The 55756-nt window shown below is 68.9% G+C and carries 54 protein-coding genes (2 of these 54 cut by a window edge); 32 read left to right on the top strand and 22 right to left on the bottom strand.

Annotation, left to right across the window (positions count from 1 at the left end):
• Positions 1 to 523, top strand: the 3' end of a protein-coding gene (locus tag ACFFJD_RS07415; protein WP_382362664.1) for an acyl-CoA dehydrogenase family protein. The gene continues 638 nt to the left of window position 1, outside the view; 523 of the gene's 1161 nt are visible here — the last part of the coding sequence; its start codon lies beyond the left edge, outside the window; it ends in the stop codon at positions 521 to 523.
• Positions 520 to 963: a MaoC/PaaZ C-terminal domain-containing protein gene (locus tag ACFFJD_RS07410; protein ID WP_382362662.1), complete on the top strand. Its 444-nt coding sequence runs from the start codon at positions 520 to 522 to the stop codon at positions 961 to 963. Before ACFFJD_RS07415 ends, ACFFJD_RS07410 begins: the two co-directional genes overlap by 4 nt.
• A gap of 53 nt (positions 964 to 1016) precedes the next feature.
• Here the strand turns inward: ACFFJD_RS07410 and ACFFJD_RS07405 are convergent, their stop codons facing one another.
• On the bottom strand, positions 1017 to 2720 hold the full coding sequence (locus ACFFJD_RS07405; RefSeq protein ID WP_382362660.1) for a TIGR03767 family metallophosphoesterase: 1704 nt from the start codon (positions 2718 to 2720) through the stop codon (positions 1017 to 1019).
• A 216-nt stretch (positions 2721 to 2936) separates the two neighbouring features.
• Here ACFFJD_RS07405 and ACFFJD_RS07400 point away from each other — a divergent pair, with 216 nt between their 5' ends.
• Complete coding sequence (locus ACFFJD_RS07400) at positions 2937 to 3353, top strand: rhodanese-like domain-containing protein (protein WP_382362658.1); 417 nt, start codon at positions 2937 to 2939, stop codon at positions 3351 to 3353.
• A 64-nt stretch (positions 3354 to 3417) separates the two neighbouring features.
• A complete protein-coding gene (gene lysS / locus ACFFJD_RS07395; RefSeq protein WP_382362656.1) occupies positions 3418 to 4950 on the top strand; it encodes a lysine--tRNA ligase in 1533 nt (510 codons plus the stop codon).
• 54 nt (positions 4951 to 5004) lie between these two features.
• On the opposite strand, the gene ACFFJD_RS07390 is transcribed toward lysS, so the two are convergent.
• A complete protein-coding gene (locus tag ACFFJD_RS07390; protein WP_382362654.1) occupies positions 5005 to 6513 on the bottom strand; it encodes a bifunctional aminoglycoside phosphotransferase/ATP-binding protein in 1509 nt (502 codons plus the stop codon).
• 157 nt (positions 6514 to 6670) lie between these two features.
• On the opposite strand from ACFFJD_RS07390, the gene ACFFJD_RS07385 reads away from it, so the two are divergent.
• Positions 6671 to 7369, top strand: coding sequence for a GAP family protein (locus ACFFJD_RS07385; RefSeq protein WP_382362652.1), 699 nt, complete (start codon positions 6671 to 6673; stop codon positions 7367 to 7369).
• Between the two features lie 12 nt (positions 7370 to 7381).
• Here ACFFJD_RS07385 and ACFFJD_RS07380 read toward each other — a convergent pair whose 3' ends face one another.
• Positions 7382 to 8941: a FadD3 family acyl-CoA ligase gene (locus tag ACFFJD_RS07380; RefSeq protein ID WP_382362650.1), complete on the bottom strand. Its 1560-nt coding sequence runs from the start codon at positions 8939 to 8941 to the stop codon at positions 7382 to 7384.
• A gap of 41 nt (positions 8942 to 8982) precedes the next feature.
• Between ACFFJD_RS07380 and ACFFJD_RS07375 the strand changes: the two genes are divergently transcribed.
• The 3 genes from ACFFJD_RS07375 to ACFFJD_RS07365 are packed head-to-tail and all read left to right on the top strand — an operon-like array spanning position 8983 to position 12277.
• Positions 8983 to 10257 (top strand): acyl-CoA dehydrogenase family protein, encoded by a 1275-nt coding sequence (locus tag ACFFJD_RS07375; protein ID WP_382362648.1) that lies wholly within the window; start codon positions 8983 to 8985, stop codon positions 10255 to 10257.
• On the top strand, positions 10254 to 11066 hold the full coding sequence (locus tag ACFFJD_RS07370; RefSeq protein WP_382362646.1) for an SDR family oxidoreductase: 813 nt from the start codon (positions 10254 to 10256) through the stop codon (positions 11064 to 11066). The genes ACFFJD_RS07375 and ACFFJD_RS07370 overlap by 4 nt, the downstream gene beginning before the upstream one ends.
• Positions 11067 to 11104: 38 nt before the next feature.
• Positions 11105 to 12277, top strand: coding sequence for an acetyl-CoA C-acetyltransferase (locus tag ACFFJD_RS07365; protein ID WP_382362644.1), 1173 nt, complete (start codon positions 11105 to 11107; stop codon positions 12275 to 12277).
• 76 nt (positions 12278 to 12353) lie between these two features.
• Here the strand turns inward: ACFFJD_RS07365 and ACFFJD_RS07360 are convergent, their stop codons facing one another.
• Positions 12354 to 13220: an amidohydrolase family protein gene (locus ACFFJD_RS07360; protein ID WP_382362642.1), complete on the bottom strand. Its 867-nt coding sequence runs from the start codon at positions 13218 to 13220 to the stop codon at positions 12354 to 12356.
• 6 nt (positions 13221 to 13226) lie between these two features.
• Positions 13227 to 14237, bottom strand: a complete 1011-nt coding sequence (locus ACFFJD_RS07355; protein WP_382362640.1) for an LLM class flavin-dependent oxidoreductase — start codon at positions 14235 to 14237, stop codon at positions 13227 to 13229.
• A gap of 87 nt (positions 14238 to 14324) precedes the next feature.
• On the opposite strand from ACFFJD_RS07355, the gene ACFFJD_RS07350 reads away from it, so the two are divergent.
• From ACFFJD_RS07350 to ACFFJD_RS07335, 4 genes are all read left to right on the top strand, one after another.
• Positions 14325 to 15230 (top strand): LysR family transcriptional regulator, encoded by a 906-nt coding sequence (locus ACFFJD_RS07350; RefSeq protein ID WP_382362638.1) that lies wholly within the window; start codon positions 14325 to 14327, stop codon positions 15228 to 15230.
• Between the two features lie 137 nt (positions 15231 to 15367).
• Entirely contained in the window at positions 15368 to 16876 is a 1509-nt protein-coding gene (locus tag ACFFJD_RS07345; protein WP_382362636.1) for an aldehyde dehydrogenase family protein, read from the top strand.
• Between the two features lie 136 nt (positions 16877 to 17012).
• Entirely contained in the window at positions 17013 to 17612 is a 600-nt protein-coding gene (locus ACFFJD_RS07340) for a TetR/AcrR family transcriptional regulator (RefSeq protein WP_382362634.1), read from the top strand.
• Between the two features lie 76 nt (positions 17613 to 17688).
• Complete coding sequence (locus tag ACFFJD_RS07335; protein ID WP_382362632.1) at positions 17689 to 19257, top strand: AMP-binding protein; 1569 nt, start codon at positions 17689 to 17691, stop codon at positions 19255 to 19257.
• 105 nt (positions 19258 to 19362) lie between these two features.
• Here ACFFJD_RS07335 and ACFFJD_RS07330 read toward each other — a convergent pair whose 3' ends face one another.
• Positions 19363 to 20484 carry a class I SAM-dependent methyltransferase gene (locus tag ACFFJD_RS07330; RefSeq protein ID WP_382362630.1) on the bottom strand — a complete coding sequence of 374 codons (1122 nt, stop codon included), beginning with the start codon at positions 20482 to 20484 and terminating at the stop codon, positions 19363 to 19365.
• A 140-nt stretch (positions 20485 to 20624) separates the two neighbouring features.
• On the opposite strand from ACFFJD_RS07330, the gene ACFFJD_RS07325 reads away from it, so the two are divergent.
• A complete protein-coding gene (locus ACFFJD_RS07325) occupies positions 20625 to 21050 on the top strand; it encodes a hypothetical protein (protein WP_382362628.1) in 426 nt (141 codons plus the stop codon).
• 76 nt (positions 21051 to 21126) lie between these two features.
• Here the strand turns inward: ACFFJD_RS07325 and ACFFJD_RS07320 are convergent, their stop codons facing one another.
• From ACFFJD_RS07320 to ACFFJD_RS07305, 4 genes are read right to left on the bottom strand one after another with little or no spacing between them, the layout of a single operon-like run.
• Positions 21127 to 22212 carry an NAD(P)H-dependent flavin oxidoreductase gene (locus ACFFJD_RS07320; protein ID WP_382362626.1) on the bottom strand — a complete coding sequence of 362 codons (1086 nt, stop codon included), beginning with the start codon at positions 22210 to 22212 and terminating at the stop codon, positions 21127 to 21129.
• On the bottom strand, positions 22209 to 22979 hold the full coding sequence (locus ACFFJD_RS07315) for a CoA-transferase subunit beta (protein ID WP_382362624.1): 771 nt from the start codon (positions 22977 to 22979) through the stop codon (positions 22209 to 22211). The genes ACFFJD_RS07320 and ACFFJD_RS07315 overlap by 4 nt, the downstream gene beginning before the upstream one ends.
• Positions 22976 to 23866 (bottom strand): CoA transferase subunit A, encoded by an 891-nt coding sequence (locus ACFFJD_RS07310; RefSeq protein ID WP_382362622.1) that lies wholly within the window; start codon positions 23864 to 23866, stop codon positions 22976 to 22978. Before ACFFJD_RS07310 ends, ACFFJD_RS07315 begins: the two co-directional genes overlap by 4 nt.
• Positions 23867 to 23868: 2 nt before the next feature.
• Positions 23869 to 24630, bottom strand: coding sequence for an enoyl-CoA hydratase family protein (locus ACFFJD_RS07305; protein WP_382362620.1), 762 nt, complete (start codon positions 24628 to 24630; stop codon positions 23869 to 23871).
• Positions 24631 to 24698: 68 nt separating this feature from the next.
• Here ACFFJD_RS07305 and ACFFJD_RS07300 point away from each other — a divergent pair, with 68 nt between their 5' ends.
• The 3 genes from ACFFJD_RS07300 to ACFFJD_RS07290 are packed head-to-tail and all read left to right on the top strand — an operon-like array spanning position 24699 to position 26752.
• Positions 24699 to 25475: an SDR family oxidoreductase gene (locus ACFFJD_RS07300; RefSeq protein ID WP_382362618.1), complete on the top strand. Its 777-nt coding sequence runs from the start codon at positions 24699 to 24701 to the stop codon at positions 25473 to 25475.
• A 28-nt stretch (positions 25476 to 25503) separates the two neighbouring features.
• Positions 25504 to 26400: an SDR family oxidoreductase gene (locus ACFFJD_RS07295; protein ID WP_345312032.1), complete on the top strand. Its 897-nt coding sequence runs from the start codon at positions 25504 to 25506 to the stop codon at positions 26398 to 26400.
• Positions 26387 to 26752: a DUF8021 domain-containing protein gene (locus ACFFJD_RS07290; protein ID WP_246993806.1), complete on the top strand. Its 366-nt coding sequence runs from the start codon at positions 26387 to 26389 to the stop codon at positions 26750 to 26752. Before ACFFJD_RS07295 ends, ACFFJD_RS07290 begins: the two co-directional genes overlap by 14 nt.
• Before the next feature lie 65 nt (positions 26753 to 26817).
• Here the strand turns inward: ACFFJD_RS07290 and ACFFJD_RS07285 are convergent, their stop codons facing one another.
• Positions 26818 to 27474, bottom strand: a complete 657-nt coding sequence (locus tag ACFFJD_RS07285; RefSeq protein ID WP_382362616.1) for a GNAT family N-acetyltransferase — start codon at positions 27472 to 27474, stop codon at positions 26818 to 26820.
• Positions 27475 to 27575: 101 nt separating this feature from the next.
• Here ACFFJD_RS07285 and fadD8 point away from each other — a divergent pair, with 101 nt between their 5' ends.
• Positions 27576 to 29171, top strand: a complete 1596-nt coding sequence (fadD8, locus tag ACFFJD_RS07280) for a fatty-acid--CoA ligase FadD8 (protein WP_382362614.1) — start codon at positions 27576 to 27578, stop codon at positions 29169 to 29171.
• A 16-nt stretch (positions 29172 to 29187) separates the two neighbouring features.
• Here the strand turns inward: fadD8 and ACFFJD_RS07275 are convergent, their stop codons facing one another.
• Genes ACFFJD_RS07275 through ACFFJD_RS07265 form a run of 3 tightly spaced genes read right to left on the bottom strand, consistent with a single transcriptional unit; the run spans position 29188 to position 31387 of the window.
• Entirely contained in the window at positions 29188 to 29694 is a 507-nt protein-coding gene (locus tag ACFFJD_RS07275; RefSeq protein ID WP_382362612.1) for a group III truncated hemoglobin, read from the bottom strand.
• A 42-nt stretch (positions 29695 to 29736) separates the two neighbouring features.
• Positions 29737 to 30219: a nitroreductase family deazaflavin-dependent oxidoreductase gene (locus ACFFJD_RS07270; RefSeq protein ID WP_382362610.1), complete on the bottom strand. Its 483-nt coding sequence runs from the start codon at positions 30217 to 30219 to the stop codon at positions 29737 to 29739.
• Between the two features lie 4 nt (positions 30220 to 30223).
• The gene (locus tag ACFFJD_RS07265) at positions 30224 to 31387 is read right to left on the bottom strand and encodes a steroid 3-ketoacyl-CoA thiolase (protein ID WP_382362608.1); all 1164 of its coding nucleotides are present in this window, start codon (positions 31385 to 31387) and stop codon (positions 30224 to 30226) included.
• Positions 31388 to 31545: 158 nt separating this feature from the next.
• On the opposite strand from ACFFJD_RS07265, the gene ACFFJD_RS07260 reads away from it, so the two are divergent.
• On the top strand, positions 31546 to 32817 hold the full coding sequence (locus tag ACFFJD_RS07260) for a cytochrome P450 (RefSeq protein WP_382362973.1): 1272 nt from the start codon (positions 31546 to 31548) through the stop codon (positions 32815 to 32817).
• Positions 32804 to 33265 (top strand): nuclear transport factor 2 family protein, encoded by a 462-nt coding sequence (locus tag ACFFJD_RS07255; RefSeq protein WP_382362606.1) that lies wholly within the window; start codon positions 32804 to 32806, stop codon positions 33263 to 33265. Before ACFFJD_RS07260 ends, ACFFJD_RS07255 begins: the two co-directional genes overlap by 14 nt.
• A gap of 221 nt (positions 33266 to 33486) precedes the next feature.
• Here the strand turns inward: ACFFJD_RS07255 and ACFFJD_RS07250 are convergent, their stop codons facing one another.
• From ACFFJD_RS07250 to ACFFJD_RS07235, 4 genes are all read right to left on the bottom strand, one after another.
• Positions 33487 to 33909, bottom strand: a complete 423-nt coding sequence (locus ACFFJD_RS07250; RefSeq protein ID WP_382362604.1) for a DoxX family protein — start codon at positions 33907 to 33909, stop codon at positions 33487 to 33489.
• Positions 33910 to 34076: 167 nt separating this feature from the next.
• A complete protein-coding gene (locus tag ACFFJD_RS07245) occupies positions 34077 to 35246 on the bottom strand; it encodes a thiolase family protein (protein ID WP_382362602.1) in 1170 nt (389 codons plus the stop codon).
• Positions 35246 to 36289, bottom strand: a complete 1044-nt coding sequence (locus ACFFJD_RS07240; protein WP_382362600.1) for a thiolase family protein — start codon at positions 36287 to 36289, stop codon at positions 35246 to 35248. The genes ACFFJD_RS07245 and ACFFJD_RS07240 overlap by 1 nt, the downstream gene beginning before the upstream one ends.
• A gap of 15 nt (positions 36290 to 36304) precedes the next feature.
• On the bottom strand, positions 36305 to 37333 hold the full coding sequence (locus ACFFJD_RS07235) for a Zn-ribbon domain-containing OB-fold protein (protein WP_382362598.1): 1029 nt from the start codon (positions 37331 to 37333) through the stop codon (positions 36305 to 36307).
• A 58-nt stretch (positions 37334 to 37391) separates the two neighbouring features.
• On the opposite strand from ACFFJD_RS07235, the gene ACFFJD_RS07230 reads away from it, so the two are divergent.
• Positions 37392 to 38438 (top strand): LLM class F420-dependent oxidoreductase, encoded by a 1047-nt coding sequence (locus ACFFJD_RS07230; RefSeq protein ID WP_382362596.1) that lies wholly within the window; start codon positions 37392 to 37394, stop codon positions 38436 to 38438.
• A 97-nt stretch (positions 38439 to 38535) separates the two neighbouring features.
• Here ACFFJD_RS07230 and ACFFJD_RS07225 read toward each other — a convergent pair whose 3' ends face one another.
• Complete coding sequence (locus tag ACFFJD_RS07225) at positions 38536 to 39330, bottom strand: crotonase/enoyl-CoA hydratase family protein (RefSeq protein ID WP_382362594.1); 795 nt, start codon at positions 39328 to 39330, stop codon at positions 38536 to 38538.
• A 58-nt stretch (positions 39331 to 39388) separates the two neighbouring features.
• Here ACFFJD_RS07225 and ACFFJD_RS07220 point away from each other — a divergent pair, with 58 nt between their 5' ends.
• Together ACFFJD_RS07220 and ACFFJD_RS07215 are read left to right on the top strand one after the other, a co-directional pair.
• Entirely contained in the window at positions 39389 to 41026 is a 1638-nt protein-coding gene (locus ACFFJD_RS07220; RefSeq protein WP_382362592.1) for an acyl-CoA synthetase, read from the top strand.
• A 16-nt stretch (positions 41027 to 41042) separates the two neighbouring features.
• Positions 41043 to 42173 (top strand): NAD(P)H-dependent flavin oxidoreductase, encoded by a 1131-nt coding sequence (locus ACFFJD_RS07215; protein WP_382362971.1) that lies wholly within the window; start codon positions 41043 to 41045, stop codon positions 42171 to 42173.
• 105 nt (positions 42174 to 42278) lie between these two features.
• On the opposite strand, the gene ACFFJD_RS07210 is transcribed toward ACFFJD_RS07215, so the two are convergent.
• From ACFFJD_RS07210 to ACFFJD_RS07200, 3 genes are read right to left on the bottom strand one after another with little or no spacing between them, the layout of a single operon-like run.
• Complete coding sequence (locus tag ACFFJD_RS07210; RefSeq protein WP_382362590.1) at positions 42279 to 43793, bottom strand: AMP-binding protein; 1515 nt, start codon at positions 43791 to 43793, stop codon at positions 42279 to 42281.
• Positions 43790 to 44911, bottom strand: coding sequence for an acyl-CoA dehydrogenase family protein (locus ACFFJD_RS07205; RefSeq protein WP_382362588.1), 1122 nt, complete (start codon positions 44909 to 44911; stop codon positions 43790 to 43792). The genes ACFFJD_RS07210 and ACFFJD_RS07205 overlap by 4 nt, the downstream gene beginning before the upstream one ends.
• A 25-nt stretch (positions 44912 to 44936) precedes the next feature.
• On the bottom strand, positions 44937 to 46124 hold the full coding sequence (locus ACFFJD_RS07200) for an acyl-CoA dehydrogenase family protein (protein ID WP_382362586.1): 1188 nt from the start codon (positions 46122 to 46124) through the stop codon (positions 44937 to 44939).
• A gap of 92 nt (positions 46125 to 46216) precedes the next feature.
• Between ACFFJD_RS07200 and ACFFJD_RS07195 the strand changes: the two genes are divergently transcribed.
• The 10 genes from ACFFJD_RS07195 to ACFFJD_RS07150 all read left to right on the top strand — a co-directional run.
• A complete protein-coding gene (locus ACFFJD_RS07195; protein ID WP_345312047.1) occupies positions 46217 to 46405 on the top strand; it encodes a ferredoxin in 189 nt (62 codons plus the stop codon).
• A gap of 92 nt (positions 46406 to 46497) precedes the next feature.
• Complete coding sequence (locus tag ACFFJD_RS07190; RefSeq protein ID WP_345312048.1) at positions 46498 to 47382, top strand: 3-oxoacyl-ACP reductase; 885 nt, start codon at positions 46498 to 46500, stop codon at positions 47380 to 47382.
• 75 nt (positions 47383 to 47457) lie between these two features.
• On the top strand, positions 47458 to 48222 hold the full coding sequence (locus ACFFJD_RS07185) for an MlaE family ABC transporter permease (RefSeq protein ID WP_345312049.1): 765 nt from the start codon (positions 47458 to 47460) through the stop codon (positions 48220 to 48222).
• A gap of 3 nt (positions 48223 to 48225) precedes the next feature.
• The gene (locus tag ACFFJD_RS07180; RefSeq protein WP_246993849.1) at positions 48226 to 49077 is read left to right on the top strand and encodes an MlaE family ABC transporter permease; all 852 of its coding nucleotides are present in this window, start codon (positions 48226 to 48228) and stop codon (positions 49075 to 49077) included.
• Positions 49074 to 50252, top strand: coding sequence for an MCE family protein (locus ACFFJD_RS07175; protein ID WP_382362969.1), 1179 nt, complete (start codon positions 49074 to 49076; stop codon positions 50250 to 50252). Before ACFFJD_RS07180 ends, ACFFJD_RS07175 begins: the two co-directional genes overlap by 4 nt.
• The gene (locus tag ACFFJD_RS07170; RefSeq protein ID WP_382362583.1) at positions 50245 to 51333 is read left to right on the top strand and encodes an MCE family protein; all 1089 of its coding nucleotides are present in this window, start codon (positions 50245 to 50247) and stop codon (positions 51331 to 51333) included. Before ACFFJD_RS07175 ends, ACFFJD_RS07170 begins: the two co-directional genes overlap by 8 nt.
• The gene (locus ACFFJD_RS07165; RefSeq protein ID WP_382362581.1) at positions 51330 to 52613 is read left to right on the top strand and encodes an MCE family protein; all 1284 of its coding nucleotides are present in this window, start codon (positions 51330 to 51332) and stop codon (positions 52611 to 52613) included. The genes ACFFJD_RS07170 and ACFFJD_RS07165 overlap by 4 nt, the downstream gene beginning before the upstream one ends.
• Before the next feature lies 1 nt (position 52614).
• Positions 52615 to 53919: an MCE family protein gene (locus tag ACFFJD_RS07160; protein ID WP_382362579.1), complete on the top strand. Its 1305-nt coding sequence runs from the start codon at positions 52615 to 52617 to the stop codon at positions 53917 to 53919.
• The gene (locus ACFFJD_RS07155) at positions 53919 to 55190 is read left to right on the top strand and encodes an MlaD family protein (protein ID WP_382362577.1); all 1272 of its coding nucleotides are present in this window, start codon (positions 53919 to 53921) and stop codon (positions 55188 to 55190) included. Before ACFFJD_RS07160 ends, ACFFJD_RS07155 begins: the two co-directional genes overlap by 1 nt.
• A protein-coding gene (locus ACFFJD_RS07150; protein ID WP_382362575.1) for an MCE family protein crosses the window boundary here: on the top strand, positions 55190 to 55756 show its start. 858 nt of this gene lie beyond the right edge of the window; only the first 567 of its 1425 coding nucleotides appear in the window; its start codon is at positions 55190 to 55192; its stop codon lies beyond the right edge, outside the window. Before ACFFJD_RS07155 ends, ACFFJD_RS07150 begins: the two co-directional genes overlap by 1 nt.

Genomic DNA, 55756 nt, shown 5'->3' with positions numbered 1-55756 from the left:
CGGTCAGGACACCCGGGAACTGTCGTTCACCGACATGAGGATCCCCGCGGCCAACCTCCTCGGCGGCGTCGAGGGCCAGGGCTTCGTCCAGTTGATGAGCCAGCTGCAGCGGGAACGGCTGATCATCGGCGTCGGCGCGGTGGCCGTCGCCGAGACCGCGGTGGCCGAGGCGATCGCCTACGCCAAGGAGCGGACGGCGTTCGGCAAGCCGATCCTGAGCTTCCAGAACACCAAGTTCGTGCTGGCCGAGTGCAAGGCGGAGGTGCTCGCCGGCAAGACCCTGATCGATCACTGCATCGCCGAGCAGATCGCCGGCCGGCTGGATCCGGCGACGGCGTCGATCGCCAAGCTGTGGGGCACCGAGAAGCAGAAGGAAGTGGTGGACCGCTGCCTGCAGGTCTTCGGCGGCTACGGCTACATGATGGAGTACCCCATCGCGCAGATGTACGCGGCCACGCGGGTGCAGACCATCTACGGCGGCACCAGCGAGATCATGAAGGAACTCATCGGGCGGTCGCTGTGACCGGCGCGCCGCTGCTCGGCGGCCGCGATCTGGCGGTGGGAACGACGTATCGGTCGCCGGAGTACGAGCTGACCGAGGACGCGATCGTCGAGTTCGCGCAGCAGTGGGACCCGCAGTACTTCCATCTCGACGCCCAGGCGGCGACGGCGAGCCCGTACGGCGGTCTCATCGCCAGCGGCATTCAGACCATGGCGGTGATGCAGCGCCTGACGGTGCAGGAGATCTACGGCGCCTGGAAGGTCATCGCCGGACGGGCGCTGCGCGAGGTGGAGTTCCTGCGACCGGTCCGTCCTGGCGCCCGGCTGCACGTGCGGGTACGACTGGACGCGGTGGAGGTCGACGACGAGCGCGGCCGCGCCGACGTCACCTCCGTCAGCGAACTACTCGAAGGCGATCGGGTGATGCTGCGGGCGGTCACCGAGGTGGTCGTCCACGCCTGACCGTCGGCCGGGCGCGGACGCATGCGCGCCCGGCCCACGGCTATTCAACGGCCTCAGCGAAGCGGGTGCGTCAACAGCAGTTCGCAGTTGCGGTCGGCGGCCTTGCCGATCAGGTCCGCGTCGTAGTGCAGGTCGTTGTACGACAGTTCGCGGTACAGGCTGGCCAGGCCGACCTGCGTCAGGTCGTCCTCGTCGGCGGTGTACGGGCTGTCGGCCTCCAGCAGCGGCGTGAAGATGCTCAGCGTGCCGTCGCCGTTGTCGGCGACCTCGATGATCCGCGCCAACTGCGGGAAGTCGATGTGGCTGGCGGTGTTGATCTCCCAGAAGTGATGCTTGGCCGTGGCCCCGCGGTGGGCGATCATCTCGTTCTTGTGCGTGTGGCCGTTGACCCAGGCGATCAGGTTCTTGTGCTGCTTGAGGACGGCGACCAGGTCCGGGCCCAGGTACTGCTTCTCGCCCGGCGTCTCCGGATTGGGCAGCTGCGCGGTCATCGTGGTCGACGTGTGGTGGCTGAAGACCAGCACCAGCTCGTCGCGGAACTCCCGCAGCTTGCGCTCGATCCAGCGCACCTGCTTCTCACCCATCGAGCCGTCGGATATGCCGAGGCTGTTGCAGGTGTTCATCGCGATACCGCGGACGCCCGGCGCGATCTGGAAGGTGTACCAGGTGGGGCCGTCCGGGTCGCGGAAGCCGTGGCCGATCGGTCCGGCGCCCTTGACGGCCGGATTGAAGTGGCTGCGCACGAACTCCTGCGGACTGAACGGACGACGACGCGCATCCGGGGTCACGTCGAACGCGGGCCCGGTCACGCGCAGCTGCGACAGCAGCGGCGCCAGTGCCGCCGGATTCGAGGACATCGCGCCGGCGATCTCGGACACGGCGGGGTCGGTGCCGGGCAGATCGAACTTGACCGACGACAGGTACATCCAGTCCAGGATCCCGTTGGGCACGGTGCCGAGGAACTGGTCGTCGTGGTTGCCGAAGACCGCGTACCAGGGGGCGTTGAGGCCGGGGCTGTGGTGGGTGCGCATCGCGGCGCGCAGATACCCGGGGATCTGCACGAAGCCGCGGTCCTTGTAGATGTCGCGCGAGGCCAGCTCCGGCCGCCAGTACAGGTCCGAACCGAGGGCCTGCACGCCCTCGAAACGATCCTTGGCCCCGGTGTTCGGGGTGATCGAACCGCCGGACAGCAGCTTCTGGAACCACGTGAGCTCGATGAGCTCGTGATTGTCGGTGTTGTCGCCGGTGCTCACCACGCAGTCGAAGGCGCGACCGGTGAACGGTCCGGCGGCGACCTGATTGATCCGCTTGATCAGGGCGACGGCGCCCTGCGTGCCCAGTGCCTCCTGCGGCCGATAGGCCGGACCCTGGACGGGGTGGACGTACTCGAAGCGCGCGGGGCTCTGCACGTCGGTGATGTGGATGTCGGTGAGCTGCACGAATGAGGCCAGCGCGGTGCGCGTGCTCTCCCGGGAAGCGCCCGCGCGCGCCAGCTCCTGCCGGACGTACAGGGGCCAGCCGGCGCCCTCGGTCAGTTTGCGGTAGCCGCCCTTGCGCGTGGTGCCGGGCACCGCGACCCGGTCGAGCGTGGTGCCGGCCGGGTTCGCGCTCTGCAGCGCGCTCGGCTCGGCCCGGACCAGCCCGGCACCGCCGCCGGAAACGGCGACCGCGCCGGCCGCGGCCGCACCCGCGGCGAGGAACGTGCGGCGCGAGGGGCCAGCGTGTGCGCGGGGGCCACAATCCGGTGAATCTGACATGACGGTCACCCTAACGCGTGGCGACGCCCAGCGGAATTAAATTCGGCGTGCGGCAAACCTTCTGTCCGCGACGGCGCTGTGGCAACATCGTCGTCGTGATGATGAGTTGTCCGGAGTGTTGTCAGCGCTGAAGCGCATGTGGCCACGGGTCCGCGTCTGCGGCCGGGCCGTCTTTCGTCCCTCTCACTCGCTCGATCACTCCCAGGACTTCTTCTGATGCTCACCCTCGATGCACCCGTCACCACCGTCGTTCCCCGTTCCACCGCACCCGCGCCGCTGTCGGTGCCGACCGCGCACTATCGGACCGCGCTGGCGGCCGGGGCCGTCGTCGTCGATCTGCGCGACGAGGCCGCCCGTCGCGTCCACGGCGCCCTCATCGGTGCGCTCGCCCTGAGCCTCGAGGAGGCGCTGGAGGCGTTGACCCCGAATGCGCCCGGTGCGCTGCGGACGGCGTCGTTCGAGGCGAGCTGGCTGCTGGTCACCGACGACGGCCACGACGCGGAGTGGCTGGCCTGGCACCTGCAGGCGCGCGGCGTCGGCAAGGCGCGCTTCCTGCTCGGCGGGTACCGCGGGCTGCGGGCGGCCGGGCTGGGGCTGGCCGACACCTCCGACGCCCACCAGTTCTTCTCCTGACCGCACCGGGCGCCGCGGACGGTGAATTGGCGGCGTACCAGCGCCGGGCCTACCCTGATATCTCGTGAGTGACCAGGCGCCCCAGACCGACGATCCGACCCAGACCGACGATCAGACTCCCGAGCAGCTGCGCATTCGGCGCGAGAAGCGCGAGCGCATGATCGCCGAGGGGTTCGAGGCGTACCCGGTGGGCGTCGCCCGCACCCATACGCTGGCCGAACTGCGCGCGCAGTACGGCGAGTTGGAGGCCGGCACCGAGACCGGGGTCCAGGTGGGAGTGGCCGGTCGCGTGATCTTCCTGCGGAACAAGGGCAAGCTCTGCTTCGCCACCCTGCAGGAGGGCGACGGCACCAAGCTGCAGGCGATGATCAGCTTCAACGGCGTCGGCGAGGAATCGTTGGCCCGGTGGAAGTCCGACGTGGACCTCGGCGACATCGTCTTCGTGCGCGGCGAGATGATCAGCTCGCGGACCGGCGAACTGTCGGTGATGGCCGACCACTGGGAGATGGCCTCCAAGGCGCTGCGCCCGCTGCCGGTGGCGCACAAGGAGATGAACGAGGAATCCCGCGTTCGTCAGCGGTACGTGGACCTGATCGTGCGCCCGGAGGCCCGCGAGATGGCACGCCTGCGGGTGGCGGTGATGTCCGAGCTGCGCAAGTACATGACCGACCACGGGTTCCTGGAAGTGGAGACCCCGATGCTGCAGACGCTGCACGGCGGCGCCGCGGCCCGTCCCTTCGTCACCCACTCCAACGCCTTCGATCTGGACCTGTATCTGCGCATCGCGCCGGAGCTGTTCCTCAAGCGCTGCGTAGTCGGCGGCATCGACAAGGTCTTCGAGGTGAACCGCAACTTCCGCAACGAGGGCGCGGACTCCACGCATTCGCCGGAGTTCGCGATGATGGAGACCTACCAGGCCTACGGCGACTACAACGACTCGGCGACCATGATGCGCGAGCTCATCCAGACCGTCGCCCTGGGCGCGGTCGGCACGCTCACCCCCACCATGCCCGACGGCAGCACCTACGACCTGTCCGGCGAGTGGCTCAGCGTCGAGATGTACCCCTCGCTGTCGGAGGCGCTGGGGCGTGAGATCGTTCCGGCGCAGACCAGCGTGGAGGAGCTGCTGGCCATCGCCGACGAGGTGGGCCTGGACGTCCCCAAGGACAAGGGATACGGCCACGGCAAGCTCGTCGAGGAACTCTGGGAGCACCTGGTCGGGTCGAAGCTCGACCAGCCGGTCTTCGTGCGCGACTTCCCGGTGGAGACCTCGCCGCTGGTGCGCGCGCATCGCAGCGTGCCCGGCGTGGTGGAGAAGTGGGACCTGTACGTCCGCGGCTTCGAGCTGGCCACCGGCTACTCCGAGCTGGTCGACCCGGTGATCCAGCGCGAGCGCTTCGTGGATCAGGCCCGACTGGCCGCGGCCGGCGACGACGAGGCGATGGTCCTGGACGAAGAGTTCCTCACCGCGATGGAGTACGCCATGCCGCCGACCACCGGCACCGGCATGGGCATCGACCGCCTCCTGATGGCCCTCACCGGCCTCGGTATCCGCGAAACCGTGCTCTTCCCGCTGGTCAAGCCCCGCGCCGACTAGCCCCCGCGCCCTCTGCCCGGTCGCGTTCGCGTCGGTCAGTCGAACGGCCGGGGGTCAGAGCAGCGCGGTGACGGCGGTGACGGCGTCGGCGTCCGCGTCGACGCGGTGCCAGGAGGGGGCGGGAGCGTCCAGCGCCGTGGTCTGCGCGCGGGCCACGTCGGCGTCGGCGTCGGAGGCATCCGGGCCGCGCGCGGTGATCCGGGCGATCCGACGCTGCTCGCTCAGCTCCAGCCAGACGCCGGTGAACGCGGCGTTCCCGGTCGCCGCTAGCGCGGCGAAGCGCTCGCGTTCGGCGGCCCGGCCGAACACGGCGTCGCCGATCACGCTCACCCCTGCCGCGAGGTTCGCGGCGGCCAGACGCTCGATCTCGGCGTACACGCGGGCGGACGCCTCCGGGGTGTAGCCTGACGCCGGCAGCCGCTCCAGGGTCGGGACCCCGGCCAGCCGCTTGCGCAGCACATCCGAGCGGAGGATGCGTGCCCCGGGAGCCGCGCCCAGCCGGTGGGCCACCGAGCGGGCCACGGTGGACTTCCCGGTGCCCGACGCCCCGCCGATCGCGACGGCGACCGGCGACTCCGGTTCCAGCAGTGCGCAGGCCAGATCCAGGTGGTTCCGGGCTGCGTCGATCGCCCCGCCGGCCGCGCTGACGTGAGCTCGCACGGTGGCGCGCACGCTCAGCAGCAGCGGAAGCAGCCGGTAGCCGTCCTCGTCGTCCGGTGAGGCATCGAAGTAGGCGTTGGCCACGACGTTGGCTTCGTGTCGACGGCCGCGCTGCCACAGGTCCATCAGCACGAAGGCCAGGTCGTACAGCACGTCGGTGGTGGCCAGCTCCGGGTCGAACTCCAAGCAGTCGAACGGCACCGGGACCTCGTCGAGGACCACGATGTTGGCCAGATGCAGATCGCCGTGGCCGCGGCGGACGCGGCCCGCCCAGGCGCGAGCGTCGAGGAGGTCGCCGTGCCGGGCGATCAACGCGCGCTGGTCCTCGGTGAGCGCCGCTGCGCGCTCGGGCGGCAGGATCTGCGGGAACCGGGACATGCTGCCGAGATTGCCCACCACCACCTCGTCCAGGCGGGCGGCGCCGGCCGGGTCGTCGCAGACCTCGGCGACGTGGTGCATGCGGACCAACTGGTCGGCGAGGGCGGCGAGGAGCCGGTCGTCGAGCCGGTCCTCATCGGCGTACTTCGCGCACAGGGCGTCGTCGGGGAACCGGGCCATCTCCAGAACGTAGTCCACCGGCCGTCCGGGACCGTCGAGTTCGACCCCCGACGCGGTGGCGGTGATGGTGTGGACGCCCCGGTACAGCTGCGGCGCGGTCCGCAGGTTGAGCCGGTACTCCTCGGTGAGGGCGTGGCGCCGGTCGTCGACGCCGGAGAAGTCGAGGTAGCGATAGGCGACCGGGCGCTTCATCTTCCAGGCCCGATCGCCGTTGAGGACGATCACCGCGCCGTGGGTGACGACATGGCGGGTGGGCGCGCCGTCGTCCAGTGCCCCGGCCCGCCGAAGTAGATCGACCAGTGCAAGACCCGGGTCGGTGTCCGAGGGGTCGGGCGGGGTCTGCATGGGTCTCCTCCGGTCGGCATGGTGCTCCTTGCGCGATCCTAACGGCACCCCTGGAATCCGGGCAGCCACCGGTTATGTTGCAATTGCACGATTATGTCGCCGGGAGTGATCGACTTCCGGTGTCTCGCATCTCGCGGGAGCGGAATCGGAGGTTGCGATGTGGGCAGGGTTGGGCGACACGCTCCCCATGGCGATGGGGCTGGCGCTGAGTCCGGTGGCCATCACGACCGCCTTGGTCTTTCTTCCCGCGCCACGGGGGCGGGTCAAGACCGCACTGTTCGCGGCGGGTTGGTTCCTGCCGATCTTCGCGGTGACCGCGATCTCGATGGTCGTCACCGATGTCGCCGACGAGGAGGACCCGACCGGCACGGCCGACGGCCTCGACGTGCTCCATCTCGCTTTCGGAGTCCTGTTCTTCGCTCTCGCCGCCCTCGCGTGGATCAAGCGTCCCGACCGTGACCGGGGTGACCGGGCGGCGGACGCCCTCGACGAGCACAAGCCCGGGCTCATGGACCGGCTCGACGGGATGGGCGTGTGGGCCGCTCTCGGGGTCGGCGTGGCCGAAGGGGTGGTGATTCTGAAGAACATTCCGCTCGCTATCAGTGCCGGCACCACGCTCGGCGCGGTGGACATGTCGACCGAAGCGGGTCTGGCGATGGCGGCGGTCTTCACGGCGCTGGCGACCCTGGGGGTGCTGGTGCCGTTGGGCCTGGTGCTGATCGGTGGCGCGCGCGTGGAGGGCTCGCTACGCGAGGCCCGCGCGTGGATCGACGCGCACATGACCGCGATCACGCTGGTGGTGCTGTTGGTGTTCGGTGCGCTCTTCCTGGGCGAGGGGCTCAACCTGACCCGCTGACCCGTCGGGGGATCAGTGCAGTTCGCGCTTGAGGATCTTCCCGGAGGCGTTACGGGGGAACGCGTCGACGAACTCAATCGACCGCGGCACCTTGAAGTTGGCCAGGTGCTCCCTGGCGTAGGCGAGCACCTCGGCGTCGGTCACGACGGCATCGGCGCGCCGGGTCAGGTAGGCCTTGCCCACCTCGCCCAGGCGCGGATCGTCGACGCCGACCACGGCGGCCTCGGTGACGCCGGGCACGCGCACCAGCACCTGCTCGACCTCGGCGGGGTAGACGTTGAAGCCGCCGCAGATGTACATGTCCTTGAGGCGGTCGGTGATCTTGAGGTTGCCGCGCTCGTCCAGTTCGCCGATGTCACCGGTGTGCAGCCAGCCGTCGGGGCCGATGGCTTCGGCGGTGGCCTCCGGGTCGTCCAGGTAGCCGCGCATCACCATGTCGCCGCGGGCCAGGACCTCGCCGGTCTCGGCCAGCCGGATCTCCATGCCCTCGTAGGCCCGACCGCAGGTGTTCGCGACGGTCAGCGCATCGTCGTCGGGGCGGCAGGTGGTGATGAAACCGCTGGTCTCGGTCTGGCCGTAGGCGGTGATCACGATGTCGATGCCGAGTTCGGACTGCAGGCGCTCGATGAGCACCACCGGAACGATGGTCGCGCCGGTGACCACCAGGCGCAGGCTGGACAGGTCGTACCGGTGGCGCTCCGGGTCGTCGAGGATCGTCTGGAAGATGGTGGGGGCGCCGGGGAACACCGTGATCTTCTCGGCGTCGACCAGGCGCATCGCCTCGGCCGGCGAGTAGACCGCCAATGGCAGCATGGTGGCGCCGAACAGCAGACTGGGCAGGATCCCGGCCTTGTAGCCGAAGGTGTGGAAGAAGGGATTGGCCATCAGGTAGCGGTCGCCCGGAGCCAGGCGGCCGTTGGCGCCCCAGCCGTGGGCGCCGGCGACGGTGTGGCGGTGCTCGGCCAGGACTCCCTTGGGTGCGCCGGTGGTGCCGGAGGTGAAGAGGATGTCGCTCAGGTCGTCGGGGGCGACGGCCTCGGCGCGTCGGTGCGCGACGGCGATCCCGGCCTCGCTGGCGCCGTCGAGGAAGGTCCGCCAGTTCAGGGCAGGCTCGCTCGACGAGCCGGTGTCGGGGGTCGATCCGCCCAGCGGGATGCCGATGACGGTGCGGTTCTCGGCGATCGGGGAGTCGAGCACCTCCGCGAGACGGTTGATGCCGGCGAACTCATCGGCGGCCACCACCACCAGCGCGCCGGAGCGATCGATGATGTCGCGGGCCTCGCTCACCGTGTACCGCGTGTTCAGCGGAACCAGGACCGCGCCGGCGTAGTGCGTGCCGAGGGCGGCGACCGGCCAGTGATGGCTGTTGGGTGCCCAGACGGCCACCCGATCGCCGGGCTCCACGCCGAGATCGACCAGGGCGCCGGCGAAGGCGGCGACCTCGTCGGCCAGTTGTGTCCAGGTCAGGTCGACCGGCTCGCTCCACTGGTGATCGCGGACGGCGAGAGCGTTCGGCCACCGCGTGCGTGCACGGGCAAGGGCGGCGGGCGTGGTCGTCGGACTCGGCAGCATAGGCAAAACCTAGCAAATGCTTGGTAGGTTAAGCTAGCGACATGACCGCACAGAGCTCGTCGATCAACCTCGCCGATCGCAGTGTCGACCTCGGCAAATGGGCGCAGAACACCCCGGATGCCGCTGCCGTGTTCACCGCGGCGGTACGCGACTGGCTGGCAGAGAATCTGACCGGCGAGTTCGCGAGCCTGCGTGGACGTGGCGGTCCGGGCAGTGAGCACGAGTTCTTCGCCGAGCGCCTGGAATGGGATCGCCATCTGGCCGCGGCGGGCTGGACCTGCCTGGGTTGGCCCGTCGAACACGGCGGGCGCGGTGCCACCATCGCCCAGCGCATCATCTTCCACCAGGAGTATGCGCGGGCGAACGCGCCGGCGCGGGTGAATCACCTCGGTGAGGAACTGCTCGGGCCGACGCTCATCGAGTACGGCACGCCGGAGCAGCAGAAGCGTTTCCTGCCCGGCATCGTCGACGTCACCGAACTCTGGGCGCAGGGCTACTCCGAACCCGGCGCCGGCAGCGACCTGGCCGGGGTGGCCACCTCCGCGGTCCTCGACGACGGCCGGTGGGTGATCAACGGGCAGAAGATCTGGACCTCGCTCGCGCACCTGTCGCAGTGGGCGTTCGTGATCGCCCGCACCGAGAAGGGCTCCACCCGGCACCACGGCCTCAGCTTCCTGCTGGTGCCGCTCGATCAGCCGGGCGTGACCATTCGGCCGATTCAGCAGATCACCGGCACCAGCGAGTTCAACGAGGTCTTCTTCGACGACGCGGTGGCCGACGCCGACCTGATCGTCGGTGCGCCCGGCGACGGCTGGAAGGTCGCGATGGGCCTGCTGCAGTTCGAGCGCGGCGTTTCCACGCTCGGCCAGCAGGTGGGCTTCGCCCGCGAACTGGAGAACCTCGTCGACCTCGCCAAAGCCAACGGTGCGATCGACGACCCGGAGATCGCCAGCCGCCTCCGGCGGGCGCGGATCGGCCTGATCGTGATGGAGGCCAACGCGCGGCGGACCCTCGCGGGCGACATCGTGTCCGAGGCCGGAGCGGCGTCGGTGGCCAAGCTGCTGTGGGCCAACTGGCATCGGGATCTCGGTCAGCTCGCCACCGATGTGGTCGGGGCACCGGGCCTGCTCGGCCCGGATCACACGTCCGAGGGCCGGGCCAACGACATCTACGACCCGGAGAACGTCGAGCTCGACGAGTGGCAACGGCTCCTGCTGTTCACCCGCGCCGACACCATCTACGGCGGCTCCAACGAAGTGCAGCGCAACATCATCGCCGAGCGCGTGCTCGGCCTTCCCCGAGAGGCACGCCCATGAGTTCCGATCGTCCCGTGTCGCCGTTGGCGACCCCGCCCGAGGAGATCGGCGGCCACAACCTGCTGGCCGGCAAGAAGGCCGTCGTCACGGCGGCGGCCGGCACCGGGATCGGCTTCGCCACGGCCCGTCGACTCCTGCTCGAAGGCGCCGACGTGCTGATCTCCGACTTCCACGAGCGTCGTCTCGCCGAGACCGCGGAGAAGCTGGCCGACGAGTTCGGAGCCGAGCGCGTGAGCACCTTCGTCTGCGACGTCTCCAGCACCGAGCAGGTCGACGCCCTCATCGAGGCCGCGGCGGTGCAGCTCGGTCGCATCGACGTCCTGGTGAACAACGCCGGCCTCGGCGGCGAGACGCCGGTGGCCGACATGACCGACGACCAGTGGGATCGGGTCCTGGACATCACGCTCACCAGCACCTTCCGGGCCACGCGCGCGGCGCTGCGCTACTTCCGGACCGCACCGCACGGCGGCATCATCGTCAACAACGCCTCGGTGCTGGGCTGGCGCGCGCAGCGCGGCCAGGCGCATTACGCGGCCGCCAAGGCCGGCGTGATGGCGCTGACCCGCTGCTCGGCGGTGGAGGCCGCCGACTACGGCGTGCGCATCAACGCCGTCTCGCCGTCGATCGCGCGGCACCCGTTCCTGGCGAAGGTCACCAGCGACGAACTGCTCGACGAGCTCGCCTCCCGCGAGGCCTACGGCCGTGCGGCCGAGGTCTGGGAGATCGCCGCCACGATCGCCATGCTGGCCTCCGACTACACCACCTACCTGACCGGCGAAGTGGTCTCCATCTCCAGTCAGCGCGCCTGACCGTCACCGAATCCTGTTGCAACAGAGGAGCTTTCCTGATGTCTGAATCCACCACGGCCGGCCCCCAGGCGTACATCGTCGACGCGATCCGCACTCCGGTCGGCAAGCGCGGCGGCGGCCTGTCCCAGGTCCACCCCGCCGACCTGGGCGCGCACGTGATCTCGGCGATCGTCGAGCGCACCGGCATCGATCCCGAGGTCGTCGACGACGTGGTCTTCGGCTGCGTCGACACCATCGGCCCGCAGGCCGGCAACATCGCCCGGACCGCGTGGCTGGCCGCGGGCATGCCGCTCGGCGTGCCCGGCACCACCGTCGACCGCCAGTGCGGTTCCAGCCAGCAGGCCATCCACTTCGCGGCGCAAGCGGTGATGAGCGGCACCCAGGACGTGGTCCTGGCCGGTGGCGTGCAGAACATGAGCGCGATCCCGATCAGCCAGGCGATGATCGCCGGGCAGCAGTTCGGGTTCACCACCCCGACCGCCGAGTCGAAGGGCTGGACCGAGCGCTTCGGCGACGCCGAGATCAGCCAGTTCGTCGGCGCGGACATGATGGCCAAGAAGTGGGACATCTCCCGTCGGGAGATGGAGGAGTGGGCGCTGCAGAGCCACGACCGTGCGCGCGCCGCCATCGCCGCGGGCCGGTTCGAGCGGGAGATCGTGCCCTTCGGCGAGTTCGCCGTGGACCAGTGCCCGCGCGAATCGAGCCTGGAGAAGATGGCGACCCTCGACGTGCTGATGGAGGGCTCGGATCTGACCGCGGCGATGGCCTCGCAGATCAGCGACGGCGCGTCGGCCGCGCTCGTGGTGTCCGAGGCGGCACTGGAGCGTTACGGCCTGACCCCGCGCGCCCGCATTCACCACATGACCGTCCGCGGCGACGATCCGGTGATGATGCTGTCCGCGCCGATCCCGGCGACCAAGTACGCCCTCGCCAAGACCGGCATGTCGATCGACGACATCGACGTGGTCGAGATCAACGAGGCCTTCGCCCCGGTGGTGCTGGCCTGGCTCAAGGAGACCGGCGCCGACCCGGCCAAGGTCAACCCGAACGGCGGCGGCATCGCGCTCGGTCACCCGCTCGGTGCCACCGGCGCCAAGCTGTTCGCCACCCTGCTCAACGAGCTCGAGCGCACCGGCGGCCGCTACGGTCTGCAGACCATGTGCGAGGGCGGCGGCACCGCGAACGTGACGATCATCGAGCGGCTCGGCTGAGTCCTCCTCGCCCAGATGCATTCGGGTCCGACGCCACCGGTGGCGTCGGACCCGAACTCCTTGACGGGGGGTGTCGTCAGGCGTCGATGCGGTACAGATCGCGGGCGTTGCCCGCGAGGAATCGGTCGGCCTCGGCGGCGGAGAGCCCGCCCGCAGCGGCCAGCGTGATCTCGATCCAGTCGGCGAAGCTGCCGGCCATCGATTCGATCGGCATGTTGGATCCGAACAGCACGCGGTCCGGGCCCATGACCGCGAAGGTGCGGTCGATCCAGGGACGCAGCCGCTCGGCGTCGAGCGCACCCGACAGCATGCCCAGGCCGGTGAGCTTGCAGGCCAAGCCGGGGCGCCGCGACAGGGCGGTCAGCGCCTCGCTCCAGGCGGCGAAACCGTCCGCCGACAGCATGTCCGGCGAGCCGGTGTGCTCCACGGCCACCCGCAGGTCCGGGTAGCGCGCCAGCAGCGCCAGCCAGTCCGCGGCCGACGACGGATCGCAGACCAGGTCGAAGACGTGGTCGTGTTCGGCCAGCCAGTCCAGCACGACGGGCACCGCCGGGTGGGCGGTGTCGAGCGCCGGGAAGACGCGTATTCCGCGAAAGCGCGGGCTGGCGGCCTGCCGCTCGAGGTCGGCGACGACCCGGTCGGCGTCGCTGTCGGGATCGATGGTGCCCACCGTGACCAGATTCAGGCCGGCGGCATCGGCCACCTCATCGATCCAGCGGGCCTCCTCGAGGAAGGTGCCGGGGGTGGTGGTGGCGGACACGTGCACCAGGGCCTCGGGCCGGACGCCCTGCGCGGCCGCCGCATAGTCGGGATAGGTGAAGTCGGCGTACAGGTGGGGTGCGCCGACCTGCTCGGCGAACGGCTGCAGGTGGGCGTACCAGGGGTTGGTCGGGATCGCCCACAGGTGCATGTGCGCGTCGACGACGGCGGGAGCCTCGGTCACTGCTGCTCACCACTCCTTCAGAGTGGGCAGGACTTCGGCGGCGAACTTCTCCAGCGACTCCAGACCCTGGGTGCGCAGGTCGATGCCCGGGTGCGGGCCGAACAGCACGATGTCGGTCAGGCCCAACGATTCGACGTACGGGCGCAGCGTGGACAGCACGGTGTCGGCGTCGCCGATCAGCTCGTTGGCCCGGTAGGCCTCCGGGGAGGGCTCCAGACCGTAGTCCAGGTCCGGGTCGCCGAACTCGGTGCGGATCTTGCGGTAGTAGTCCCACCGGTAGTGGTAGTGGTCCTTGTTGCGTTCCCACACCGCATCCGGGTTCTCGTCGGTCACCGTGATGCTCCACGGGTTGGACACGCGGGTGCTGTGCCGGCCGTGACCGGCCGCCTCCAGCGCATCCTGGTAGGCCGCGTGGACCTCCGGGTCCACGCTGGCCCCGGCCAGGTTGGCGCCGTGCCGACCGGCCCGCTCGGCCGCCGGCACGGTGGTGGCGGCCACCCACAGCGGCGGATGCGGCTGCTGCACCGGGGTCGGCTGCACCTGCAGACCGTCGATCTGGAAGTACTTGCCGGAGTAGTGGACGGGTTCTCCCGTCCAGGCGGCCTTCAACAGGTCCAGCGATTCCTCCATCCGCGACGGGCGCGTCTTCGGGTTGTAGCCGAAGGCCGCGTACTCGGCGACGCGGTGGCCGATGCCGACGCCGACATCCAGGCGGCCTCCGGACAGCTGATCGAGCACCGCGGTCTCCTGGGCCAACGCCAGCGGGTGATGCAGCGGGGCCACATAGATGTAGGAGCCGATCCGCGCGGTGGTGGTGCGCTCGGCGAGGGCGCCGAGGAAGATCGGCATCGACGGGCCGTAGCCGTCGTCGGTGAAGAAATGCTCTTGCACCAGCAGCGAGTCGAAACCCAGCCGTTCGGCCTGCTCGAAGAACCACAGGCAGTCCTCCCACAGCTCGGGCCAGGCCTGGTCCCGATGGGGTGACTTGCGCATCTCCAGTGTGATGCCGATTCGCATCGATCCTCCTTGACGTGTTTGGCCAAGTATCGCCCGGCGTCGCAGCGGTCGGCCAATACTTGTTCGGCGGCGATCTATCATGGTGAGGTGATAGATGTGTCGCTCGCGGAGCTGCATTATGTGGCGGTGCTCGCGCGAGAGCTGAGCTTCACCCGGGCGGCGGCGGCGATCCCCATGGCGCAGCCGGCGTTGAGCCAGGCGATCTCGCGGATCGAACGACGTCTGGGCGTGGTGCTGTTCCTGCGCACCAGCCGCAAGGTGGAGCCGACGCCGGCCGGCGCGGTGCTGGCCGAACGCGCCGAGGCGATCCTCGGTGACGTGCGCACCGCGCTAAGCGACACCCGGTTGGCGGGGGAGTCCCGGCGCCTGCGCGTGCACGTGACCGAGCAGTCCCTGCAGGTGGCGCGCGCGGCGACCGCCGCGATCCGCGGCACGGTCGCGGTGCCCGTCGAGCAGTTGACGGCGCCCTGGGAGAGCGTGGGTCCCGCGCTGCTGGCCGGGGATCTGGACCTGGCGATCGGCCCGCGCGTGATCGGCCCCGGGATCTCGTCGGTCCGGCTGCGCTCGGAGACGGTGGGCGCGGTGGTGTCGGCCGACCATCCGCTGGCCGACGCCGGCGCCGTGTCCTTCGCCGAGCTCGCCGACTTCCCGGTGGTCTCGATCGACCGCGGTCTGAGTTCCTGGGATCGCACGGTGCAGCGATGGTTCGAGCTGGAGGGCCTGGAGCCGCAGTGGACCCGGTCCACGGCCTTCGGGGCGGTGGCCGGCACCGACCTGGTGGCCGACGGGCGGGCGGTGCTGTTCGCCCTGGAATCGGTGGCCTATGAGCAGGCGCGTGGGCGGCGCTTCCTGCTGCTGGACCCGCCCCGGCAGGCGGACTGGTTCCTCAGCCATCGCGGCGACGCCGATCAGTTGCCGGTGGTGGCCGCCGCGGTCCGCGCGGCGATCGACGGGGTGGCCACGCTGCCGCCCGCGCTCACCGGGATCCTGTGACCAGGCACAACGCCCGGTGCCCACTGCGCGTAACCGCACTTATGTGATCTGGTTCATGGCTGCGGTAACATGAGAGACGAAGGCGCTGTTTTGTCCCAGTGTCTTGTCAACAATCACGGGGAAACGTGGAGGGTCGAATGACCAAGCCTGCAGAAGCAACCGTGCGCGCCGGGGACAAGGTGTCCTCCGAAGCGCACACCATGACCGAACTGCTCGAGATTCAGAAGGCCGCGTTCCTGCGTGACGGCATTCCCGACGTGCGCACCCGCGTCGACCGGATCAACCGCCTCGGGCAGCTGCTGCTCGACAACGAGAAGGCCATCTGCGAGGCGCTCAACGAGGACTTCGGCACCCGCCCCCGCGAGCTGTCGGTGGCTGCGGACATCGCCGGCACGATGATCGATCTGACGCACCAGCGTCGCCACGTCGCCGACTGGATGGCCGAGACCAACGTCGCCAAGCTGCAGGGCGTGCTCGGCTTCAAGCAGCGCCTGCGTCGCGACCCCCTCGGCGTGGTCGGCGTGATGGGGCCGTGGAACTTCCCGCTGAACCTGACCTTCGTGCCCGCGGGCTCGGCCTTCGCCGCGGGCAACCGGGTACTGATGCGCCCGTCGTCGATCACCGGCACCACCACCGACCTGATCGCGCGCCTGGCCCCGGACTACTTCAACGTCGACGAGCTCGCGGTGATCACCAGCAAGCACGGCGGCGGCTCGGACTTCGCCAAGCTCGACGTGGATCACATGTTCTTCACCGGTTCCCCCGAGGTCGGTGCCTCGGTGGCGCAGGAGGCGGCCAAGCGCCTGACCCCGGTCACCCTGGAGCTCGGCGGCAAGAACCCGGCGGTGGTCGACCCGGACACCGACATCACCGAGGCGGCCAACTTCCTGGCCGACGCCCGCATGATCAACGGCGGCCAGGTGTGCCTGTGCCCGGACTACGTCTTCGTGCCGGAAAGCAAGGTCGGCGAGTTCACCGAGAAGGTGCTCGCGCGGTGGACCGCGAACTACCCGACGATCGTCGAGAACCCGCAGTACACCTCGACCATCAACGACAAGAACTTCCAGCGCATCGTCGGCCTGATCGACGACGCGGTCGAGCTCGGCGCCACCAAGCATCAGGTGGCACCGGCCGGCGAGCAGCTGCCTAGCGCCGACAAGCGCAAGATCGCTCCGACGCTGCTGACCGACGTCAAGGCCGGGATGAAGATCGAAGAGGACGAGGTCTTCGGTCCGGTGCTGACCGTCTACCCGTACCGCGAACTGTCCGAGGCGGTCAACAAGATCAACTCGGCCGGTCATCCGCTGACCCTGTACTGGGTCGGCAAGGACAACGAGAACCTCGCGTACGTGGCCGACCACACGCGCAGTGGATCGATCAGCGGCAACGACTTCGGTCTGCACCTGGTCTCCGGCGGTCTGCCCTTCGGTGGCGTCGGTCGTTCGGGGATGGGCAACTACCACGGCGAGTTCGGTTTCCAGACCTTCAGTCATCCCCGCGCGGTGACCGTGTCGTCCATGCCGATCAAGTTCGCCGAGGTCATGGCGGCGCCCTTCGGCAAGAGTGATGTCCGGATGACCAACGCGCAGATGAAGTTCTGGAAGTTCCTCAACGGTCGCGCCTCGCGCAAGTCCGCGCGCGGCTGATCGGCGGAGCGACTTCGCGGTGCCCCGGTGAGTGTCACTCGCCGGGGCACCGTGCTGTGCGGGCCCGGGCGGTGTCGACAGCAGTGCAGTGCCAAGCAAGCACTTGGTAGGGTGGCGGGGAGAGGGAGGTGCGCCCATGGCGGGAAAGACGGCCACCGGAGGGTCGCGTCGCGACGAATTGCTGGGCATCGCCGGCGAGCTGTTCGCCGATCGAGGTCTGCGGTCGACCACGGTGCGGGACATCGCCGATGCTGCGGGGATTCTCTCGGGCAGTCTCTATCACCACTTCGACTCGAAGGAGTCGATGGTCGACGAGCTGCTGCGCGGCTTCCTCGATGAGCTCTTCGCGCGCTACCGTGCCATCGCCGACTCCGGGCTCAGTGCGGCGCAGACCTTGCGCCAGCTGGTGATCGCCTCGTTCGAGTCGATCGATGCCCGACACACGGCCGTGGCGATCTACCAGAACGAGGCGCGTCAGCTGGCCGGGCAGGAGCGGTTCGGGTACATCGGCGAACGCAATGTGGAGTTCCGGCAGCTCTGGGAATCGGTGCTGCGCCGGGGCGTCGACGACGGTGAGTTCCGTGCCGACCTCGACGTGGATCTGGTGTACCGGTTCCTGCGCGACACCGTCTGGGTGGCGGTGCGGTGGTACCGCCCCGGCGGGAACAAGCCCGTGGATCTGGTGGCCGATCAGTACCTGTCGGTGGTGCTCGACGGGATCCTCCCGCGCCCCTGAGTATTCGGTTAATCACAATTCACTGAAGTTTTCTGCTACTCGCCCGTAGCTGCCGTGCGACGCGCATACTGGCCGCATGAGCGAACTCCCCGCAGCAATCAGCACCCAGATCGACGACTGGCTCGCGGTCTACGACGCACCCGATGCCGACGCCGCGTACCTCCTGGTGGACCGCCATCCCGCGGACCGGGTGGCCTTCACCCAGATCGAAGTGGGGGCCGACGGCGAGTTGGCGACCACGGACATCACCTTCGGGCAGTTGGCGGATCAGTCACGCCGCCTGGCCACCGCGCTCGCGGCGCGGGGGATCGGCCGCGGCGACACCGTCGGCGTCCTGATGGGCAAGCGCGTGGAGCTGGTGGTGTCCCTGCTGGCGATCGCTCGCCTCGGTGCGATCTACATTCCGCTGTTCACCGCCTTCGCCAGCCCCGCGATCGAGATGCGGCTGACCGGTGGAGCGGCCAAGTTGGTCATCACCGAGCCCAGCCAGGTGGACAAGGTCAAGGGCATCGAGGGTGTCGACCAGCTCGTCGCCGGTCCGGAGTTCGACGCGCTCCTCGCCGACAGCAGTCCGCTCGAGGAATCGGTCGCGGTGGGCGGTGACGGCACGCTGGTGCTGCTGTTCACCAGCGGCACCACGGGTAATCCGAAGGGGGTGCCGGTGCCGGTGCGCGCGCTGGCGGCCTTCCACGCCTACATGCAGTTCGGGCTCGACGTCTCCGACGACGACGTCTACTGGAATGCCGCCGACCCGGGCTGGGCCTACGGCCTCTACTACGGCGTGCTCGGCCCGATGGCCGCCGGCCAGCGCAATCTGCTGCTGCACGCGGGCTTCTCGCCGGCGACGTTCGTCAAGGTTCTCGGCGAGCTCGGCGTGAGCAACCTGGCGGCCGCGCCGACCGTGTACCGCAGTCTGTCCAACGATCCGGCGATCACCGGGTTCTCGCTGCGCCGCGCCTCGTCGGCCGGTGAGCCGCTGACACCCGACGTCGTGTCCTGGGCGGTCGAGGCCCTCGGTTGCGAGGTCCGTGACCACTACGGCCAGACCGAGCACGGCATGTTCATCAACAACCACTGGAACGACGCGCTGCGCGAGCCGGTGGTGCCCGGCTCGATGGGCTTCGCCATGCCCGGCTTCACCTGTGGCATCGAGCGTGGCGAGATCGCCATCGACACCTCCGCGAGCCCGTTGCTGTGGTTCACCGGGTACCTCGACGCGCCGGACAAGACGGCCGCGCGCTTCACCGGACCCGATCGCACCGGCTGGTACCTCACCGCAGACGCCGGCCGGCGCGAGGACGACGGCCGCTTCTACTTCACCGCGCGCGACGACGATGTGATCATCATGGCCGGCTACCGCATCGGACCGTTCGACGTGGAGAGCGTGCTGATCACTCACCCGTCGGTGGTCGACGTGGCCGTGGTGGGCCGCCCCGACCAGCTGCGCGGCGAGGTGCTGGAGGCCTTCTGCGTGCTGGCGCCGGGCGTCGTCGGCGACGATGCCCTCGAGAACGAACTGCAGGTGCTGGTCAAGGAGGGCTTCGCGGCCCACGCCTACCCCCGCACCGTGCACTTCGTCGACGAGCTGCCCAAGACCCCGAGCGGCAAGATCCAGCGCTTCAAGCTGCGCGAGACCACCCCCTAGCCCCGCACCATCGGTCTGGGTTCCACACCCCGATATCGGTTCGCCCCGTCGTTCTAGAACGACGGGGCGAACCCAATTCGGGAGGGTTCACCCAGACCGAGGGTGTCAGCGGCGGCGGGAGGAGGTGACGGTGAACTTGTTGTTCCGGGCGACCTGCCGGGTGGAGCCGACGATCTTCTCCAACGCCGGGCGGTACTGCAGGTGCGAGTTCCACACGCACCACAGTTCGCCGCCCTGAGTCAGGGCCCGTGCGGCCTCGGCGAACAGGTGCCGGGCGATCGCCGTCGACACCGCAGCGTCGTTGTGGAACGGCGGATTGAGCAGCACCAGCTCGGCGCTGCCGTCGGCCAGCGTTTCCAGACCGTCGGCCCGCACCACCTCGACGCGGTCGCTCACGTGATTGGCGGCCGCGGTCGCGACGGCCGAGTCGACGGCCGCCGCTGAGCGGTCCACGGCCAGTACCCGCAGCTCGGGGTCCGCCGTCGCGAGTGCGGAGGCCACCAGGCCGGTGCCGCAGCCGAGGTCCACCGCGGTGGCGGTTTTCGGCAGTCGCTTCAGATTCTCCAGCAGGAACCGCGTGCCGATGTCGACCTTGGTGCCGGCGAAGACGCCGCCGTAGGCGGCCACCCGCAGCCCGATGTCGGGATGATCGGCGGTGCGCGGCCAGTCGCCGAGCGTGGCACGCGCAGCACTCGGGCGGGCCCCGGTCGAGGTGAGCACGCGCGACTTCTGGCGGGCGTGACTGACGTCGACCCGGTCGAAGACGGTGCGCAGGACGTCGTTCATCGACACCGACATGTGCTTGATCCGGCCCGCGGCGATCAGCGTGACGCCCGGATCGGCGAAGGCGGCGATCAGACCGGCCACCTCGGCGAGCCGATCGACCGACCGCGGCAGCCGCAGCAGGACGGTGGTGGCCCCGGCGAACAGCTCTGGGCCCAGCGGCAGCGACGTGAAGCGGTCGGTGCGGCCGCGGGCCTCGGCGCCGGCGGCGAGGGCACGCTCGCCGGTGATCAGGTCCTGGTGGACGCGGATCCCCTGCGCTCCGAGGTCGGCGGCGCCGAGGGTGAGCGCACCGTCGACGTCGTCGATCACGACCAGCTGCCCGGGCGGGGTGGCGGCGATGACCTCGGCCGCCTCGTCGAGGAGTAGCCGGTCGGCGGCATCCGCTGCCGCCGAACCGGGGTCGGTGACGTCGGGGGAGCGTTGGTGCGAGGGGAGGTCCACGATGCGGAGCCTACCGAGCCGGGCCCGTGATACATCCGGCGCCGTCGGTAGAATTCGGGGGTGCTCGAGTGCTCGAGCGGATCGAGTGTGGAGGCGAAGGCGTGCGGCGACGGACACCAGCGGTGTGGAGTGCGGCGGCGATGAGTTCAGCGCTGCTGCTGGCCGGCTGTTCGGTCGACGGCTCGGCGGTCCGCGGCTCGGCGGACTACTCCGTGGCGCCCGAGGCGACCTCGGCGGCCCCGGACTCGGCGGCCCCGGACAGATCGGCGCCGTCGACGGACCGGTCCACCGAGCCCTCGACCAAGACCTCGACGCCCTCGCCGTCGTCGGCCGCCTCCGCCGCGCCGTCGTCGGCTCCGAGCGGGGTCGCCGCCAAGGCGATGACGATGAGCTGCGACACCTACAAGGGCCTCACCCCGAACGAGCAGAAGGAGGTGGTGGTCGAGATCGGCAAGCAGCTGAACAAGAAGCAGCTCGTCGAGAACGACCGGTCGTGGGCGATCGTCAACACCTTCTGTGCCGGCGGGCGGGTCCGCGACAGCCAGGGCGTGCGCGACTCCGAATAGTCAATCGACACAGCGCGACCGCCCCCGTACCGGGAAACCGGAACGGGGGCGGTCGTGGTCGTGCGGTGCGCGGCGATCAGGCCAGGCGGGAGAGCATGCCGAGGCGCTCGTGCGCCTGCGTCATCACCGACTGGATCAGCTCGTCGCAGCTGGGCAGGTCGTCGATCATGCCGACCACCTGACCGGAGGCCAGCACGCCGGCCTCGGTGTTGCCGTCGACCAGGCCGGCCTTGAGCAGCATCGGGGTGTTGCCGGCCATGATGATCTGCTGCCAGGTGCGGTCACCGGACTGCTTCATGGTGCGGCCGTCGCGCAGCATGGTGGTCCAGCGCATGCCGGTCAGCTGCTTGAACTCGTTGGCATTGCGCGCCGCCGCCACCAGGGCCTTGGCGCGGGAACCGCTTTCCAGCGCGGCCACCAGCTCGGTGCGCAGCACCCGGTGCGGCATGCCGTCGACCTTCACCGACACCACGGTGTCCTGCAGGCCCCGCTTGAGGTACTCCTGCTTGACGCTCTCCGGCACCGCCGAATCCGAGGTCAGCAGGAAGCGGGTCCCCATCGCGATGCCGTCGGCGCCGTAGGCCAGCGCGGCCACCAGGCCGCGGCCGTCGAAGAAGCCGCCCGCAGCGATCACCGGGATCGACGTGGGGCCGTTCTGGCCGCCGAGGGCGTCGATCACCGACGGCAGCAGCAGGGAGGTGGCCACCGGACCGGTGTGTCCGCCGCCCTCGCCGCCCTGCACGATCACCGCGTCGGCGCCCCACGAGGCCACCTTCACCGCGTGCTTGGCCGCGCCGATCGACGGGACCACCACCGAGCCGACGTCCTTGAGCTTGGCGATCAGCTCCGGCTTGGGCGCCAGGGCGAACGAGGCCACCTTCACGCCCTCGCGGATCATCAGATCGACCCGCTCGGGAGCGTCCGTCGCGTCGGCGCGCAGGTTCACGCCGAACGGCCGGTTGGTGAGCGACTTGGTCTTGAGGATCGCCGCCTCGAGCTCGGCGTAGGTCATCGTGGCCGACGCCAGGATGCCCAGGCCGCCCGCGTTCGCGGTCGCCGCGGTCAGCGACGGTCCGGAGACCCAGCCCATGCCGGTCTGGACGATCGGATACTCGACGCCGACCAGCTCGGTGAAACGGGTGGAGAGCGGGGCTGCCTTCATGCGCGGACCTCGCGGTCACGGAAGGAGCGGGGGTCCAGATCCTCGCGGATGATCTTGAGCTGCTCGGCGGTCGGTGCGGCGGTGACCGGGGCAGTGTCGAGATCGGCGACCGGGAAGCCGGTGTTCTCGGCGACCTGCTCAGCGGTGACACCCGGGTGCAGTGACAGCGCGCGCATGGTGTGGCCGGGGCCGCCGAAGTCGAAGACGCCCAGGTTGGAGACCACCCGGTGGATGTTCACGTCGTCGAACGCCGGGTTGTCCGGATCCACCTTGTCGAAGCCGACACCGCAGACGATGTCGACGGTCTCGGTGAACACCCGGCTGCTGTGCTTGGGCACCCAGTAGCTGGTCGCGTGGTTGATGGTGTTGCCCGGGGCGCCGCGCACACCGAACATCTGGCGGGTCGGCTGCTGCAGCGGGCCGAAGGCCGACAGGTTCTGGTTGCCGTACCGGTCGATCTGGTTGGCGCCCATCACCACGTGGCGACGCCCGGAGGCCACTACGTCGAAGACGCGACGGAAGGGCATCCAGCCCTCGACGGGGCCGACCTTGCCGACGGGCGGGGTGTCGGCCAGGATCAGCGCGTTGCCGTCGGTGATCAGCAGATCCTGCTCGGTGGTCAGGCGGGCCAGACGGGCGCCGAGCAGCGACATCGTAGACATGGGGGAGGCCATGATCTCGCCGGCGCCGGTGAAGATGTCCGCGCAGGCGGTGACGCAGTATTCGGCCAGGGTGGCGTCGGTCTCGATCGGGGTGGTCGCGCTCATCGAGCTTCCTCCTGTTCCGCGTGCCACGCGGTCACTTCGTTCTGGTAGGTGGCCTCGTCGACGTCGAGGAACCGTTGCTGGAAGGCGGCCCAGGTCTCCGGGTCGCCCGCAGAGGCGACGTAGAACTTCTGGAAGGCCTCGTCGCGGTCGTAGCCGCCGGCGAAGGTGAAGTGCGCGCCGTTGGGGGCGTGCACCACGCGGTCGACATTCATCCGGTTGACGATCAACCGTTCCCGCGGGACGGCGTCGACCAGCTCGGCGGTGCTGACCAACTGATCGACCTCGACGTAGCGGCGCTGCGCAGCGGCCAGGTACAGGTCGTCGAAGTACGGGTCGATGCCGGTGTAGGCGGCGTTGCCGTGGACGTCAGCGATGTCCAGGTGCACGAAGGCGGCGTCGAGCTTGAGCGCCGGCATGGCGGTCAGGGTCTGGGTGCGGCCGTCGGCGTCCGGGTACGGCGACTCGATGGTCTTGAGTTCACCCTCCCAGAACGCGGTCACGTCCGAGCCGAGGCCGGCGCGGATCGGCAGGAACGGCAGGCGGGCGGCGGCGGCCTCCAGGCCGCACTTGATCATGCCCTCGTCCATCTCGCGCGATTCGATGGTGCCGGTGGTGCGGGCCTTGGCGAACCACGGATCGTAGAACGGCGCCGAGTCCAGCGACACGAAGCCGTAGTAGGCGCGCTTGACCTTGCCTGCCGCGCACAGCAGGCCGATGTCGGCGCCGCCGTAGGCCACCACGGTCAGATCCTTCAGATCCGACCGGGCCAGGGCGCGCACCAGGGCCATCGGCTTGCGCCGACCGCCCCAGCCGCCGAAGCCGATGGTCATTCCGTCTTCCAGATCGCCGATGACCTCATCGAACGAACTCGTCTTATCCCGCGCCATGGTCAGCGCTCTCCCTTCGGCTTGCCCGTTTCCACGTAGGCGTCACGGTGCTCGTCGGCCACTCCGGCCAGGTTCAGTTCGTACGTGTACCGCTGTTCCAGCAGGTAGCTCTTCTTCACATCGACCGGGTCGATGTTGTTGATCGCGGCCTTGGCCGCGCGGATCACTCGGGTGTCCTTGGTGGCGATCTTGCGTGCCACCTCCAGGGCGGCGTCGAGCAGCTGGTCGGCGGGCACCACGCGGTACACCGACCCGAAGTGCTCGAGCTGCTCGGCGCTGATGTTCTGCGCGGTGAAGTACAGCGTCCGCATCATGTGCGTGGGCACCAGGCGGGCCAGGTGGGTGGCCGCGCCGAGTGCGCCGCGATCGACCTCGGGGAGGCCGAAGACCGAGCCCTCGGCGGCCACGATGACGTCGGAGTTGCCCACCAGGCCGATGCCGCCGCCGACGCAGAAGCCCTGCACGGCGGAGATCACCGGGACGGCGCAGTCGTACACGGCGGAGAAGGCCGCCGCGCAGCCCAGGTTGGCGTTGACCAGGGCGTCGAAGCCCTCGGTGGCCTGCATCTCCTTGATGTCGACACCGGCGTTGAAGCCGCGGCCGGACGCGGTGAGGATCACGACGCGGGTTTCCGGGTCGGCGCCGGCGGCGAGGATCGTGTCGGCAAGCTCAAACCAGGCGGCACTGGGCAGGGCGTTGACCGGGGGGTAGTCGGCATTGACGACGACGATGCCGTCCTCGTGACGGGCGGTGCTGATCGGCACTCGAGGGCTCCTTCCGGGGCTCCATACGGTCACCAAGCAAATGCTTGGTTGTTTGGTAGGGTAGCACCATGACAGAAGCTGTGCACGGGGCCCAACTCGGCCTCGCTGGCAAAATCGTCCTGGTCACAGGTGGTGTGCGGGGAGTCGGCGCGGGAATCGCCCAGGTGCTCACCGATCTCGGCGCGCATCCGGTCGTGTGTGCGCGACGCCCGGGCGATGCCGATTTCGAGTTCCTGCCGTGCGATGTGCGCGATTCCGACGCGGTCGCCGCGATGATCGCCGAGATCGTCGGCCGTCACGGACGGCTCGACGGCGTGGTGAACAACGCCGGCGGTTCGCCCTTCGCGCTGGCCGCAGACGCCTCGGACAACTACACCGCCAAGATCATCGGCCTCAATCTGCTGGCGCCGATGACCGTCGCGCGGGCCGCGCACGCGGTGATGGCGGCCCAGCCCGGCGGCGGAGCGATCGTCAACGTCTCCAGCGTCAGCGGGCACCGCCCCTCGCCGGGGACGGCCGCGTACGGCGCCGCCAAGGCCGGCTTGGACAATCTGACCACCTCGCTGGCGGTGGAGTGGGCACCCGCGGTGCGCATCAATTCGGTGGTGGCCGGCCCGGTGCAGACCGAGGCCTCCCACCTGCACTACGGCGACGACGAGGGCATCGCCGCGGTGGGGCGCACGATTCCGATGGGTCGTCTCGCGCAGCCGGCCGACATCGGTAATGCGGTGGCCTTCCTGCTCTCGCCGATGGCGGAGTTCATCACCGGCTCCACGCTGACCGTGCACGGCGGCGGCGAGAAGCCCGCCTTCCTGGATGCCGCGAACGCCGGCAACGACGTCTGACAAGTTCCGTAAGAGAGAGTGGAAAACTTTGAGTAACAAGGGAAATGAAGGTCGGGTCGTCATCGTCACCGGCGCCGGCCAGGGCATCGGACGCGAGCATGCGCTCGCCTTCGCCGCCGACGGCGCGGCCGTGGTGGTCAACGACTACGCCGCCGACGCCGCGACCGCGGTGGCCGCGGAGATCGTGGCCGCAGGCGGCCGCGCGGTGGCCGCGCCCGGCGACGTGGCCGACTGGGCCGACGGCGAGCGCATCGTCGCCACGGCGATCGCCGAGTTCGGCGGCCTCGACGTGCTGGTGAACAACGCAGGCTTCGTCCGCGACCGCATGCTGATCTCGCTGTCCGAGGACGAGTGGGATTCGGTGGTGCGGGTGCACCTCAAGGGGCACTTCGTCCTGCTGCGGCACGCCGGTGCGTACTGGCGGAGCGAGGCCAAGGCGGGCAACGCGCGCCAGGCTCGGGTCATCAACACCTCGTCCGGTGCGGGCATCTTCGGCTCGGTGGGGCAGGGCAACTACGCGGCCGCCAAGGCCGCCATCGCCGAGCTGACCATTCAGGCCGCCGCCGAACTCGGCGGCTACGGCGTGACGGTCAACGGCATCGCCCCGGCCGCGCGCACGCAGATGACGATGGGCGCCGGCGACGCGATGGCCGCGCAGATGGCCGCGCCCGCCGACGGCTCGTTCGACTCCATGGACCCGGCCAACATCTCCCCGCTGGTGGTCTGGCTGGGCTCGCCCGGCTCCGCCGACGTGACCGGCCGACTGTTCGAGGTGGAGGGCGGCGTCATCACGGTGCTCGACGGCTGGCAGCGCGCCGCGTCGATCGACAAGGGTGCCCGCTGGGAGCAGGACGAGCTCGGTGCGGCGGTCGCCGACCTGATCGAGAAGTCCCCGACACAGGTCAAGCCCTATGGCGCTCGCTGACGACGACAAGGTCGCCGCGGCCAAGGCGTACGTCGATGCGCTGGTGAGCCACGATGCGACCCACGTGCGACTGCACCCGGACTGCACGCGCACCGAACTGGGGATCAAGACCGGACGCAGCGGCGGGCACATCGCCCGCAGTCTGACGTTCGGGCCGCAGTTCCGGCTCATCCATCAGGTCAGCGACTTCTCCGCGACCGTCGACGGCGATCGAGTCGACACCAGTTACCTGGTGCACGTGCAGCCGAAGTTCCTGCGGCTGTCCTCGCGGGTCACCGAGAGCTTCGACTTCGACGAGGTCGGGCGCATCACGAAGATCATCGCCACCTTCTCCGCGCCCGTTCGCGGCTGAGCGACCGACGACAGCGGCGCCGGAACCCCGATCGGGTTCCGGCGCCGCTGTCGTTGTTCGTGGGCTCAGGCGCCGGGGGCGCGCACCACCATGGGCACGCCCGGGAAGTACATCGCCATCTCCGAGCGCGACTTGCGCAGCGCGGCGGTGCCGAAGCCGTGCTTACGCTGGCCCGGGCGGATCCAGATGCGCACGTCCACCTCGCCACCGGACAGCTCGCCGAAGACCAGGCCGACCTTGGCGTCGCCTTCGAGGGCGACGAGCCAGACGGCGTCCTCGTTGTCCACGCGCGCCACGCCCTTGGCGATCTCCTCGGCGAGTTCGCCGGAGGGGGCGCCGGAGCCGTCGGCGGCCAGGCCGAGCTCCTCGGTGCGCTCGGACAGGATGTCCTCGTCGTCGGTGGCCGAGAACGGGCGCAGGCCGAGGGTCTCGCCGGCGGCGGCGGGCCGGTCGGCGGCGGTGAAGGTGATCGCGGCGTTGAGGTCGTCGAGTTCGGCCTGATTCTTGCGGCGCTGATCCTTGGTGAGCTGATGGAAGGACATGTTCAGCACGGCCTCCACGCCCATGGGCGAGGCGCCGAGGAGTTCGGCGACGGCGGTCACGGCGGCGGCGCGGTCTTCGGAGTCGACCACGACGTCGAGAACCTCGTGTCGACGCTCCAGTGCGGTGAGTAGTGCTTCGGTCATCTCGCGTCGGGCGGTCGCCTTGTCCACATCAATCATGCTTTCGATGGTAGGCCCAAATCCGCTGGCGCGGTGGGGTTGTAGCGAGATGTTTACGCGCCGCACTACCGCGGAACTGAAACACGTTCTAGTGTGTTTGCATGGCGGAGAATGTGACTCATGAGTTGACTGGCGAGTACCTGCGGGCGGGCGTCCATCTGGGCGACTTGATGGTGTCGGCACTGCGGCGCCACGCGGACACCCAGGTCCTGAGTATCGGTGACCAAGATCTCACCGGTCGCGAGATGGCGGACGCGATCAGTCGATACGTCCAGGCCTTCGAGTCGGTGGGGGCGGGCACCGGTACGGCGGTGGGACTGCTCGCGTTGAACCGGCCCGAGGTGCTGCTGGTGATCGGTGCCGGGCAGACGCAGGGCTGGCGACGCACCGCGCTGCACCCGCTCGGCTCGCTCGACGATCACGCCTACGTGCTCAACGATGCCGGTGTCGCGACCCTGGTGATCGATCCCGTGCCGATGTTCGTGGAGCGGGCCGTCGGCCTGCTGGAGAAGGTGCCCGGGCTGCAGCGCATCCTCACGCTCGGCCCGGTGCCGTCCGAACTCGCCGCCGTCGGCATCGACATCGTCGCGGAGGCGGCTCGGTACGAGGCCCGGCCGCTGACCGCCAAGCTCCTCGACCCCGATCACGTCGTCTCCATCACCTACACCGGCGGTACCACCGGCAAGCCCAAGGGCGTGATCGGCACCGCCCAGGCGATGGCCACCATGACCTCGATCCAGCTCGCCGAGTGGGAGTGGCCGGACCGACCCCGCTTTCTGATGTGCACGCCGCTCTCGCACGCCGGCGCCGCCTTCTTCGTGCCGACCCTGATGAAGGGCGGCAGCATGGTGGTGCTGAGCAAGTTCGACCCGGCCGAGGTGCTGGCGACCATCGAGCGCGAGAAGATCACCGCCACCATGCTGGTGCCGTCCATGCTCTACGCACTGCTCGACCATCCGGATTCGCGCACGCGCGACCTGAGTTCGCTGCAGACCGTCTACTACGGCGCCTCCGCGATCAACCCGGTGCGGCTGGCTGAGGCCATCGAGCGCTTCGGGCCGATCTTCGCCCAGTACTTCGGGCAGTCCGAGGCGCCCATGGTGATCAGCTACCTGCGCAAGGACGAGCACACCCCCGAGCGGCTGGCCAGCTGCGGCCGGCCGTCGGCCTTCCTGCGGACGGCGCTGCTCGACGACGACGGCAATCGGGTGCCGCAGGGTGAGCCGGGCGAGATCTGCGTCTCCGGGCCGCTGTTGGCCGGCGGCTACCTGGGGTTGCCGGAACAGACGGCCGAGGCGTTCCGCGACGGGTGGCTGCGCACCGGCGATGTGGCCCGCGAGGACGCGGACGGCTTCTGGTACATCGTCGACCGCACCAAGGACATGATCGTCACCGGTGGTTTCAACGTCTTCCCGCGCGAGGTGGAGGACGTGATCGCCGAGCATCCGGCCGTCGCGCAGGTGGGCGTGATCGGCGTTCCCGACGAGAAGTGGGGCGAGGCGGTGACCGCGGTGGTGGTGCTGCGCGAGCACACCGACGATGCCGGGCGGGCCGAGGTGACCGCGGCGATTCAGTCGGCGGTCAAGGGCCGCAAGGGTGCCGTGCAGGCGCCCAAGACGGTGGTCTTCATCGACGCGCTGCCGCTGACCGGCCTCGGCAAGCCCGACAAGAAGGCGCTGCGCGCCCAGTTCGCCTGACGAACGGCGCTGGGCGTCAGCGGGCCGGGCGTGCGGTGCGCCGCGGCGGCCCGGTCCGCACCGCGCGCTCGCGGTGCGGACTGTGCACGCCGAGCTGGTGGCCGGTGGCCTCGAGCCAGTCGGCGATCGGGACCGCGAGCTGCCCGGTGAGCATGCGGCACATCGAGTAGGCGATCCGGGCGCCCTGCAGCTTGGCCAGGTCGGCCTTCGGTCCGCGGTGCCGATCGTCGATCGTGGTGTGCCACAACGACAACCAGCGCTCGAAGTGCTTGGGTTCGAGGTGGGCGAGTTGGTGCAGCAGGCGGTGCGGCTCGAAGACGTTGTTGCGGTATTCGCCCTCTTTGAGCACGGCCTTGCACCAGAAGTCGGTGATGGCCGGCAGATGCTGGGACAGATCCATCTGGGCCACGTCGACGAAGACGGGGCCGAGCAGGTCGTCGGCGAAGGCCCGGTGATAGAAATCGCCGAGCACCTCGACGACGTCGGCGCGGTCGGCGAGGTCTCGGCGTTCGGACCTGCTCATGCCTTCGACCCTACGCGTGCGCGGTCGATCGGCTGAAGGGCCTTAGGGCCGTGGCTCGCAGATCACCACGGGGATCTCTCGCTTCGTCCACGCGTCGTACGTGTCGAAGTCGGCGTAGAGCTCGACCAGCTTGGGCCACAGTGCTTCTCGCTCCGTTGCGCTCGCGGTGCGGGCTCGCAGCAGGTGCGTGTCCCGGCCGATCTGCACTTCGACGTCGGGCTCGGCCACCAGGTTCAGGTACCAGGCCGGATGCGTGGCCAGGCCGCCCTGGGAGGCGACGACGACGTAGCTGTCTCCGGTCTGCAGGTAGATGAGCGGGGCCGTCCGCGGCTGTCCGCTCTTGCGGCCGGTGGTGGTCAGCAGGCAGACCGGGGCGGGTTTGCGCAGACCCGCACCGACCCGCCACCGGCTCCCGAGGCGTCCGCCGGACATCCGGTACAGCCGGGTGTTCAGGCGCGAGCCCACCTTGATGAGGGTGGCGACGAGCGGGGAGTCCAGTTGGGCGGGTCGGTGCTGCGGGTCCATGGCGTCAGATGCGCTCGAGGATGGTGGCGGTGGAGAGGGCGCCGCCGGCGCACATGGTGACCAGTGCGGTCTGCTGATCGCTGCGCTCGAGCTCGTGCAGGGCCGTGGTGATCAGCCGGGCGCCGGTGCTGCCCACCGGGTGGCCGAGCGCGATCGCGCCGCCGTTCACGTTCACCTTGTCCATGTCCGGGTTGTGCACACGCGCCCACGACAGGACCACCGAGGCGAAGGCCTCGTTGATCTCGACGAGGTCGATGTCGTTCATGGTCATGCCCGACTTGGCGAGCACTCGCTCGGTGGCCTGCACGGGGCCGTCGAGGTGGTAGTACGGCTCCGCGCCGACCAGGGCTTGCGACTTGATGCGGGCGCGCGGGGTGAGGCCGAGTTCGCGGGCGCGATCGGAGTCCATGATCAGCACGGCGGCGGCGCCGTCGGAGATCTGCGAGGCGGTGCCCGCGGTGTGGATGCCGCCCTCGATGACCGACTTGAGGGCGCTCAGCGTCTCCATGGTGGTCTCGCGGAGGCCCTGGTCGCGGTTGACGGTGAGGGTCTCGCCGGTCGGCTCGCCCTCGCGGGTGCGTTCGGGCGCGGTCATGGTCAGGACCTCGCGGTCGAACCGGCCCTCGTCCCAGGCGCGCTTGGCGTTCTGCTGGCTGCGCAGGCCGAGGGCGTCGACCTCCTCGCGGGTGATGCCGCGCCGCTGCGCGATGCGCTCGGCGGCGTCGAACTGGTTGGGCATGTCGATGTCCCACGACTCCGGGCGGCGCGGGCCCGCGTGGGTGCCGACGTTGGCCCCGAGCGGCACGTGCGACATGCACTCGACACCGCAGGACATGCCCACGTCGATCGCGCCGGTGGAGATGAGGCCGGCGATCAGGTGCGTGGCCTGCTGGGCCGAGCCGCATTGGCAGTCGACGGTGGTGGCGCCGGTCTGCCAGGGCAGGCCCGCGTGCAGCCACGAGGTGCGGGTGACGTTGTTGCCCTGTTCGCCCACCTGCATGACGGCGCCGCCGATGACCTGTTCCACCAGGATCGGGTCGATACCGGCTCGCTCGATCACGCCGGACTGCGCGGCGCCGAGGATCTCGGCCGCGTGCAGGCCGGACAGCCAGCCGTTCCGCTTGCCGATCGGGGTGCGTGCTGCTTCGACGATTACCGGGTCGCCCATGGTGTGCCTTCCTGAGGATGGAAACTGAGAATCTCCACAAAACTAGAACAGGTTCTTGTCACTGTTCAACCAGTGTGGCACAGTCGAAAGTACCAAAACTGTAACCAGTTCTTATTGCGAGAGCTGCCGGAAGTAGAAGAGGTGGAGGCGTGACACAGATGATGGACAGTGCCGCGGCGTCCGAGTCGCAGGAGAAGTGCCCGTTCATGAAGCAGGAAGGCTGGGACTTCACCAATCCGGACCTGCTCGAGCAGGGCATCCCGATCAAGGAGTTCGCTGAGCTGCGCGAGACCGCGCCGGTCTGGTGGAACGCCCAGTTGCCCGGCAAGGGTGGCGGCTTCCACGACGGCGGCTACTGGGTCATCTCGCGGCACAAGGACATTCGGGAGATCTCGAAGAACGCCGCCGACTGGTCGACCGCAGAGAACGGCGCGATCATCCGCTTCGAGGACGACATGTCCCAGGAGCAGATCGACGTCACCAAGGCGATCCTGATCAACCAGGACCCGCCCGTGCATACCCAGAAGCGCAAGATCGTCTCGCGCGCCTTCACCCCCAAGGCCGTCGGCGCGCTGGAGGAGAAGCTGGACGCTTCGGCTCGCCGGATCGTCAAGGCGGCTGCCGAAACCGGCCAGGGCGATTTCGTCCACCAGGTCGCCGTCGACCTGCCGCTGGAGGCCATCGCCGACCTGCTCGGCGTGCCGGAGATGGACCGCGTCAAGCTCTTCGACTGGTCCAACTCGATGATGAACGCCGATGACCCGGAGTTCACCACCGACCCGTTGACCGCCTCGGCGGAGATCCTCGGCTACGGCTACAACATGGCCGAGGAGCGTCGTAAGTGCCCGGCCGACGACATCGTGACCACGCTGGTCAACGCAGATGTCGACGGACACTCGCTGGACGAGGCCGAGTTCGGCTTCTTCTTCATCCTGCTGACCGTCGCCGGCAACGAGACCACTCGTAACGCGATCACGCACGGCATGAACGCCTTCCTGGACAATCCCGACCAGTGGGAGCTGTTCAAGAAGGAGCGTCCGGCCACCGCGGTCGACGAGATCGTCCGCTGGGCCACCCCGGTCAACGTCTTCCAGCGCACCGCCAAGAACGACGTCGAGGTGGACGGTCAGCTGATCAAGAAGGGCGAGCGCGTCGGCCTGTTCTACGGCTCGGCGAACTTCGACGAAGAGGTCTTCGACGATCCGTACACCTTCAACATCCTGCGCGACCCGAACCCGCACCTGGGCTTCGGCGGCAACGGCACCCACTTCTGCGTGGGCGCCAACCTGGCCCGCATGGAGATCAGCCTGATGTTCAACGCGCTGGCCGACCTGGTCCCGGACATCACCAAGCTGGAGGCGCCGCGTCGTCTGCGGCACGGCTGGATCAACGGTATCAAGGAGCTCCAGGTCGACTATGGCACCAAGTGACGGCGCGGCAGCCCCGCTGCCGCCCTACTTGAACATCGACCGGGAGAACCATCCGGCGGTGCTCGCCGGAGGCCGTTCCCGCGACGCGGTGGCCGCGCGTGACAAGGATGCGTGGCTGGCGAACTTCGCGGCCGACGGGATCGTCGAAGATCCCGTCGGGCCGTCGATGTTCGACGAGGCCGGCGTCGGTCACCGCGGTGCCCAGCAGCTCTCCGAGTTCTGGGACAAGACCATCGGATCCACCGAGAAGATCGACTTCGTCTTCGACCGGGAGATCATCTGCGGTGACGAGGTGGCCTACATCGGCAAGATCGTCACGCACATCGGCGGTCACATCACCGAGGCCGAGGGTGTCTTCACCTACAAGGCCGATGCCGACGGCAAGCTGGTTGCTCTGCGCGCCTTCTGGGAAGTCCAGCAGGCGATGGAGTCGCTCCGCCCGGCGTAGGCGTTACGACCCGATCAACGCGACAGCTCCCGTCCACCTTCCGGTGGGCGGGAGCTGTCGCGTTGTGGTCGTTCTGCCTCGTCGGCTCCGGTATCCCCGGCCCCGTGCCGTCGATCCCGCGGCCCGTGTCGCGACCTTGTGGCCCGGTGTCGCGACCCGTGCTTCGTGTCGCCGTGGCTGCAGCACGTCGACACGAAGGGTGAGTCGCGACATGCGGTTCGTCAGTCCGTGGTGCGGGCGGCGGGCAGGTTGCCGTCGATCGACAGGCGTCCCTGCGCGGCGAAGCCGACGGCGATCAGGCCGGCGATGAGCGCCAGGTTCATCTCGTAGCCGCCGTCGGCGTTCCAGAAGCCCTGGTCGATGTGGGCGGTGAAGATGGCGCCGATCATGTCGATGATCAGCAGCACGGCCGCCACCGGAACGGCGAGGCCGACGATCAGTGCTGCGCCGCCGACGAGCTCCACGAGCCCGGCGAACCAGGCGGAGAACGTAGGTGCCGGGACGCCCATGGCCTCGAAGCCTGCGGCGACGTTGCCGATTCCGTTCTGGAAGAACTTCTGCCAGCCGTGGGCGACGAAGATGATGCCCAGAATGATCCGGGCGATCGTGATGGTGAAGGGCTGCGTGCGGGCGAGTACTGACATGGACATGCTCCTTGGTTGAGGAAAGGAGACTCCAGCATAAAGCGGACCGTGGTCCGATTGCTTGGCGGGGGTGGGAAGCGCCCCGATACACGAGCGAGGCGGCACCCGATGGATGCCGCCTCGCCGGTGTTCTCGTCCGGTTCTTCCCGCTGCCCGGGAAGACAGGGTCAGGGCTTGTCGGCCCCGACGACCCACATGGAGAAGTACTGCGAGCCGCCGCCGTAGGCGTGGCCGAACGCCTTGCGGGCGCCTTCGACCTGATGGTCGCCGGCCTTGCCCATCACCTGGATGGCGGCCTCGGCGCAGCGGATCATGCCGGAGGCGCCGATCGGGTTGGAGCTGAGCACGCCGCCGGAGGCGTTGACCGGCAGCTTGCCGCCGATCGCGGTCTCTCCGGCCTCGGTGAGCTTCCAGCCCTCGTTCTCCGGCATGAAGCCCAGGTTCTCCAGCCACATCGGCTCGAACCACGAGAACGGTACGTAGATCTCCGCCGCGTCGATCTCCTCGAGCGGATTGGTGATCCCGGCGTCGCGCCACAGTGCGGCGGCCGCATCCCGGCCGGCCTGCGGGCTGACCACGTTGCGGTGGCTGTAGGACAGCGGCTCGGTGCGCATCGCGGTGGCGTGCACCCATGCGACCGACCGGCCGTCGGCGATCGCGGCGTCGGCGGCGGCCTCGTCGCCGATCACCACCGCGCACGCGCCGTCCGACGACGGGCACGTTTCGTCGTAGCGGATCGGGTCCCACAGCATGTGCGAGGCTATCACCTTCTCGACGGTGATGTCGGGCTGCTGCAGGTGGGCCAGCGGGTTCTTGGCGCCGTTGAGCCGGTCCTTGGTGGCCACCATCGCGCCGATGTGACCGGGGGCGCCGGAGTTGTTGATGTAGGCGCGCACGTGCGGGGCGAAGAAGCCTCCCGCGCCCGCGCCGACGGGCATGGTGAACGGCACCGCGATCGACAGCGCCCACATCGCGTTGGATTCGGACTGCTTCTCCCACGACACCGCGAGCACCCGGCGGTGCACGCCGGAGGAGACCATCGAGGAGCCGACGATCGCGGTGGAGCCGCCCACCGAGCCCGCGGTGTGCACGCGGATCATCTGCTTGCCGACGGCGCCGATCGCCTCGGCCATCGCCAGTTCGGGCATCATGTTTCCCTCGAACAGGTCGGGTGCCTTGCCGATGACGATGGCGTCGATCTCATCCATCGTCACCTGCGCGTCGGCCAGCGCCCGGTCGATCGCCTCGCGGATCATGCCCGCCATGGTGACGTCGGTGCGCTTGGCCACGTACTTGGTCTGCCCGGTGCCCAGCACCGCAGAACGATTGCGTCCCATCAGTTCTCGCCTCCTGCGAGTGTTACGACCATGTTCTGCTGCAGCATCGGTCCGCTGGTGGCGTGTGCCAGTGCGGTCTGTGCCTCGCCGGTCAGAATGGCTTGCGCGGCATAACCGATCCGCTGCAGGCCGCTGGAGAAGAGGGCGTTGCCGGTGAGGGCGCCGCCCGAAGGATTGATCCGCACCGAGTCCGGGAGCCGCAGCGCGTTGCGCAGGATCAGTTCCTGGTGGGTGTAGGCGGCGTCGAGTTCGGCGACGTCCACCGCGCGGCTGCGGTCACCGAAGGCGTTGTCGCCGGCCAGCGCCGTCGACGGCGAGACGGTGAGATCGCGAGCGCCGAAGGTGGGGCTGTCGATCCGGTGGTCCCACCCGGTGATGAACGCCGGATTGGCGGTGAGCTCGCGCGCCTTCTCCTCGGTGGCGATGATGACCGCGGCGGACGCGTCGGCGTACGGCGCGATGTCGTGCGCGCGCAGCGGATCGGCGACGTAGTCGGCGGCCAGCAGTTCGTCGACGTCGGCGCCGGTGGTGCGGGCGGCGACCTGCGCCATGTCCCGCTCGGTCCACGTTCCGGCGTCCAGGCCGGCGCGCGCCTGCAGGCCGGCCAGCGAACGGGCGTCGGGCAGTAGGGGAGCGACCGTGTACGGGTCGGTCTGCAGCGCGAGGGTCTTGTCCGAGTTGCCTGCGGAGGCCTTGCCGAAGCCGTAGGCCAGGGCCACGTCGACCTCACCGGTCAGGATCTTGATCCACGCCTCGTAGAGCGCCCAGGCGCCGTCCATCTCCACGTGCGACTCGTTGATCGGCGGCACGGCGCCGATCGCGTCGATCGCGGAGATGAACGAAAAGGCGCGTCCGGCAAGGTAATCCGACGATCCGCTGCACCAGAAATCGATGTCCGAGCGGGTGATGCCGAGGTCGGAGTAGAGGCGGTTGAAGCAGGGCATCAGCATTTCGACGCCGTTGGTGGTGCCGGTGGTGGAAGGCACCTTGCGACTGTGCGCGAAGCCCACAATCGCGATTCTGGGCAGGTCTGACTGACTCATGGGTGGCGGCGTCCTCTACAGGTGGTTGCGGTACGACTCGAACGGCGCGTCAGGCTCGCCGGTCGGTGCGAAGTGGCTGACATTGCGCAGGGTGTGGTCCCACTCGTCCTGCGGGCGCCAGACGGCCTTAACCCGCATTCCCATGCGCACGTCCTCGGCCGGGGTGTCCAGGATCAGGTGCAGGAACGGGATGTCGGCGCCGTCGAGCAGCACGTAGGCCGCGACGTACGGCGGCTTGATCTGCTGGCCCAGGAACGGGACGTTGACGATGCAGAAGGTGGTGATGGTGCCGGTGTCGGCCACCTGGACCTGATCGACGGTGCGCGAGCCGTCGGCGGGGCTGGCCACGCGCGGCGGGAAGTACACCTCGCCGGTGGCGACGCGGCCGCCGAGGAGCTTGCCGTTCTTGAGGCCCTCCAGGTACCAGGACTCCTCCTGGGTGGCCGAGTGCATCACCGACAGGGCGATCGGCGTGGTGATCACGACGTTGCCGTCGGCGTCGGCGATAGGGTCGGCGTCGCTGTTGTCGGCGGCCTCGGCCGGGCCGTCGCCCGGGACGAAGCAGGCGATGTCGTCGATGCGGCCGGTGCGGACCGGGCGCCAGGTGGCGTGCACGCGCATGCCGGTGGACATCTGCTCCGGGCCGTCGACCGCGACCACGTGCAGCAGCGCGCCGTCGGCGTCGTCGAGCTTGATCAGAGCGAATGCGAACGGCTGCGAAAGCGCCTGCCCGGCAATCGGTTCCGGCTGCCACGACCAGCTGACGACGGTGCCGCTGTTGCCCACCTGGACCAGTTCGGAGGTCGGTTCGCCGGTGCTCGGATCGAACTCGGCCGGCGGGACCAGGGTCCGGCCGTCGGAGGTGCGGCCACCGAGGATTCGTCCCTCGCGCAGGGCGAGGGCGAACGGCGAGAGCACCGGCCCGAGGGAGCGGGTGTAGTCGAAGGAGATGGCGAGCTCGGATTCGAGGATCTTCGTTGTCGGAAGGGGGACCTCGACCTGCGGACTCGAGGGCACGGGGTGTGTCTCGGCACTGGTGGTCACTTTTCGAATTAGAACAGGTTCTAGTATGACGCGCAAGCACTTCAAACGGAGGATGACGATGAAACTGGGTCTGCAGCTTGGCTATTGGGGCGCCGGTCCGATGACGGAGGCGCCGGCGCTGGTCCGCGCGGCGGAGGAGGCTGGCTTCGACTCGGTGTTCACCGCCGAATCGTGGGGCTCGGACGCGTACACGCCGCTGGCCTGGTGGGGCGCGGCCACCTCGCGGGTGCGCCTGGGCACCGCCGTCGCGCAGCTGTCGGCGCGGCCGCCGACCTCGTTGGCGATGGCCGCGCTGACCCTCGATCACCTCTCCGGCGGCCGGCACATCATCGGGCTCGGAGTCTCCGGGCCGCAGGTGGTGGAGGGCTGGTACGGGCAGCCCTTCGGTAAGCCGCTGGCGCGCACCCGCGAGTACGTGCAGATCGTGCGCGACGTCCTGGCCCGCGAAGCCGCGGTGACCAGCGACGGCCCGCACTACCGGCTGCCGCTGCCCGCCGACACCGCGGGCGCCACCGGCCTGGGCAAGCCGCTCAAGCCGATCACCCATCCGCTGCGCGCGGACATCCCGATCTGGCTCGGCGCCGAGGGGCCGCGCAACGTGGCGCAGACCGCCGAGATCGCCGACGGCTGGCTGGCGATCTTCTTTTCCCCGCGGATGGCCGGGCAGTACAACGAGTGGCTCGACGAGGGCTTCGCCCGCCCGGGCGCACGCCGCACCCGGGAGGACTTCGAGGTGGCCGCGACCGTGCAGTGCGTGATCACCGACGACGTCGCGGCCGCTCTGGACCGCTACCGCCCGTCGACGGCGCTGTACGTCGGCGGCATGGGGGCGGAGGAGAAAAACTTCCACGCCGACCTGTACCGGCGGATGGGCTACGGCGCCGTGGTCGACGAGGTGACCCGCCTGTTCCTGTCCGGGCGCAAGGCCGAGGCCGTGGCCGCGGTGCCCGACGAGATGGTGCGCGAGACCATGCTGCTGGGCACCGCCGACCAGGTGCGCGCGCAGATCGGCGACTGGGAGGCCGCCGGCGTCACCACCCTGATGGTCACCGCCCGCGACATCCCCACCATCGAGGCCCTCGGCACCTTCGTCGACGGCGTTTAAACCCCGAAGTCGGTTCCCACCCCCGAAATGGGTTCGCGCCGTCGGTCTAGACCGACGGCGCGAACCGAAATCGATGGTGTGAACCCGAATCGCCGGGCTACTCGCCGGTGAAGACGGGCTTCTCCTTGTTGGCGAAGGCGCGGGGGCCGATCTTGGCGTCGGCCGACTGGAAGACCTTGGCGCCGAGCTCGGCGTCGATCTTGAAGGCCTCCTCCTCGTGCAGGCCCTCGCTGTCGCGGATGGTCTTGAGGATGGCCTGGACGGCGAGCGGGCCGTTGGCGGCGATCTGGTCGGCGATCTCCAGGGCCTTGTCCAACGCGGTGCCGTCGGGCACCAGGTGACCGATGAGGCCGTACTCCTTGGCCTCGGCGGCGGTGATGTGGCGGCCGGTCAGCAGGATGTCGCAGGCGACGGTGTACGGAATCTGGCGGACCAGACGCACGGCGCTGCCGCCCAACGGGAACAGGCCCCACTTGGCCTCGGAGACACCGAACTTGGCGCTCTCGGCGGCGACCCGGATATCGGTGCCCTGCAGGATCTCGGTGCCGCCGGCGATGGCCGGGCCCTCGACCGCGGCGATCAGCGGCTTGGTGAGGCGACGGCCCTTGAGGAGCGCGGGCAGCTTGGTCAGGTCCCAGCCGCCCTTGGCGAAGGAGTCGCCGGGCGCCGAGCGGTTCATGGCCTTCAGATCGGCGCCGGCGCAGAAGTAGCCGCCCGCGCCGGTGAGGATCGCGACGCGGATGTCCGGGTCGGCGTCGACCTGGTCCCACGCCTGCTCCATGATCCGCATCATCTCGCCGGAGAGGGCGTTGCGGGCCTGCGGCCGGTTCATCGTGACGATGAGAACGTGGCCGCGCTTCTCGACGAGGCACTCGGGGGCGGTGTCGGACATGGTGACCTCCTTGGTCAATCTCTTGCCGCCGCACAGTAACACGTTCTAGTTTGGGTGCATGGCCTACACCGTTGCGGATCTCTTCGAGCATGCCGTCGACCTGATGCCCGAGCGCATCGCCCTGGAATCGGGGGAGCGTTCCCGCACCTACGCGGAGCTGGAGGAGCGCAGCAACGCCCTCGCGCACGCCCTGCGCGAGCTGGGGGTGCAGCCGGGCGACGCAGTGGGTCTGTACAGCAGAAACACCATCGAAGCGGTGGAGGCGATGCTGGCGATCTTCAAGGCGCGCGCGGTGATGGCCAACGTCAACTACCGGTACGTCGAACACGAGTTGGAGCACCTGTTCACTGACTCGGGCATGAAGGTGCTGATCCACGAGCGGCAGTACACCGATCGGGTGCGGAACGTGTTATCGAAAACGCCCACGGACATCACCGCCTGCATCGTGATCGACGACGAGGGTTCGGTCGCCGCGGACCCCGCGGCGCACGCCTACGAGGACGTGCTCGCGCGCGGGCGTCGCGACCGCGATTTCGAGGAACGCTCCAACGACGACCTGTACATGCTCTACACCGGCGGCACCACCGGTAAGCCCAAGGGCGTGGTGTGGCGCCAGGAGGATGTCTGGCGCGTGCTGGGCGGAGGTATCGACTGGTACAGCGGCCGCCCCATCGAGGACGAGTGGGAGCAGGCCCGCGCCGGTGCCGAAAGCGGCCAACTGGTGCGCTTCGCCATTCCTCCGTTCATCCACGGCGGCAGCCAGTGGGCCATCTTCCAGTCCCTGTTCGCCGGCGGCAAGGCAGTGGTCTACCCCGACTTCGAGCCGCACGCCATCTGGCGGGCGGTGGCCGACCACGGGGTCAACGTCGTCTTCATCACCGGTGACGCCATGGCCCGCCCGATGATCGACGCCCTCGACGAACACGACTACGACACCTCCACCGTGGTCTCGGTGGCCTCCTCGGCGGCGCTGTTCTCGCCGGCGGTCAAGGACCGCTACCTCGATCGCTTCCCGAACGCGGTGATCGTCGACGCCATCGGCTCGTCGGAGACAGGCTTCGGCGGCATGGGCATTGCGGCCAAGGGCACCAGCCGCGTGGGCGCGCCGACGGTCAAGGCCGACCCGAACACCCACGTGCTCCGCGCCGACGGCACCGAAGTGACGCCCGGCAGCGGCGAGGTGGGGGTGCTGGCCCGCTCCGGTCACATCCCGCTGCGCTACCACGGCGACCCGGCGAAGTCGGCGCAGACCTTCGTGGTCTACGACGGCGTGCGGTACTCACTGCCCGGCGATCACGCCGTGGTCGAAGCCGACGGCACCATCACCATGCTGGGCCGCGGCTCGGTGTCGATCAACACCGGCGGCGAGAAGGTCTTCCCCGAGGAGGTCGAGGCGGCGATCAAGGGCCACCCCGGCGTGCTCGACGTGGTGGTGGTGGGCGTGCCCGACGAACGGTTCGGGCAGCGCGTGGCCGCGGTGATCGCCACTCGCGACGGTGTCCGCCCCGCCCTGGAGGAACTGAACGAGACCGTCCGCGCCGAGCTGGCGGGCTACAAGTGCCCGCGCAGCATCTGGTTCGTCGACGAGGTGAAGCGTTCTCCCGCAGGCAAACCCGACTACCGCTGGGCGGCGGAGACCGCTGCCGCCCGCGAACCCGACGACATTCTGAACACCACCACTGCAACGAAAGCGTGAAATGACCGCACCCAAGATCCGTACCGGACTCACCGAGAAGTTCGGCATCGATTACCCCATCTTCGGCTTCACGCCGAGCCAGGACGTCGCCGCAGCCATCAGCCGCGCCGGCGGCCTGGGCGTCCTCGGCTGCGTCCGCTTCAACGATCCGGGCGAGCTCGACGAGGTGCTCGAGTGGATGCACGAGAACACCGACGGCAAGCCCTTCGGCGTCGACGTGGTGATGCCAGCCAAGATCCCCACCGAGGGCTCCAAGGTGGATCTGGACTCGATGATCCCGCCGGAGCACCGCGCCTTCGTCGAGCGCACCCTCGACGATCTGGGCGTCCCGCCGCTGCCGGAGGGGGAGGACCGCATCAACACCGGCGTCCTCGGCTGGCTGCACTCGGTGGCCCGCTCGCACGTCGACGTCGCCATGGAGCACGCCCGCAAGTACGGGCAGATCAAGCTGATCGCCAACGCGCTCGGCTCGCCGCCGGACGACGTCATCGCCCTCTCGCATGAGAACGGCGTCGCGGTCGCGGCGCTGGCCGGCTCCACCCACCACGCGCTCAACCACGTGAGCGCCGGCGTGGACATCGTCATCGCCCAGGGTTACGAGGGCGGCGGGCACACCGGGGAGGTGACCTCGATGGTGCTGTGGCCGGAAGTGGTGGACGCGGTCGGTTCGGCGCCGGTGCTGGCCGCCGGCGGCGTCGGCAGCGGCCGCCAGATGGCGGCCGCGCTGGCGCTCGGCGCGCAGGGCGTGTGGATGGGCACCTACTGGCTCACCGCCGCCGAGTACAAGCTGGGCGCCGCAGGCGACGGCCCGTCGACCGTGCAGAAGGCGCTGCTGAAGGCCACCTCGCGCGACACCGTGCGCAGCCGGATCTACTCGGGCAAGCCCGCGCGCCTGCTCAAGACCAAGTGGACCCAGGCGTGGGAGGCCGAGGGCGCGCCCGACGCCCTGCCGATGCCGCTGCAGAACCTGCTCGTCGGCGAGGCGCACGCGCGCATCTCGGTGAGCGACGATCCCGAAGTGGTCGCCATGCCCGCCGGGCAGATCGTGGGCCGCTGCAACGACATCGTGCCGGTGGCGGACATGATCGCCGACATGGTCGCCGAGTACACCGAGTCGGTGGCCCGGATGAACGAGTCGCTGGCCTGACTCCCGGCGTCGATCGCTTGGCGATTGACAATTCCGTTCCCGCGCACCTTCAGAAGGCGCGCGGGAACGGAATCGACAATCGCGAGTCGACGCGGTCGGGTGAGACTACAGGCGCCAGTCGGGGGCGCCGAGCGCGTCGGTGAGGCCGACGCGGGTGGTCTTGAAGGTGGCCGTCTGGCCCAGCCCGTCCACCAGCCACACCTGCGACGGGTGCTGCTTGGGGCCCAGATCCTCTTGGGCGGCAAGGAAGTCCAGGAAGTCGGCCCGCTCCAGGCCGGGGGCCACCAGCAGTGCACCCACCTCGTCGCCGATCTCCACGGCGACGCCGAAGACCAGGGCCTGGGTGATCGCCGGATGACGCAGCAGGACCCGCTCGATGGGCGCGGTCCCCAGGTTCTCCCCGTCCACCCGCAGCCAGTCGCCGAGGCGGCCGGCGAAATGCACAAAGCCGCCCTCGTCCACCCAGCCCAGGTCGCCGGTGCGGTACATGCCGCCGCGTAGGCGATCCGCGGTGGCCGCCTCGTCGCGGTAGTAGCCGTCGAAGAGGCCCGGGCCCGCAGCGTTGACGATCTCGCCCACCTCGCCGGTGGGCATCGGCTCGCCGGTCGACGGATCGACCACGGCCACCGGGTCGCGGAGGGGACCCAGCGCGTCGTCGGGGGTCTCCGGGGTTCGCGTGATGGAGACGCCGCCCTCGGTGGAGCCGAAACCGTCGATCACCCGCGCTCCGAAACGACGCGCGAACTCGGCGCGATCGGCGGCGGTGGCCTCGTTGCCGTACATGATGCGCAGTGAGGTCTGCGCGTCGTCCGGCTGCTCCGGGGTGGCCAGAATGTAGTGCAGCGGCTTGCCGACGTAGTTGGCATAGGTGACGCCGTAACGCCGCAGATCCGCGCCGAAACCGCTGGCGGAGAAGCGCTTTCGCAGCACGATCGACGCCCCGCCGGCCGCCGCGACCGACCACCCGGCGATCAGCGCGTTGGAGTGGAACATCGGCATCGCCAGGTGCACCACGTCGCGGGCACCGATGCCGAAGCGGTGCGCGAGCATCTTTCCGGGGGCGGCGAACTTACGCTGACTGCACCGCACGGCCTTCGGCTCGCCGGTGGTGCCGGAGGTGAAGATCAGCATCACCAGATCGTCCGGATCGACCGGCGGGAGGTCCGGCGGACCCGGGGGCGTCGCGGGGGCCGCCGCGTCCAGCGCGGCCCGCCACTCGGGGCCGTCGACGTCGATCACCGGCACCCCGAGATCGTCGCCGAGCAACTCGCGGGTGGAGGCGTCGGTGAGCACCACCTGGCAGTCCGAGCGGACGATGTCCGCGGCCAGGGCGGCCCCGCGGCGGGTCGGGTTGAGCCCGACCAGCACGCAGCCGCCGAACGCCGCGGCACCGAACAGGTAGCTGAACTCCGGCACGTTCGGCAGCAGCACGCCCACGTGCGGCGGTCGATCCGGTGCCAGCAGCCGCCCCAGCGCGACCACCCGCAGCGCACTGGCCGCGAGATGGTCGCGCCACGAGACGAACCGGTCGCCGGCGTGAAGACCGCGGTCGGTCACCTCGGCCAGCGGCGCCAGCAGTTCCGGCAGGGTGCGGCGGTCGGTGACCGCGGGCTCGGTCACCCGAGGGCGCCGGCCGCGATCAGCTCGCCCAGCTCGTCCAGGACCACCGGTGCCGACCCGTAGGTGAACTCGTTGGCCTTGGCGCGCAGGAAGTAGCGGTGCGCCGGATGCGAGGTGTCCAGGCCGACGCCGCCGTGCACGTGCACCGCGGTGTGCGCCACCCGGTGGCCGGCATCGTCGGCCCAGAACTTGGCGGTGGCGACGGCGCCGGAGATCTCGGCGTCGGTGCACTCGGCCTGCCCGGACATCAGCCAGGCCGCCTGCGCGGTGCTCAACGCGAGCCCCTGCGCGTCGATGTAGCCGTCGGCCAGTCGCTGGGCGACGGCCTGGAACGAGCCGATCGGCCGACCGAACTGTTCGCGTTCGCGCGCATACTCGGCGGTGGCCTCCAACGCGGCGGAGACCGCGCCGGTCTGATCGGCGGCCACCCCCAGGCGCAGCAGATCGGCCACGTGGGTCACCGTGGCGGCGCCGCCGGACAGCACGTCGTCGTCGGACACCACGACGCCGTCGAACTCCACCGTGAAGGTCGGCAGCAGGCCGGTGCTAGGGGTGGCGACGAGGTTGACGCCGGTCGCGTCGGTGCGCACCATGGCCACCACGGGGCCGTCGGGTCCCATGGCGTTGACCAGCAGGGCGTTCGCGGCCGCGGCGTAGGGCACGTTGACCTTGACGCCGGAGAGGATTCCGCCGGTCAAGGAGGTGGTCGGGCCGAGCGCCGCACCGCCCAGATCCTCCTCGAAGGCGGCACTGAAGATCACCTCGCCGGTGCAGGCCGGCCGCACCAGTTCGTCGATCAGGGCGGCCGAGCCGTAGCGGCTCGTCGCCGGAACGGCGGCGACCGCGTGCGGGCCGTACGGGACGCGGCTCAGGTGCCGACCGAGGGCGGTGGCCACCGCGACGGTCTCCTCGGCGCCGAGGGCGTCGTCGCCGCTCACCTCGGGGGCGGCGGCCAGGCCGAGCAGGCCCGCGGAGCCCAGTTCACGCCACAGCTGCTCGTCGAGCGGTGCCGCGGCGGCCTCCAACTCGGCGACACGGTCCGCGGTGCTGACGGCGGCCGCGATGTCGGCGGCCAGGGGGCCGACATCGCCGGCGGCTTCGGAAGGATTGAAGTCCATGATGTCTCTCTTCGCCTGGTGGTGGTCAGCGTCGGGCCGGCGGCAGTTTGAGCGCCAGCATGCCGATGATGTCGCGCTGGACCTCGTTGGTGCCGCCGCCGAAGGTCAGGATCAGCGAGGTGCGCTGGAAGCGTTCGAGACGGCCGGCGAGATGGACGCCGGGGCTGCCCGCGCGCAGGGTGGCGGACGGACCGACCACCTCCATCAGCAGTCGGTAGGCCTCGGTGGCGAACTCGGTGCCGAAGACCTTGGTGGCCGAGGCATCGGCGGGCGACGGGGAGCCACCCTGCGCGGCGATCGAGGCGATCTTCCAGTTGATCAGCTTGAGGTACTCCACCTTGGCGTGGACGCGGGCCAGGTTGGTGCGCACCCAGGGGGTGTCGATCAGTGCCTGCCCGTTGGCGGCCGTGGTCTTGCGGGCGAAGTCGATGGTCTCGCGCAGCGCCGTCTGGATTGGGGCGGCACTGCACAGCGCGACCCGCTCGTGATTGAGCTGATTGGTCACCAGCGGCCAGCCGCCGCCCTCCTCGCTGACGCGCGCGGAGACCGGGACGCGCACGTCCTGGTAGTAGGTGGCCGAGGTGTCGACGCCGGACATGGTGTGCACCGGGGTGTACGAGAAGCCTTCGGCGTCGGTCGGCACGATCAGCATCGACAGACCCTTGTGCTTGGAGGCCTCCGGGTCGGTGCGACAGGCCAGCCAGACGTAGTCGGCGTACGGAATCAGGCTGGTCCACATCTTCTGACCGTTGATCACGTACTCGTCGCCTTCGCGCACCGCCGAGGTACGCAGTGCGGCCAGGTCGGTGCCCGCGCCGGGCTCGGAGTAGCCGATCGAGAAGTGCAGGTCGCCGGCCGCGATCTTCGGAAGGAAGAACTCCTTCTGCTCGTCGGTGCCGTACGCCATGATGGTCGGCGCAACCGAGTTGATCGTCAGGAACGGCACCGGCGCGCCGGCGATGGCGGCCTCGTCGGTGAAGATCAGCTGGTCCATCATGGACCGGTTGGCGCCGCCGTATTCGGTGGGCCACCCGAGGGCCAGCCATCCGTCGGTGCCCATCTGTTTCACCACGTCACGGTAGGCATCGCCCTCACCGAGCTCACCCTCACCGCCGGTCAGTGCGGCGCGGCGCTCCGGGGTCATCAGACCGGTGAAATATGCGCGCAACTCGCGACGCAGATCCTCTTGCTCGGACGTGTAAGCGATACGCATTCAGCATCTCCTGCTTGGCTAGTTCTGAAACACGTTCTAACGTGTAATCACGGGATCCGTCAACCGGGTTGGCGGGCGAGGAGAGGAAACCAATGCGAGTCAAGTGCGATTTCGACCTGTGCGAGTCCAATGCGGTCTGCGTCGGCATGGCGCCCGACGTCTTCGAGCTCGACGACAATGACTACCTGGTGATTTTGCAGGAGGAGGTGCCCGCCGAGCGCGAAGAGGAGATGCGTCAGGTGGTCGCGAGCTGCCCGCGGTCGGCGCTGTCGCTGGACTGATCGACGACGCTCTCCTTACCGTTCGGTAGGGGCAGAGGTGAGAAATGTGTTAGAACATGTTCTACTTCTGAGGGAGCGTTGAAAGGATCCACATGACTGAGTCGTTGTCGGGACGGGTTGCCGTCGTCACCGGTGCTGGTGCCGGACTGGGCCGAGCCGAAGCCATCGGCCTCGCGGCCGACGGAGCCACCGTGATCGTCAACGATCTGGCCTCCGCGCTGGAGGCCAGCGACGTGGTCGATGTGATCGCCGCAGCCGGCGGGACCGCGGTCCCGGTGGCCGGCGACATCGCCGAAGCGTCGACCGCCGACGAGATCCTGAAAGTCGCCACCGAGCAGCTCGGCGGCCTGCACATCGTCGTCAACAACGCCGGGATCACCCGCGACGCGATGCTGTTCAACATGACCGACGAGCAGTGGGACGCGGTGATCCGCGTTCACCTGCGCGGCCACTTCCTGCTGAACCGGAACGCCGCCGCCTACTGGCGGAACCTGTCGAAGGAGACCGGCGCGCCGGTTTACGGCCGTCTGATCAACACCTCGTCCGAAGCCGGGCTGCTCGGCCCCGCGGGCCAGGCCAACTACGGCGCAGCCAAGGCCGGCATCACCGCGCTGACCCTGACCGCTTCGCGCGCGCTGGAACGCTTCGGCGTCACCGCCAACGCGATCTGCCCGCGCGCCCGCACCGCGATGACCGCACAGGTCTTCGGCGACGCGCCGGAAGGTCGGGTCGACCCGCTTTCGCCCGAGCATGTGGTGACGCTGGTGCGCTACCTGGCCAGCCCGGAAGCCGCCGATGTCAGCGGGCAGGTATTCGTCGTTTATGGTCCCAAGGTGATGTTGATGGCGGCACCCACGGTGCGCGAGGTATTCACCGCCGACGGCGACCAGTGGGAGCCGGCAGCCCTCGGCGGCGAGCTCGCATCGTTCTTTGAAAGCGCTGACAAGCAGACTTTCTCCGCGCAAGATCTCATGTAATTCACACCAATCGACCGGACCGGCCAGCATCAACGTGCGTGGTAGGTTGACCTGCACGCATGCCAAGGAGGGGACTTGCTGAATCGACTTGCCGTCCCAATGGGCGGCGTGGGCGACTTCGTCGCCCTCTCCGTCGAATCAGCCCGCGAGCTCTTTCGTCGCCCCTTCCAGGCGCGCGAAACCATCGAGCAGGCGTGGGCTATCGCACGCGTTTCGCTGGTGCCGACCCTGTTGGTCGCGATCCCGTTCACGGTGCTGGTCAGCTTCACGCTGAACATCCTGCTTCGCGAGATCGGTGCCCAGGACCTGTCCGGCGCCGGCGCCGCGCTCGGCACCATCACGCAGATCGGACCGATCGTAACGGTGCTGATCGTGGCGGGCGCGGGCGCCACGGCGATCTGCGCCGACCTCGGTGCCCGCACCATTCGCGAAGAGATCGACGCCATGCGCGTGCTGGGTATCAACCCGATCCACCGCCTGGTGGTGCCCCGCGTGATCGCCTCGACCGGTGTCGCCCTGCTGCTCAACAGCCTGGTCTGCACCATCGGTATCGCGGGCGGCTTCGTCTTCTCGGTCTACCTGCAAGATGTGAACCCGGGTGCGTTCATCGCGAACCTGACCCTGCTGACCGGGCTCGGCGAGCTCATCATCTCGATGGTCAAGGCCGCACTCTTCGGTCTGTTCGCAGGCCTCGTGGCCTGCTACCGCGGGTTGAACGTCAAGGGTGGCGCGAAGGGCGTCGGCGACGCGGTGAACGAGACAGTCGTCTACTCCTTCATGGCGCTGTTCGTGGTCAATGTCGTGGTGACCGCGGTCGGTCTGAAAGTGACGATGGGCTGAACCATGGTGTTACCGGGTACTACAAGGTTTCTGACTGCGCGCGTCGCGCTCAAGCGCGCCGGCGACGACTGGAACAAGATCGGCGATCAAGCCCTCTTCTACTGGGATTCGATCGCGTCGATCCCGCGAGCGCTGCGTCTGTATAAGAAGGAGACCCTCCGCCTGATCGCGGAGATCTCGATGGGTACGGGTGCGCTCGCCATGATCGGCGGCACCGTGGTGGTCGTCGGCTTCCTGACGCTGTTCACCGGTGGCACCATCGCCGTGCAGGGCTTCAACTCGCTCGCCGACATCGGCGTCGAGGCGCTCACCGGCTTCTTCTCCGCGTTCATCAACGTCCGCATCGCGGTCCCCGTGATCGCCGGAATCGCCTTAGCGGCGACCATCGGCGCCGGTGCGACGGCACAGTTGGGCGCAATGCGCGTCAGCGAGGAGATCGACGCCCTCGAGGTCATGGCGATCTCCTCCATTCCCTACCTGGTGAGCACCCGGATCGTCGCGGGCATGCTCGCGATCATTCCGCTGTACTCGCTGGCGGCCCTCGCGTCGTTCCTCGCGAGCCGGTTCGCCACCGTGGTCCTCTACGGGCAGTCTTCGGGCGTCTACGACCACTACTTCTCCACCTTCCTCATCCCGTCGGACATCCTCTGGTCGTTCGTGCAGGCCATCTGCATGGCCATCGCCGTGATGTTGATCCACACCTACTACGGGTTCAACGCCTCCGGCGGCCCGGTCGGCGTGGGCGTCGCGGTCGGTAACGCGGTGCGCGCCTCGCTGGTCGTGGTCGTGGTCATCACCCTGCTCACCTCGCTGGCGATCTACGGCGCCGACGGCAACTTCAACCTGGCAGGCTGATCGCATTGAACAGTCGTTCTCACGGAGTCCGGAAGCTCGCCGCCGTCGTCATGGTCGGCCTGCTCATCGGCATCATCGTCGCCGCCTCGGGGCAGTTCCTCGGGTGGTTCGCCGACACCCAGAAGGTCACGCTGTACGCACCGCGCGCCGGTCTCGTCATGAGTCCGGCGGCCAAGGTGAAGCTGCGGGGCGTCGAGGTGGGTCGCGTCGCGACGGTCACCAACGACGGCGACCGCGCCGTCCTCGAACTGGACATGGCCACCAGCGACCTCAAGTACGTGCCGGCCAATGTGCGCGCCGACATCTCGTCGAACACCATCTTCGGCGCCAAGAACGTGAACCTGGTGATTCCCGACGAGGGTGCCGAAGGGCAGCTGCGCGGCGGCGACACCATCACCGCCGACCACGTGGTGGTCGAGCTGAACACCGTGTACCAGCAGCTGGTCAACGTGCTCGCCGAACTGGAGCCGGACAAGGTCAACGTGACCATGGGCGCCGTCGCCGGCGCGCTGTCGGGCAACGGTGAACGACTGGGTACGGCCCTGCAGGAGCTGAACCACGTCCTGGGCGAGACCAACAAGCACCTGCCGCAGCTGAATCGTCTGCTCACGCAGGCCGCGACCGCGACCAACGTGTACGCCGACGCCATGCCCGACCTGATGCGGACCATCGACAACGCGACCGTGATCGGCGATCTCCTGGTGGAGAACACCGCCAACTTGGACGCGCTGCTGATCAACGTGACCGGCATGGCCGACACCGCCAACGACGTGCTTGGTCGGTCCAAGAAGGACCTGATGGCCACGCTCACCGACCTGAACCCGGTGACCCAGCTGCTCGGCCGACAGGCCCCCGGACTGCGCTGCTTCATCACCGCGTCGTCGGGCGCCGCCGACCTGGCCACCCCGCTGCTCGGCGGGCGCAACGGCATGCTGCTGCTCGACGCCGGTCTGATCCCGGGCCAGAATCCGTACCGCTGGCCGGAGGATCTGCCCGAGGTGCGCGGCGACGGACCGCCCACGTGCGAGGCCGGTCTGAGCGACGTGACCTCGAAGGAAAAGGTCGACTTCTACGTGATCGACAACGCCCCGCAGCCCTACCAGCCGCGGACCACCGCGAAGGTGCAGCCGTTCCGACTCTTCAATCTGCTGTTCGGGGGGCCGCAGCGTGGCTAAATCGACTTCGGGGACTCCGGACTTCGTCGACAAGCGGGCCCGGGCCTTCCGGGCCACCGTGGTCAAGCTGTTCAGCTTCGTCGTGGTGATGGTGCTGGTGATGGCCGGTCTGGTGATCGTCTTCAGCCGCTACCAGTCCGGCAGCTCGGACAACTACACCGCGATCTTCACCAGCGCCTCCGCCATGAAGCCGGGCAGTGACGTGCAGATCGCCGGCGTCGACGTCGGCATGGTCGACAAGATCTCGCTCAACCGCGACAACGTCGCCGAGGTCAAGTTCACCGTGAACGACGACTACCGGCTGCCCAAGTCGGTGCGCGCCCTGGTCCGCTACCAGAACCTCACCGGCGATCGATACCTGGAACTGCAGCCCGGCAACGGGGCGCCCGGCGAGTACCTGTCGGCCGGCGCACAGATCCCGATCGAGCAGACCGAACCCGCGCTCGACCTGGACAACCTGCTCGGCGGCTTCAAGCCGCTGTTCCGCACCATGAGCGGCGAACAGGTCAACGAACTGTCGACGGCGCTGATCTCGGTCTTCCAGGGACAGGGCCCGGCGCTGCAGCAGCTGCTGTCGGCGACCGACTCGTTCACCAACACCCTCGCCGAGCGCGATGCGCTCATCGGGTCGGTGATCGACAACCTGAACACGACGCTCGGCCTGTTGCAGGCCGACTACACCGGTCTGGACCAGAGCGTCGACCGCCTCCAGCAGCTCATCTCCGGCCTGTCCGGCGACCGCGACGTGATCGGCCAGTTCATCACGCGCGCCGCGGACGCCACCACCGGCATGGCCGACCTGCTGCAGACCACGCGACCGGACATCAAGGGCGCCCTCGCCGGACTCGGGGAGACCTCCAACGAAGCGTTGAAGGCGGAACCGTACATCCGCGAGATGCTGGGCGAACTGCCCGGCAACTTCAAGACGCTGTCCAATCTCGGTAGCTACGGGGCCTGGCTGCAGATCTACTTCTGCCGCATCCGCCTGCTCCTGCCTGGACCGGGGAACAGTCAGTACTTCTTCACCGCCATCGATGCGATGGGTGACAAGACCAAGGCAGGCGGGAGGTGCGCGACGTGACCGATCAACCTGTGAACAACGACGGGACGAACGACGAAGTGCCCGGCGATATGGGTGCACCGGCACCGAAGCGGCTCCGCCGCGAGGGCCCGCGCTCGCGCGTCTCGATGGGCATCATCGGCGTCGCGCTCACCGCGGCGCTGGTGATCAGCGCCCTGCAGATGGATCGGCTGCCGTTCCTCAGCCAGGTGACCACCTACGACGCGGTGTTCGAGGACGCGGGCGGCCTGAACTCCGGCGACATCGTGACCGTGGCCGGCGTCAAGGTCGGTTCGATCACCGACATCGCCCTGAAGCAGACCTCGGAAGGCATGCGCGCGAAGGTCTCCTTCCTGCTCAACGACACCGTGGTGATCGGCGACCGGACGCGCGGGTCCATCAAGACCGAGACCGTCCTGGGTCGACGCAACCTGACGCTCACTCCACTGGGAGACAAGCGGCTGGAGCCGGGGAGCACCATCCCCATCGACCAGACCGTGGCGCCGTACTCGCTGACCGATGCGCTGGAGGACTCCGTCTCCACGCTGAACGACACCGACACCGATCAGCTCAACGAAGCGCTGCAGACCATGACGGCGGCGTTCTCCGAGACGCCCGCTGAGATGCAGGGCGCCCTCGAGGGCGTCGGCAAGCTGTCGGCGGCCATCGCCGACCGCGACAACTCGCTCAACGAACTCCTCGATCGGGCCGGCTCGGTCAGCGGCATCGTCGGCAAGCGCAGCGAACAGCTGCAGACGATGCTGCTCGACGCCAACGCACTGCTCGGTGAACTGCAGATGCGGCGCGACGCGATCCGCCAGGTGATCAGCGGTGCCGAGGCACTGGCTGCCGAGTTGACCGGTTTCGTGCAGGACAACGAGGCGCAGCTGACCCCGGTGCTGAACAAGTTCGGCCGGGTTCTGGACATCCTCAACGACAATGCCGATAACTTCTCGGACGCGATCGACAACCTGGGTCCCTACGCCAACATCCTCGGCGAGGCCGTGAGCTCGGGTCCGTACTTCTCGTCGCTCGTGGGTCTGCCGACCTGGGGCGATTACATGGGCAGCTTCCTGCGTGTGCTGGAAGGCAAGTACCCGGAGGCCTTCGAGTACTTCACCAAGTACTCCGGCTTCCCGGGCTGGCCCGGCAACTGGGGTCAGGCACCCGACCGCGGATCGCCCGACCTGCCCAGGCGTCCGACGCCGTCGAACGCACCGCCGCAGCCCAACGGCCCGCCCAAGACGACCACTTCGAAGTCTTCCGGCCCCCGGACGACCGCACAGACAGGAGGTCGCTGACATGGCAGTCACCGCAGGATTGCAGCGACTCTCCACTGTCCAGCGCGTCATCGCCGGCATCGCCGCCGTGGTGGTCGTGGCTCTCATCGCCGGTCTCGTGTGGTTCGGCGTGCAGAAGGCCACCACGCGCACCATCACCGCCTACTTCCCGTCGGTCACCGGTGTCTACACCGGCGACGCGGTGAAGGTGGTGGGCGTGCGCGTCGGCTCGATCACAAGTATCGAGCCGCAGAACCGCCAGGTCCGCGTCGAGATGCGCGTGGACAACGACGTGCCGCTGCCCAAGGACGTGCGCGCCGTGGTCGTCGCCCAGTCGCTGGTCTCCGGCCGCTTCGTCCAGCTCACCCCGGGCTACGTCTCGGGGCCGGACATGGGCACCGGCGACTTCGACATTCCGATGGAACACACCGCCGTCCCGATGGAATGGGACGACGTCAAGGCCCAGCTCGACGAGCTCAGCCAGGCACTCGGTCCGCAGCAGGACGGCAAGGACGGCCCGGTGGACCCGGGTACCGCCGCCAAGCTGATCGACGTGGCCGCCGACAACCTCGACGGCAACGGGCAGGCCATGGCCACCGCCCTCCAGGAGATGTCCACGGTGGCCGGCACGATCACGGAGAACCGGGACGACCTGTTCGGCACGGTGAAGAACCTGCAGAAGCTGACCGAGCTGCTGTCGCAGAACCAGGACCAGCTGGTCCAGTTCAACGGCCGGATGGCGTCGGTGAGCAGCGTCCTCGCGGAAAGCGAGCAGGAACTCGGCGACGCCATGGACAACCTCGACGAGGCCATGGGCGAACTGAAGACCTTCCTCGACAACAACACCGCGGCCATGACGTCGGTGATGGACAAGATGGTGCCGTTCACGGCCACCCTCAAGCGCAACGACGAAGGCCTGCGCGGCCTGCTGCATTCGGCACCGAATCAGCTCGCCAACTTCTTCAACATCTACAACCCGCTGACCGGATCGCTCGACGGCGTCTTCGGCCTCGGTATGGGCAACAACCTGATCACCCTGATCTGCGGTTCGATGGCCTCCACCGAGCGCCCGATGGACACCGACGCGGACATCGAGAAGTGCGTGGATCTGCTGGCGCCGATCATCGGCGACCTCGCGGTGAACTTCCCGCCCTTCATGGCCAACCCGCTGATCGGCCGCACCGCGACGCAGGACCAGATCACCTACCAGAATCAGAGTGTGAAGCAGCGCGCCCAGGCCGGCGTCCGCGGCCGCGACATCGATAACGCGAAGCCGTTCCCCGCCGACCCGATGCTGAAGCTGCTCATGCCGTTCGGGGGCAACTGATGAAGACCGGACAGAAACTGGTGGCGGCCGTGGCGGCGCTCGCGTTGATCGCGCCGCTGTCGGCCTGCGGTAGCGGGAGCCTGGTGTCGAGTGCGTCGGCGATCGGTGCGGAAGGCACCGGCGACGGCGCGTACGAGATCACCGCGCGCATTCCGTCGGCCGCGGGCCTGGTCCAGAACGCACCCGTGCAGATGGCGGACGCGACGATCGGCAGCGTCGGCGACATTCAGGTCGCCGACTGGCAGGCCAAGATCACCATTCGCCTCAACCGCGACGTGAAGATCCCCGAGGGTTCCTTCGCGATGATCGGCATGACCAGTGTGCTCGGTTCCTCGCACCTGGAGATCCTGCAGCCGGAGGAGACCGACGGCAAGTACCTGAAGCCGGGTCAGTCTCTGGACGCGCCCAACTGCCCGGTGCAGAACAACATCGCGGCGCCGGCCGGGAAGGCCGTGCCGGACATCAACTCCGCGCAGGAAGTGCAGGCGTGCCGCTATCCGACCACCGAGCAGGTCCTCAGCTCGCTGTCGGTGGTGCTCAACGGCGGCGGTCTGTCGCAGGCCGGTGAGATCGTCAGCGAACTCAGCGCGGCCTTCGCCGGCGGCGGCGACGACCTCGACCGGCTGATTCCGCGGATGACCACGCTGGTGACCGACCTGGACAAGCAGGCCGACAACATCATCAAGGCCACCGAAGGTCTCGATCGGCTGAGCGCGCAGATCAATGCGCAGGAGCAGACGGTGCAGCGCGCACTGGCGTCCGGCCCGCAGATCCTGCAGCTGCTGGTGGATCAGCGGAAGAACCTGGTGACCTCGCTGGAGTCGGTGGGCAACCTGTCCAAGACCGCCAACGAGATCCTCGAGGCCAACAGCGACGACCTGAAGGTCATCACGCCGAACATGCGCGAGCTGCTCGATCAGCTCGCCAGCACGGGTCCGGCACTGACCAACTCGCTGCGCATCCTGCTCACCTTCCCGTTCCTGCAGGAGAGCATCGAGGACGTGGTGAAGGGCGATTACGTCAACTCCGACCTGGTGTTGGACCTGACCTTCGATCGTCTGGACAAGACCATGATGGTCTCGATGGGCCTGACCGGCCCGGAGGGCCTGCTGGGCTCCTCGGCGGGCAGCGCCCGACAGTCGGCCAATCCGCTGACGGCGCCGTTCGGCATGGACCAGAAGAAGCCGAGCAAGAAGACGCCCAGCAAGACCCCGAGCTCGAAGACCCCGAGCTCGAAGAGCCCGACTACCAGTAAGAGCGGAGGCAACTGATGAAGATCACCGGCTTCGTCCGAGCTCAGCTGTACATCTTCGCGGTGGTCACCGTGGTGTCGATCGTCGCGATGGCGGTCTTCTACATCCGTATCCCGCAGATGTTCGGCGTCGGCAGTTACCGCGTGAACCTGCAGATGCCGTCCTCCGGCGGGCTGTACCAGAACGCGAACGTGAGTTTCCGCGGCGTCGACGTCGGCAAGGTGACCGGTATGTGGCTCACCTCCGACGGTGTGCGCGCCGAGCTGACCATCAATTCGGGCACCGACATTCCGGCCGATTCCGAGGCCGTGGTTCGCAGTATGTCGGCGGTGGGCGAGCAGTTCGTCGACTTCCGTCCGCCCCAGAACACCGACGGGGAGTACCTGCACAACGGTTCGACCGTCGAGGTCGAAGACATGCCGGTGGAGATCTCTTCCATGCTCGATCAGGCCGACGCGCTCCTGAACACGGTCAACGACACGAAGCTGCGCGCGGTGATGGACGAGGCCTTCCTGGCCTTCAACGGCACCGGTGAGTCGCTGCAGCGGCTGCTGGACTCGATGATCCTGCTCGCCGACTCGGCG

Origin of the sequence: Gordonia phosphorivorans, assembly GCF_042432625.1 — a bacterium.
GTDB lineage: Bacteria > Actinomycetota > Actinomycetes > Mycobacteriales > Mycobacteriaceae > Gordonia > Gordonia phosphorivorans.
This window is presented reverse-complemented; position numbering and strand designations above follow the sequence as displayed.

Bases quoted from the DNA above. Each gene is read 5' to 3' on its own strand.
- ACFFJD_RS07405 (WP_382362660.1), bottom strand. From the start codon at position 2,720: ATGTCAGATTCACCGGATTGTGGCCCCCGCGCACACGCTGGCCCCTCG.
- ACFFJD_RS07400 (WP_382362658.1), top strand. From the start codon at position 2,937: ATGCTCACCCTCGATGCACCCGTCACCACCGTCGTTCCCCGTTCCACC.
- ACFFJD_RS07390 (WP_382362654.1), bottom strand. From the start codon at position 6,513: ATGCAGACCCCGCCCGACCCCTCGGACACCGACCCGGGTCTTGCACTG.
- ACFFJD_RS07385 (WP_382362652.1), top strand. From the start codon at position 6,671: ATGTGGGCAGGGTTGGGCGACACGCTCCCCATGGCGATGGGGCTGGCG.
- ACFFJD_RS07380 (WP_382362650.1), bottom strand. From the start codon at position 8,941: ATGCTGCCGAGTCCGACGACCACGCCCGCCGCCCTTGCCCGTGCACGC.
- ACFFJD_RS07375 (WP_382362648.1), top strand. From the start codon at position 8,983: ATGACCGCACAGAGCTCGTCGATCAACCTCGCCGATCGCAGTGTCGAC.
- ACFFJD_RS07370 (WP_382362646.1), top strand. From the start codon at position 10,254: ATGAGTTCCGATCGTCCCGTGTCGCCGTTGGCGACCCCGCCCGAGGAG.
- ACFFJD_RS07365 (WP_382362644.1), top strand. From the start codon at position 11,105: ATGTCTGAATCCACCACGGCCGGCCCCCAGGCGTACATCGTCGACGCG.
- ACFFJD_RS07355 (WP_382362640.1), bottom strand. From the start codon at position 14,237: ATGCGAATCGGCATCACACTGGAGATGCGCAAGTCACCCCATCGGGAC.
- ACFFJD_RS07345 (WP_382362636.1), top strand. From the start codon at position 15,368: ATGACCAAGCCTGCAGAAGCAACCGTGCGCGCCGGGGACAAGGTGTCC.
- ACFFJD_RS07340 (WP_382362634.1), top strand. From the start codon at position 17,013: ATGGCGGGAAAGACGGCCACCGGAGGGTCGCGTCGCGACGAATTGCTG.
- ACFFJD_RS07335 (WP_382362632.1), top strand. From the start codon at position 17,689: ATGAGCGAACTCCCCGCAGCAATCAGCACCCAGATCGACGACTGGCTC.
- ACFFJD_RS07325 (WP_382362628.1), top strand. From the start codon at position 20,625: ATGAGTTCAGCGCTGCTGCTGGCCGGCTGTTCGGTCGACGGCTCGGCG.
- ACFFJD_RS07320 (WP_382362626.1), bottom strand. From the start codon at position 22,212: ATGAAGGCAGCCCCGCTCTCCACCCGTTTCACCGAGCTGGTCGGCGTC.
- ACFFJD_RS07315 (WP_382362624.1), bottom strand. From the start codon at position 22,979: ATGAGCGCGACCACCCCGATCGAGACCGACGCCACCCTGGCCGAATAC.
- ACFFJD_RS07310 (WP_382362622.1), bottom strand. From the start codon at position 23,866: ATGGCGCGGGATAAGACGAGTTCGTTCGATGAGGTCATCGGCGATCTG.
- ACFFJD_RS07300 (WP_382362618.1), top strand. From the start codon at position 24,699: ATGACAGAAGCTGTGCACGGGGCCCAACTCGGCCTCGCTGGCAAAATC.
- ACFFJD_RS07290 (WP_246993806.1), top strand. From the start codon at position 26,387: ATGGCGCTCGCTGACGACGACAAGGTCGCCGCGGCCAAGGCGTACGTC.
- ACFFJD_RS07285 (WP_382362616.1), bottom strand. From the start codon at position 27,474: ATGATTGATGTGGACAAGGCGACCGCCCGACGCGAGATGACCGAAGCA.
- fadD8 (WP_382362614.1), top strand. From the start codon at position 27,576: ATGGCGGAGAATGTGACTCATGAGTTGACTGGCGAGTACCTGCGGGCG.
- ACFFJD_RS07275 (WP_382362612.1), bottom strand. From the start codon at position 29,694: ATGAGCAGGTCCGAACGCCGAGACCTCGCCGACCGCGCCGACGTCGTC.
- ACFFJD_RS07270 (WP_382362610.1), bottom strand. From the start codon at position 30,219: ATGGACCCGCAGCACCGACCCGCCCAACTGGACTCCCCGCTCGTCGCC.
- ACFFJD_RS07265 (WP_382362608.1), bottom strand. From the start codon at position 31,387: ATGGGCGACCCGGTAATCGTCGAAGCAGCACGCACCCCGATCGGCAAG.
- ACFFJD_RS07260 (WP_382362973.1), top strand. From the start codon at position 31,546: ATGATGGACAGTGCCGCGGCGTCCGAGTCGCAGGAGAAGTGCCCGTTC.
- ACFFJD_RS07255 (WP_382362606.1), top strand. From the start codon at position 32,804: ATGGCACCAAGTGACGGCGCGGCAGCCCCGCTGCCGCCCTACTTGAAC.
- ACFFJD_RS07250 (WP_382362604.1), bottom strand. From the start codon at position 33,909: ATGTCAGTACTCGCCCGCACGCAGCCCTTCACCATCACGATCGCCCGG.
- ACFFJD_RS07245 (WP_382362602.1), bottom strand. From the start codon at position 35,246: ATGGGACGCAATCGTTCTGCGGTGCTGGGCACCGGGCAGACCAAGTAC.
- ACFFJD_RS07240 (WP_382362600.1), bottom strand. From the start codon at position 36,289: ATGAGTCAGTCAGACCTGCCCAGAATCGCGATTGTGGGCTTCGCGCAC.
- ACFFJD_RS07230 (WP_382362596.1), top strand. From the start codon at position 37,392: ATGAAACTGGGTCTGCAGCTTGGCTATTGGGGCGCCGGTCCGATGACG.
- ACFFJD_RS07225 (WP_382362594.1), bottom strand. From the start codon at position 39,330: ATGTCCGACACCGCCCCCGAGTGCCTCGTCGAGAAGCGCGGCCACGTT.
- ACFFJD_RS07220 (WP_382362592.1), top strand. From the start codon at position 39,389: ATGGCCTACACCGTTGCGGATCTCTTCGAGCATGCCGTCGACCTGATG.
- ACFFJD_RS07205 (WP_382362588.1), bottom strand. From the start codon at position 44,911: ATGGACTTCAATCCTTCCGAAGCCGCCGGCGATGTCGGCCCCCTGGCC.
- ACFFJD_RS07200 (WP_382362586.1), bottom strand. From the start codon at position 46,124: ATGCGTATCGCTTACACGTCCGAGCAAGAGGATCTGCGTCGCGAGTTG.
- ACFFJD_RS07195 (WP_345312047.1), top strand. From the start codon at position 46,217: ATGCGAGTCAAGTGCGATTTCGACCTGTGCGAGTCCAATGCGGTCTGC.
- ACFFJD_RS07190 (WP_345312048.1), top strand. From the start codon at position 46,498: ATGACTGAGTCGTTGTCGGGACGGGTTGCCGTCGTCACCGGTGCTGGT.
- ACFFJD_RS07180 (WP_246993849.1), top strand. From the start codon at position 48,226: ATGGTGTTACCGGGTACTACAAGGTTTCTGACTGCGCGCGTCGCGCTC.
- ACFFJD_RS07160 (WP_382362579.1), top strand. From the start codon at position 52,615: ATGGCAGTCACCGCAGGATTGCAGCGACTCTCCACTGTCCAGCGCGTC.
- ACFFJD_RS07155 (WP_382362577.1), top strand. From the start codon at position 53,919: ATGAAGACCGGACAGAAACTGGTGGCGGCCGTGGCGGCGCTCGCGTTG.